This is a genomic window from Thermomonas fusca, assembly GCF_005862345.1.
GTDB classification, from domain to species: domain Bacteria; phylum Pseudomonadota; class Gammaproteobacteria; order Xanthomonadales; family Xanthomonadaceae; genus Thermomonas; species Thermomonas fusca.
The window spans coordinates 611,812-669,482 of sequence record NZ_SROY01000002.1 but is presented as its reverse complement, the minus strand read 5'-3'; the positions used below and the strand labels follow the sequence as shown (position 1 = coordinate 669,482).

The following is a 57,671-nucleotide window of genomic DNA, read 5'->3' as shown; positions in this document are numbered from 1 at the left end:
CGGTGCCGGAGAAACCCTTCACTGCGGGCGATGGCCGTCCGCAGCGGACCGAGCGTCCGGCGCGCGAGCCGCGCGAACGCACCCCGCGCGAGCCGCTGCCGGCCGACGTGGGCATGCGCACCTACCGCATCGAGGTGGGCTACCAGCACGGCGCGCAGCCGGGCCACATCGTCGGTGCGATCGCCAACGAGGCCGACCTGGAATCCCGCTACATCGGCCGCATCGACATCCGCGACGACTACACCCTGGTCGACCTGCCCGACGGCATGCCGTCGGAGCTGCTGGAGCACCTGCAACAGGTGCGCGTGGCCAGCAAGCCGCTGCGGATGAAGCCGGCCAGCGATGCCGATATCGACGCCCCCAAGCGCAAGCGCAGCTTCGGCCCGCCGCGCGATGGCGATCGGCCGGGTGGTCCGCGCAAACCCGGCGGGTTCAAGCCCGGCGGACACAAGCCGGGCGGCTTCAAACCGCGCGGGCCGCGCTGATCGCCCACTTGCAGCCCTGATCGTCCGCGGATGACGCCCGCATCCCACCACGATGCCGTCGTCATCGGTGCCGGCGCCGCCGGCCTGATGTGCGCGCTGGCAGCAGGCCGGCGCGGGCTGCGCGTGCTCGTCGTCGACCACGCCAACAAGGTCGGCAAGAAGATCCTGATGTCCGGCGGCGGGCGCTGCAATTTCACCAATACCGGCACCACGCCCGCCAACTACCTGTCGGCCAACCCGCACTTCTGCAAGTCGGCGCTGGCGCGCTACACGCCCTGGCATTTCATCGAGCTGGTGGAGCGGCACCGCATCGCCTACCACGAGAAAGAGCTGGGCCAGCTGTTCTGCGACGAGTCCTCGAAGCAGATCGTGGCGATGCTGCTGGCCGAATGCGCCGATGCGGGGGTGGAGATCCGCACCCATTGCGCCATCGAACGAGTGGAACATACCGACCCCGGCCGCTTCCGCCTGCATACCGCGCAGGGACGCTTCGAGGCCGCCTCGCTGGTAGTGGCCAGCGGTGGGCTGTCGATCCCGAGCATGGGCGCCAGCGGCTTCGGCTATCAGCTGGCACAGCAGTTCGGCCACGCGGTGCTGCCGACGCGTGCCGGACTCGTGCCCCTGACCCTGAGCGGCAAGCATGCGGAGCGGCTGCACGACCTGGCCGGCGTGGCGCTGCCGGTGGAAGCCCGCTGCAACGGTGCCAGCTTCCGCAACTTCATGCTGGTCACCCACCGCGGCATCAGCGGCCCGGCGATCCTGCAGATCTCCAACTACTGGCAACCCGGCGACGAACTGCGCCTGGATTTGCTGCCGGGTACCGACATCGATGCGCTGCTGCGCGACTGGCAGCAGTCGCGGCGCGGCGCGGAGCTGAAGACGCTGTTGGCGGAGGTGCTGCCCAAGCGCTTCGCTCAGCGGCTGTGCGAGCACTGGTTCAGCAGCAAACCGCTGCGCCAGTACAACCCGCGCGAGCTGGACGGCCTCGCCGCACTGCTGCGCGACTGGCCGCTGGTGGCCAGTGGCAGCGAAGGCTACCGCACCGCCGAGGTGACCATGGGCGGCGTCGACACTGACGGCCTGTCTTCCGCCACGATGATGTCGAAGACGGTGCCGGGGCTGTATTTCGTCGGCGAAGTTGCGGATGTCACCGGCTGGCTGGGCGGCTACAACTTCCAGTGGGCCTGGGCGTCCGGCCACGCCGCGGGACAGGCGCTGGGCGGGCCCTGAAGCGCGACGCTGCTACGCCGAGTCAAATGAAGGGCACCAGCGGCAGCCCCAGATAAGGGTGCACCAGCCACCACAGCCCCACCACCGCTGCCAGCCACAGCAGCAGCTTGACCAGCGCGCCGGCAAGCTTCAGCGCCAGCCACACGCCCACCACCACCAGCACGATCGCGATCCAGTTCATGCGGCCGCTCCCGCCGCCATTGGCCGCAGCTGCGGGTCCAGCGCCACCCGATCGTCGAACACGAAGCAGCCGCCCGCATAGCCCATGCCGCCCACCTGCTCGAAATAACCAAGGATGCCGTCGTCCAGCTGCAGCACGTTGTCCATGCCGTCGGCGCGCAGCCACAGCGCGGCTTTTTCGCAGCGGATCCCGCCGGTGCAGAAGCTGACCACGGCGGCATCGCGCAGCGCCTCGCGATGCGGGGCCAGCGCCGTCGGCAGGTCGGTGAACCTGTCGATCGGCAGGGTCAGCGCACCGTCGAAAGTGCCGTGGGCGACTTCCTCGCGGTTGCGCGTATCCAGCAGCACCAGCCGGCGACCGGCATCATCGCGGCCGCCCTGTGCGATCCAGCGTGCCAGCGTGGCCGGCGCCACCGTCGGCGCGCGCTCGCCGGCCTGAAGCGGCGAGGCCGCCTCGCGCCGGAAGGTGATGATTTCCGCCTTGCGCTTCACCTTCAGCCGCGCAAACGGCACCACCTCGCTCCAGCTTTCCTTGGCATGCAGCGCGGCGAAGCGCGGGTCTGTGCGCAGCCAGGCCAGGAAACCTCGCAGCGGCGCTTCGGCGCCGGCCAGGAACAGGTTCAGGCCTTCCGGCGTCACCAGCATGGTGCCGCGCAGCGTCGATGCCTCGGCCTGCGCGTGCAGGCGCGCGGCCAGCGCATCGGCATCGTCGATGGCCACGAACAGATAGGCGGCGATGTTGAGGATCATGCGAAGTCCGGCGGGCGCAAACCATCCATTCTAGTCGCCCACCGGCGGCGGCCGTGGAATCATGTGCGGATGTCCGAGATCCCGCATCCCCGCCGCGTTGCCGTGATCGGCGGCGGCCCCGCCGGCCTGATGGCCGCCGAAGCCGCGCGCGCCGGCGGCGCCGAGGTCCACCTGTTCGAAGCCAAAGGGTCGGTGGGCCGCAAGTTCCTGATCGCCGGCAAGGGCGGATTGAACCTGACCCACGGCGAAGCCCGCCCGGGTTTCGATGCACGCTATCGCGAACGTGCCGATGCGGTGGGCCGCTGGCTGGATGTTTTCGACGCCGACGCACTGCGCCAATGGGCGCGCGGGCTGGGCGTGGAGACCTATGTCGGCAGCTCCGGGCGGGTATTCCCGCTGGATCGCAAGGCCGCGCCGCTGCTGCGCGCGTGGGTGCGGCGATTGAAGGAGGCCGGCGTGCACATGCACGTCCACCATCGTTGGCAAGGCTGGGACGAAGCCGGTGCGCTGCGCTTCGACACACCGGCTGGTGCCTCCACATTCGTTGCCGACGCGGTGGTGCTGGCACTGGGGGGCGGCAGCTGGCCGCAGCTGGGGTCGGACGGCGTTTGGGTGGAGTTGCTGGCCACGCGCGGCATCGACATCGCGCCGCTGGCGCCCGCCAACTGTGGGTTCGACATCGGCTGGAGCGCGCTGCTGGCGGGCAAGTTCGCCGGCGCGCCGCTGAAGCCGGTGGTCGCGCATTGGCAGGACGCCGCCGGCACCGCGCACGCGCTGCAGGGCGAATGCGTGCTCACCGCCACCGGCATCGAAGGCAGCCTGATCTATGCCATCGCCGCCGACCTGCGCACCACCATCACTCGCGACGGCAGCGCGCTGCTCCAGCTGGATCTTGCGCCCGGCCGCGACCCCGAGCGCCTGCACGCCGACCTGTCGAAGCCGCGCAAGGGCCGCAGCCTGGGCGAGCACCTGCGTCGGCAGGCGGGGCTGGATGCGGCCAAATGCGCGCTGGTGTTCGAAGTGTTGGACAAGACCACGTTGCAGGACATGGCCACCGTCGCCGCAACAATCAAACGCCTGCCGCTGGTCTTGCTGCGCCCGCGGCCGCTGGCGGAAACGATCTCCACGGCCGGCGGGATAAGACTGGAGTCGCTGGACGACTCGCTGATGCTGCGCGAGCGGCCCGGCCTCTTCTGCGCGGGTGAAATGCTGGACTGGGAAGCGCCGACCGGTGGCTATCTGCTGACCGCCTGCTTCGCCAGCGGGCTGGTGGCCGGCCGCGGCGCCGCGGCGTGGCTGGCGCGCCGGGACTGAGCCGGAACCTGGGCGCGAACGACTCAGTCGACGTCCGGCAGGGCCGTCGGCACCGAGGCCGTCGGCGCGGCACGACGGAACCTGCGGAAAAACGCCACCGCGCGTTCGCGGTTACGGCTCAGCAGGTACCAGCCGACGCACAAGGCGCCGAAGGCCAGCAGCAGCAGCGGATTGGGCACGTCCATGCGCATCGCCTGCCCGGCAGCCAATCCGCACAGCAGGCTGAACCAGGTCAGATGCAGCGCCGCGCGGGTCGGCCCGAAGCCGGCATCCTGCATGATGTGGTGGATATGGTCGCGACCGGCCGAGAACGGCGAACGCCCTTCCTGCACGCGGCGCAGGATCAGCACCAGGCAGTCCATCACCGGCACCGGCAACAGCCACAGCGCCAGCACCGGATTCACCGGATGCCCCGGGTTCTGGGTGAGGCGGAAACTGACCCAGGCGATCAGCAGGCCCAGCAGGGCGCTGCCGGCATTACCGAGGAACACTTTTGCGCGCGGCCGCCACGGCAGGCGCATGTTCCAGACCAGGAAACCCGCAAGCGCGCCGCACAGCACCGACAGCCGCCCCGCCAGCACTGCGTTGCCGGCATACATCGCGGCAAACGCCAGCATGGCCAGCGCCGCCAGCCCCAGCAGGCCGGCCAGCCCGTCGGCGCCGTCGATCATGTTGACCGCGTTGATGATGCCGATGGTGGCGAATACCGTGAACGGCACCGACAACCAGCCCAGCGACATCTCGCCCAGGCCGAACACCGGGCCGATCTGCTCCACCCGTACCCCGCCCCAGTAGATGATCAGCAGCGCCGCGATCGCCTGGCCCAGCACGCGCGTATACCAGCGCATGTCGCGCAGGTCGTCGTAGAGGCCCATCACCACCAGCAGGAACGAGGCCGCCAGCAGCGAATGCACGGCGTGGCTGCTGGACTGGAACCACAGCAGCACCATCGCGCTGCCGACAAAGATCGCCAGGCCGCCGGTGACTGGCGTGGGGGACTGGTGGTCCTTGCGCCCTCCGGGGCAATCCAGCAGCCCTAGCCTGCAGGCTGCAGGCTGTATCAACCAAAGCACGCCGGCGGTGACGGCGAACGCCAGCAGCGTGGCCAACGGATCGAACCCAAGGAACTTGTGCAACATCCTGTTGCTCCGGCCGGACCAGAAACCCGAGTCTACGTCCTGACGGGTTGTTCAGCCATTCACGGGACAGGCGACATGCGTTGGGCCCGGAGTGCCGCCTCCCCCACCCGACCGAGGCTGGTGTCTACACATGCTCCGGCCGCATATACGGGAACAGCAGCACGTCACGGATCGAGCTGGAGCCAGTCAGCAGCATCACGAAGCGGTCGATGCCCACGCCCAACCCGCCGGTGGGGGCCAGGCCCACCTCCAGCGCGCGGATGTAGTCGGCATCGAAATGCATGGCCTCGTCGTCGCCTGCGTCCTTCGCCTCGACCTGCGCGCGGAAGCGCGCGGCCTGGTCTTCCGGGTCATTCAGCTCCGAGAAGCCGTTGGCCAGCTCCTTGCCGCCCACGAACAGCTCGAAGCGGTCGGTGATGCCGGGCTCGCTGTCGGATTCGCGCGCCAGCGGGCTGACTTCCACCGGGTAATGGGTGATGAAGGTTGGCTGGACCAGGCCGGTTTCGACGGTCTTCTCGAAGATCTCCAGCAGCAGCTTGCCCCAGCCGTAGCCGGGTTTGACCGGAATCTTCAGGCGCGCGCAATGGGCGGCCAGCGCGGCGCGGTCGCGGCAGTCGGCCACGGAGATCTCCGGGTTCAGCTCGCGCACCGCCTCTTCCAGCTTCCAGCGGCGGAAGGCGGGCGCGAGGTCGATCGTCTGGCCGTCCCACTCGAACACGGTGGTGGCCATCGCCTCCAGCGCGACGTCGCGCATCATCGCTTCGGTCAGGTCCATCACCTCGGTGTACGTGGCGTAGGCCTCGTACAGTTCGAGCATGGTGAACTCGGGATTGTGGCGGGTGGATACGCCCTCGTTGCGGAAGTTGCGGTTGATCTCGTAGACGCGCTCCAGGCCGCCAACGACCAGCCGCTTGAGGTACAGCTCCGGCGCCACCCGCAGGAACAGCTGCAGGTCCAGCGCGTTGTGGTGGGTCACGAACGGGCGCGCGGTGGCGCCGCCGGCGATGTACTGCATCATCGGCGTTTCCACTTCGAGGAAGCGGCGCGCGTCCAGCCAGTGGCGGATCGCGCGGACGATGCGCGAGCGGGCGATGAAGACTTCGCGCGCTTCCGGGGTGACGATCAGGTCGACGTAGCGCTGGCGGTAGCGCTGCTCGACATCGCTCAGGCCGTGGAACTTGTCCGGCAGCGGCCGCAGCGACTTCACCAGCAGGCGCAACGAGGCGGCCTTGACCGACAGCTCGCCGGTCTTGGTACGCATCAGGCTGCCCTCGGCCGCCACGATGTCGCCGATGTCCCAGCCCTTGAAGGCTTCGTACGACTCGCCCAGCACGTTGGCCTGCAGGAACAGCTGGATCCTGCCACTCATGTCCTGCACGGTGGCGAACGCGGCCTTGCCCATGACCCGCTTGGCGAGGATGCGGCCGGCGATGGCGACGCTGCGGCCGCTGGCTTCCAGCGCTTCGCCGGTCCACTGCTCGGCATCGGCGTATTCGCCCTGCAGGTCGCCGGCGAAGTCGGCGCGGCGGAAGTCGTTGGGGAACGCGCCGCCCTGCCCGCGCAGCGCGGCAAGCTTGGCGCGGCGCTCGGCAATCAGGTGGTTTTCGTCGACGGGCTGGGAAGGGGTGGGGTCGTTCATCGGGAATCCGTCACGCGCGCTGACGGCAGCGGCGTGCCACAGGGGAATGGGGGGTTGATGCAGGCCGGAAAGAATACCAGAGCGACCGCCGCAACCCGCGGCGCAGCGGCATTGCCGTGGCCACGGCACATTTCCTGCATGAGCAGACCCAACGCCATTATTCCGACGCCATGCGCATCCTTGCCGCTCTTCTCCTCTTGCTGGCATCACTGCCGCTGACCGCGGCCACCGGCACCCCCGCCCCGCCGCAGGGCGCGGAGAGCAACCTGCAACTGACCCAATGCATGAGCCTGCAGGGCAGCCTTTCGCGGCAGACCACCGCGCTGGCGGAGCTGCAGGCGCACAGCCAGGCGCTGTCGTCCCAGCGCGAGCTGGAGCGGATGCGCAACGAAAGCCGCATCCAGGCGCTGGAAAACGAAAAGGCAAGGCTGCTGTCGGCAGCGGTGATCGCGGTACTGATCCTGCTGCTGGCGGCGGCGACCAGCTTCGGGCTGCTGCTGCGCAAGCGCCATCGGCAGCTGCGCCGGCTCAGCGAGGTCGACGTATTGACTGGGCTCGGCAACCGCCGCGCGGCCACGCGCAAGCTCGATGCGCTGGCGGCCCAGCGCGGCCCGGATGGCACCCGCCACGTGCTGTTCCTGATCGATGTCGACCATTTCAAACAGATCAACGACAGCCACGGCCACCACGTCGGCGACGAGGTGCTGGTCGCACTGGCGGCAAAGCTGAAGGCGGCCTGCCGGCCCACCGACCTGGTGGCGCGCTGGGGCGGCGAAGAATTCCTGGTCGCCTGCACCAGCCTGACCCGCGAACAGGCCGAACAGGTCGCCGCGCGGTTGCGCCGGGCAATGGCCTACACGCTGGAAACCACCCACGCCGCGCGGCTGATCACGGTGTCGCTGGGGCTGGCGCCGATTCCGTTCTTCGACAGCGGCGACGAACCGTCGCCGGCCAGCTGCTGGGACTACGCATTGCGCATGGCCGATCGCGCCCTGTACGCGGCCAAGCGCCATCGCGACGCCTGGGTGGGCTACTGGGGGGCGCAGCTACCCGACAACGCCACCGCCGAAGCGGTGCTGGAACAGCCGGAAGCGGCCGATGGCATCGTCACCGTGATGTCCAGCGTGCCGCGGATCGTCTCCACCTCGTCGGCAGCTGCCCGCGCGCGCAGCCTCAAGGCGCTGCGCGCACAGGGGTGAGCGCGCTCAGACCGCGTCGTTACGCTTGGCGCCGGCCTCCAGGCCCGATTTGAGGCTGGCTTCGACGAATTCGTCGAGGTCGCCGTCCAACACCTTCTGGGTATCGCTGCGCTCGATGCCGGTGCGCAGATCCTTGATCCGGCTCTGGTCCAGCACGTAGTTCCGGATCTGGCTGCCCCAGCCCACGTCGGACTTGGTCGCTTCCAGTGCGTCCTTCTCGGCGTTGCGCTTCTGCACTTCCAGCTCGTAGAGCTTGGCCGCCAGCATCTTCATCGCGCGGTCGCGATTGGCATGCTGGCTGCGCTCGGTCTGGCAGGCGACCACCGTGTTGGTGGGAACGTGGGTAATGCGCACCGCCGACTCGGTCTTGTTGACGTGCTGGCCGCCGGCGCCGCTGGAACGATAGACATCGGTGCGCAGGTCGGCCGGGTTGATCTCGATGTCGATGTCGTCATCCACTTCCGGCGACACGAACACACTGGTGAAGCTGGTGTGGCGGCGGTTGTCGGAGTCGAACGGCGACTTGCGCACCAGCCGGTGCACGCCGATTTCGGTCTTCAGCCAGCCATAGGCGTATTCGCCCTCCACCCGGAAGGTAGCGGACTTGATGCCGGCCACGTCGCCGCCGGAGGCTTCCAGCAGCTCGGTTTTCCAGCCGCGCGACTCGCACCAGCGCAGGTACATGCGCAGCAGGATTTCCGCCCAGTCCTGCGCTTCGGTGCCACCGGCGCCGGCCTGGATGTCGACGAAGGCGTTGCAGCTGTCCATCTGCCCCGAGAACATGCGCTGGAACTCGATCGCCTCCACGCCTTTCTCGTACTGATCGACGTCGGCTACCACGGCCTGCGCGGTGTCCTCGTCGTCTTCCATCTCGGCCAGTTCCAGCAGCTCGCCGGCGCCGACCAGACCATCAGTCAGGTTGCGGATGCCGTTGACGGTCTTGTCCAGCAGCGAACGCTCGCGCCCCAGCGCCTGCGCGCGGGCGGGATCGTTCCAGACGCCCGGATGTTCCAGTTCGCGTTCTACTTCTTCCAGGCGTTCGCGCTTGGTGTCGTAGTCAAAGATACCCCCGGAGCGCATCGAGCCGACCGGTCAGGTCGGCGATGCGGGCTCGGATGGGATTGAGCTCGATCATGGGGAAAACCGCGTGTTCGGATGAATCGCGCATTTTAGCAGCGCGCGGCGCCCCTTACGCCGCGGCGCAACGCTTGCGCCGGCTTTCCGCGCACAGGATCGTAGTGGGCGCTACGACGCGCGGGCCTGGCGACGCTTGTCCCGGATTGGGGCTGGCCCAGGTCGGGGGAACCCCACGGGTCTCAACCCTCCAGCCCGGCGCGCTGCCGCAGATCGCCGCGATAGGTGCGGCTGCACGGCAGCTTCGCGCCGTCCTGCATATGCACGCGGGCGTCGCCGGTCTCCAGCGGCTCGATGGAGACGATGCGGTCGAGGTTGACCATGTAGCTGCGGTGGACCCGTGCGAAGCGCGCCGGGTCCAGCCGTGCCTCGATGCCGGCCAGGGTGCTGCGCAGGGGGTAGTCGTGGCCACGGACGCGCAGGTTCACGTAGTTGCCGGAGGCCTGCAGCCATTCGATGTCGTTGGCCGCCAACAGGAATTCCCTGCCCAGCTTGCGCACCAGGAAGCGCTCGGGGCGTTCCACCGGCTCCACCGGCGGGCCTTCGTCAGGCAGCGACAGCAGCATGGCCTCGCCCTGCAGGCGGCGCAGCAGCAGGCGGTAGCCCTCGATGGTCAGGACCACGCCGGCGTAGGAGCGCACGTCCTTCAGGTATTCGTAGCCGAATTCCCACAACCAGGGCGTGAAGTCGTAGCTGTCCCCGACGCTGGCGTACGCCGCTTTGCGCAGTACCACCATTCCGGCCACGTGCAGGGCCGACCAAGCCAGGCTCCCCAGCAGGTGCAGCGCCAGCACCCGCCGCCAGTCTTCAAGCCGCAGCGGGAACCGGCGGGTAAACCAGACCACCGCCGGCACCAGCGCCAGCGCGACCAGCGCCGAGCTGGTTTCCCAGACCGCCGGCTGCCAGGCGCTGAACCCCAGATGCAGCCGGCGCACGTCCATATTCACGGTGATGCTGTTGGCCAATGCCGAAACCAGGTACTGGACGACCCAGAACCCGGCCTCGACGCCGCGGCGCCACGGCTGGTAACGCTGGTAGAGAGTCGGGTCAGCCGGTTGCATCCGCGCATTGTAGGGGCGGGGCCGGGCGCTCCGTTCCCGCTTCGTCCCCCGGTTCCGCGGCCCGTCCCAAACCCGCGTCGCACGGTCACTCAGGGGTGGCAGGCCCGACCGGAGGACGGAACGCTGGCGGCTCCTTCGCAACGGCCATTCCCATGCAGCGCCGCCTCGATATCGACCGGGTTCGTGTCCTCGCCTTCGGCCTGCTGGTGCTCTACCACGTGGGCATGTACTACGTGAGCTGGGACTGGCACGTCAAAAGCCCGCACGCCAGCGCCACGCTGGAACCGCTGATGCTGCTGACCAGTCCGTGGCGGATGTCGCTGCTGTTCGTGGTCTCGGGCGTGGCCACCGCCTTCCTGCTGGCCAAGGCGAACCGTGGCGATGGGCGCTTCCTCGGCCCGCGCTCGTGGCGGCTGCTGCTGCCGCTGGTGTTCGGCATGTACGTCGTGGTGCCGCCGCAGGTCTATTACGAACTGGTCGAAAAGGTGCCGGGCGGCTTCCACGCCGGCTACGCCGCGTTCATGGGCACCTACCTGCGGGGCGGCGACTTCTACTGCGCGGCACCCGGCGACTGCGTGGACGCGCCGACCTGGAACCACCTGTGGTTCCTCGCTTACCTGTGGGCCTATACCGTCGTCCTGTGGCTGCTGTTGAAACTGGCGCCGGCGGCGATGCAATCGGTCGGTGGCTGGCTCGGGCGGCGACTGTCGGGCCCGGGCGCGCTGTTGTGGCCGATGGCGTGGCTGGCGCTGGCGCGGCTGGCGTTGGCGGGGCGCTTCGAGTCCACCCATGACCTGGTGGACGACTGGTACAACCACGCCCAGTACCTGCCCATGTTCCTGCTGGGTTACCTGCTGGCGTTCTCGACCGGCTTCTGGGAAGCGCTGCAGCGCCATCGCAAGGTCGCGCTGGGCATCGCCCTGGCCGGCTACGCCGTGATCGCCGGCGTCTGGTACTTCTCCGGCTACAGCGACGAAGTGCCGCCGCCCGAGACCCTGCGCCTGCTGTTGCGGCTGGTCTGGGGCATCAACCAGTGGTGCGCGATCGCGGCCATGTTCGGCTACGCCTACCGCCTGCGCGATGTCGACAGCCCCGCCCTGCGCTACCTGGCGCCGGCGGTGTTCCCGGTCTACATCCTGCACCAGACCGTCATCGTCGCGCTGGCGCATACGGCCAAACCGCTGGCCCTGCCGCCGCTGCTGGAGGGCCCGCTGCTGGTGGTGCTGACCTTCGCGGCGTGCTTCGGCGGCTACGAACTGATCCGCCGGGTCCCGGTGCTGCGGCCGCTGTTCGGCCTCAGGCGGGAGGCGAAGCGGCTGCCGCTTGCCGATGCACCACCACAAGCTGGATAGCATCGCCGCCGCGATAATCGTCGGGCGCTAGCCGGTAGGCGACATGGATGCGTCGGCCCGGCTCCTCGCCATTCCAGCCGTTGAAATGGATGGCGTTGCAGCGGCGCCCGCCGAGGCCGAGTTCCAGCTTGAGGTGGCGTTCCTTCAGCACGCGGAAACCCAGCACCTCGAACTCGCCGTCGAACAACGGCTCCGGGTAGCCCTGTCCCCAATGGCCACCGTCGCGCAGCGCCAGCGCGACGTCAGCCCGCAACTCTTCCGCGCGCAGTTCGCCGTCGCTGCGCAGCTCCTCGGTCAGCAGCGCGGGGTCCAGCCACTCGCGCGCGACCTGCACGAAGGCATCGCGGAACATCGGGAAAGCCTCGCGCGGCAGGGTCAGGCCCGCCGCCATCGCGTGACCACCGAAGCGCGGAATCAGGCCGGGATGGCGCGCATCCACCAGCGCCAGCGCGTCGCGGACGTGGAAGCCGGGAATCGAACGCGCCGATCCGCGCAGCATGTCGCCGTCCGGCTCGGCCGGCGCGAAGGCGATGGCGGGCCGGTGCAGGCGCTCCTTCAGCTTGGACGCCACCAGCCCGACCACGCCGGGATGCCAGTCGGGATCGAACAGGCAGGCCGCGTGGCTGGCATCGATGCCGTCCAGCTTTGTCTCCGCCACGTCCTGCATGTCGGCCTGCAGCGCGCGGCGCTCGTCGTTGATGCCGTGCAGGATGGCGGCCAGCTCGCGCGCCTGCATCGCATCGTCGATGAGCAGGCATTCGATGCCGATGCCCATGTCTTCCAGCCGGCCCGCGGCGTTGATGCGCGGCCCGATGGCGAACCCGACATCGGCGGTGGACAGGGTGGCATCGCGCCGGCCCGAGACTTCAATCAACGCCCGCAGCCCGGCACTGCCCTGCCCGGCCCGCAGCCGCCGCAGCCCGGCGCCGACCAGCGCCCGGTTGTTGGCGTCCAGCGGCACCATGTCCGCCACCGTGCCCACCGCGACCAGATCCAGCAGAACGGAGAGGTCGGCCTTCGATGCCATCGCGGCGCGCAGCGCCAACAGGACGTAGAACATCACCCCCACCCCGGCCAACGCCTTGCTGGCGAAGCCGCAGCCGGGCTGGTTGGGATTGACGATGGCGTCGGCCGGCGGCAGCGTCGGGCCCGGCAGGTGGTGGTCGGTGACCAGCACCTGCCAGCCGAGCGCCTTCGCCGCCTGGATGCCGGCATGGCAGGCGATGCCGTGGTCCACCGTGACCACCAGATCGGGCTGCAGCGCCGCCAGTTCCTCCACCAGTCCGGGACTCAGCCCGTAGCCGTGGACGATGCGGTTGGGCACCGCGTGGGAAACCCGGCGCGCGCCCAGCAGGCGCAGGCCGCGCACGCCCACCGCACAGGCGGTGGCGCCGTCGCAGTCGAAATCGCCGACAACAAGGATGTGCGCATCCGCGTCGATCGCCGCGCGCAGCAGCTGCACCGCCGCGTCGATGCCCAGCAGATCCGAGGGGGGCAGCAGGTCGGCCAGCCGCGGCATCGCCGCGCGCGCATCGCTGCCGCGCGCGGCATGCACGCGACGCAGCAGGTCAGGCCAATGCTCGGGCCAGTCGCCGCTCGGTTCGGCAGCCGGCCGGCGGACGATGCGGCGCACCGCGCTCACCCGGGAATCGCCGTCATCGGCCTGCGCCACAAGCGCCAGCGCTGACCGCGGTGCAGCGCGAACGACAGGCCATCGGCAAAATCGAAAATCGCTTCGCCGCGCGCGGCCGCCGGCGCCAGCCAGTGCTCAAGCAACGCGCGCGGTTCGCGCTGACCGCGCAGGTCGACCAGCGCAGCACCTTGGACCTGATCGAATGCGGGCGCGGCATGCCCTGCAGCTTGCCCAATCGGGCCGCGCCCAGCACCGCGGGATCGTCGGAATACACGGTGGCTGCGTCGGCCGATACCGCGCCGGGCAAGTCCCCGCCACCCCAGAACCACAGCGCGTTCACCGGCACCCGGCCCGAGGCCAGCCGTGCCGCGTTGTGCGGATGGTTGTGCAGGGTGATCTGCAGCTCGCTTTCCAGCACGCGCCAGCGCCGCGCCGCGTCATCGCGCTGCGCGTGTTCGAAAACGTCATCGCCCAGCGCCTGCTCGGGCGGGGCGAACGCCGGCAGCGGCGTGCCGGCCGGCAGGCGCAGGTACCAGCGGGCCGGATGCGGAGCGTCCAGCATGAAACCGGCATCGTCGAACAGCGGGCGCAGCACGGGCAGCAACGCGTCCACGTCGGCTTGGTCCATGCCCAGGTTCGCGCCCACCCCGAGCAGGCGTGCGCCGTTGATGTCGGGGCGGATATGCGCGGGATCGGCGCGCAGCCAGGTCGCGCCGCGCGCTTCGTTTTCGCCCGCGTCCAGCAGCCGTGTCAGCGCCGCCGCCGGCCAGCCGCGCGGCCGCAGGTCGAAATGGCGGGCCAGCAACTCCGGCTCGCCGGGAACGGCACGTGCGCGGTCGGCGCGCCCCAGCGCCTGCGCCAATGCGGGCGGCAGGGCGACGCCGGCAAACCGCGATGCCGCCGGCAACAGCAGCGTCAGCCGCGCCACGGCTCAGCCCTTGTACGCGACCGAAATGATCTCGTACTCGCGGGTACCGCCCGGCGCCTCGATGGTGATGGCGTCCCCTTCGTTCTTGCCGATCATGGCGCGCGCCACCGGCGAGGAAATCGCGATCAGGCCCTGCTTGATGTCGGCCTCGAGGTCGCCGACGATCTGGTAGGTCTTCTCCTCGTCGGTATCGCAATCCACCAGCACCACGGTGGCGCCGAACACCACCTTGTCGCCGGCGGCGAGCTGGGACACGTCGATGACCTGGGCGTGCGACAGCTCCGCTTCCAGATGCTTGATGCGGCCTTCGATGAAGCCCTGCTGCTCGCGCGCGGCGTGGTACTCGGCGTTCTCCTTGAGATCGCCGTGGGCGCGCGCCTCGGCGATCGCCTCGATCACCGCGGGACGCTTGACCGACTTCAGTTCTTCCAGTTCCGCGCGCAGGCGCTGCGCGCCCTTGGCGGTGATGGGTGCACGGCTCATGCCAGCTCCTTGTGCAGTTCCTGCAGCGAGAGCACGTCGCCCTTGCCGCGGTGGTCCAGCGAGTGCAGCAGCGCCCGCGCACCGGCCACCGTGGTGGAATAGGTGACGCGCGCCTGCAGCGCCTCGCGGCGGATCGAGAAGGAGTCGGCGATGGCCTGCCGCCCCTCGGTGGTGTTGACGATGTAGCTGATCTCGCCGTTCTTGATCAGGTCGACGATGTGCGGACGGCCTTCGGCCACCTTGTTGACGCGCTCGCAGGCGACGCCGTGCGCGTTCAGGTGGTCGGCGGTGCCGCTGGTGGCGACCAGATTGAAGCCGCGTTCCAGCATGGTACGGGCCACGTCCAGCACCCGCGCCTTGTCGGGGTCACGCACCGAAATGAAGGCCTTGCCCGGCTGCGGCGCGCGGATGTTGGCGGCTTCCTCGGCGCGCGCGAACGCCGCCTCGAAGCTGCGGCCCACGCCCATCACCTCGCCGGTGGAGCGCATTTCCGGGCCGAGAATCGGATCGACGTTCTGGAACTTGGCGAACGGGAACACCGCTTCCTTGACCGAGTAATACGACGGCACGATCTCTTCGGTCGCGCCCTGCTCGGCCAGCGTCATTCCGGCCATGCAGCGCGCCGAGATCTTGGCCAGCGGGCGGCCGATCGCCTTGGACACGAACGGCACGGTGCGGCTGGCGCGCGGGTTCACTTCCAGCAGGAAGATGGTGTCGGCTTCGTCACCTTCTGCCACGCCGACCTGCACCGCGAATTGGGTGTTCATCAGCCCGATCACGTGCAGCGCCTTGGCCAGCGCGACCACCTGCTCGCGCAGGCGCTCCTGGGTGCGCGCCGACAGCGAGTACGGCGGCAGCGAGCAGGACGAGTCGCCGGAATGCACGCCGGCCTCCTCGATGTGCTCCATCACGCCGCCCACCAACACGTTGCCGTCGCGGTCGGCGATCACGTCGATGTCCACTTCCACCGCGTTGTCGAGGAAACGATCCAGCAGCACCGGCGAATCGTGGCTGACCTTCACCGCCTCGCGCATGTAGCGGGCGAGGTCGGCGTCGGCATGCACCACTTCCATCGCCCGGCCGCCCAGCACGTAGCTCGGGCGCACCACCAGCGGATAACCGATGTCGCGGGCGTGTGCCAGCGCCTCCTCGGGGCTGCGCGCGGTGCGGTTCGGCGGCTGCTTCAGGCCGAGGTCGTCGACCAGCTTCTGGAAGCGCTCGCGGTCCTCGGCCAGGTCGATGGAGTCCGGCGAGGTGCCGATGATAGGCACGCCGTTGGCTTCCAGCGCCTTCGCCAGCTTAAGCGGGGTCTGCCCGCCGTACTGCACGATCACGCCCCAGGGCTTCTCCAGTTCCACGATCTCCAGCACGTCTTCCAGCGTCAGCGGCTCGAAGTACAGGCGGTCGGAGGTGTCGTAGTCGGTGGACACGGTTTCCGGGTTGCAGTTGACCATGATGGTCTCGTAGCCGTCCTCGCGCAGGGCCAGCGCCGCGTGCACGCAGCAGTAGTCGAACTCGATGCCCTGGCCGATGCGGTTGGGACCGCCGCCGAGCACCATGATCTTCTTGCGGTCGCTGGGCGCGGCCTCGCACTCGTCCTCGTAGGTCGAATACAGGTAGGCGGTGCCGGTGGCGAACTCGCCGGCGCAGCTGTCCACGCGCTTGTACACCGGGCGCACGCCGAACGCCTTGCGCAGCGCGCGCACCGCGGTTTCGTTGGTGCCGGCCAACTGGGCGACGCGGGCATCGGAAAAGCCCATGCGCTTGAGCGCCCGCAGGCGCTTGGCATCCAGGCCATCGAGGCCGCGATGGATCACGTCCATCTCGGCGTCGATCAGCTCCTCGATCTGGTCGAGGAACCACGGATCGACGAACGACAGCGCGTGCACGTCCTCCACGCTCATGCCGGCGCGGAAGGCGTCGGCGATGTGGAAGATGCGCTCGGGGCCGGGCTCCTTCATCTCGCGGCGCAGCGCCAGCAGGCCGTCTTCGCTGGCCAGGTCCAGGCCGGTCGGGTCGAGCCCGATCTTGCCGGTCTCCAGCCCGCGCAGCGCCTTCTGCAGCGACTCCTGGAAGCTGCGGCCGATCGCCATCACCTCGCCCACCGACTTCATCTGGGTGGTCAGGCGCGCGTCGGCAGCCGGGAACTTCTCGAACGCGAAACGCGGGATCTTGGTGACCACGTAGTCGATCGACGGCTCGAAGCTGGCCGGGGTCAACCCGCCAGTGATTTCGTTCTTCAGCTCGTCCAGGGTGTAACCGACCGCCAGCTTGGCCGCGACCTTGGCGATCGGGAAACCGGTCGCCTTCGACGCCAGCGCGGACGAACGCGACACGCGCGGGTTCATCTCGATGACGACCACGCGGCCGTCCTTCGCATTGATGCCGAACTGCACGTTGGAACCACCGGTATCGACGCCGATCTTGCGCAGCACCGCGATCGAGGCATCGCGCAGGCGCTGGTATTCCTTGTCGGTCAGGGTCTGCGCCGGGGCGACGGTGATGCTGTCGCCGGTGTGCACGCCCATCGCGTCGAAATTCTCGATGCTGCAGACGATGATGCAGTTGTCCGCGGTGTCGCGGACCACTTCCATCTCGAATTCCTTCCAGCCCAGCACCGATTCTTCCACCAGCACTTCGCTGGTCGGCGACAGCTCGAGGCCGCGCTTGACGATGTCCTCGAACTCTTCGCGGTTGTAGGCGATGCCGCCGCCGGTCCCGCCCAGCGTGAACGAAGGCCGGATGATGGTGGGAAAACCGACGCTGGCCTGGATCTCCACCGCCTGCTCGTAGGTCTTGGCCACCTCCGAGCGCGGGCTGTCCAGCCCGATCTCGGTCATCGCCTGCTTGAACAGCTCGCGGTCCTCGGCCATGCGGATGGCGTCGCGCTTGGCGCCGATCAGCTCGACGTCGTACTTCTCCAGCACGCCGTTGTCGGCCAGGTCCAGCGCGCAGTTCAGCGCGGTCTGCCCGCCCATGGTCGGCAGGATCGCGTCGGGCTTTTCCTTGGCGATGATCTTCTCGACCGTCTGCCAGTTGATCGGCTCGATGTAGACCGCATCGGCCATGTCCGGGTCGGTCATGATCGTGGCCGGGTTGCTGTTCACCAGCACCACCCGGTAGCCCTCCTCGCGCAGCGCCTTGCACGCCTGCGCACCGGAGTAGTCGAACTCGCAGGCCTGGCCGATGACAATCGGACCGGCGCCGATGATGAGGATGGTCTTGAGGTCGGTGCGCTTAGGCATTGCTGTGCTTCTCCATCAACGCAACGAAACGATCGAACAGCGGCGACACGTCCTGCGGGCCAGGGCTGGCTTCCGGGTGTCCCTGGAAACTGAAGGCTGGTGCGTCGGTCAACTCGATGCCCTGGTTGGTGCCGTCGAACAGCGAGCGGTGGGTGACCCGCGCGTTCGCCGGCAGGCTGGCCTCGTCGATGCAGAAGCCGTGGTTCTGCGAAGTGATCAGCACCCGGCCGCTGTCGAGGTCCTGCACCGGGTGGTTGGCGCCGTGGTGGCCGTGCGGCATCTTCATGGTGCGAGCGCCGACCGCCAGGCCCAGCAGCTGGTGACCGAGGCAGATGCCGTACAGCGGGATCTTCGCCTTGAGGAATTCGCGTATCGCATCGATGGCGTAGTCGCACGGCGCGGGATCGCCGGGACCGTTGGACAGGAACACCCCGTCGGGCTGCATCGCCAGCACTTCGGCTGCAGGCGTCTGCGCCGGCACCACGTGCACGTCGCAGCCGCGCTCGGCCAGCATGCGCAGGATGTTGCGCTTGGCACCGAAGTCGTAGGCGACGACCTTGAACTTCGGCTCGGCGCTCACGAACGTATTGCTGTCGAGGTCCAGCTGGCCTTCGCTCCAGCGATAGGGTTCGGCCGTGCTGACCACCTTGGCCAGGTCCATGTCCTTCAGGCCGGGGAACTTGCGCGCCGCCTCGATGGCATGTTCGACGTCCAGCACCTCGTCGTGGCTGGCCGCCGCCAGCAGCGCCGCGTTCTGCGAACCGCGCTCGCGCAGGATGCGGGTCAGCCTGCGGGTGTCGATGCCGGCGATCGCGCGGATGCCGCGCGTCTGCAGCCATTCCGGCAACGCCACCTGGCTGCGCCAGTTGCTGGGCCGGCGCGGCACGTCGCGCACGATCAACCCGGCCGCCCAGGCCTGCGCGGCCTCGTCGTCCTGGTCGGTGCAGCCGGTGTTGCCGATATGCGGATAGGTCAGCATGACCAGCTGGCGCGCATAGGAGGGATCGGTGAGGATCTCCTGGTAGCCGGTCATCGCGGTGTTGAACACCGCTTCGCCCACGGACAGGCCGGGCGCGCCCACGGAAATGCCCTCGAAGACCGTACCGTCTTCAAGCGCGAGAATGGCGGGAATATTCAAGTGCATCGCCTTGCGTCAGGTTGCAAGAAAGCGCCGAAGCGGGGCTGCCGGTTCGGAGCTGGGGGGGTTAGGCGAGCGGGAATTGTACCGATGCGACCCGGCGGACGCCAGCATCGGCGTGCCGGCCGCGTCAGCCCCGATGCAGGAAATCGCGGTGCGCGCAGCACCGGCGCACCGGCGCAGGCCGCCCGCTACAGCAGTTCCGCCACCCGATAGCTTCCCGGGGTGCGCCCACGCAGGCGCGTCGCGACATGCAGCGCACCGCGGGCAAAAATGTCGCGGTTGCTGGCGCGATGCGCCAGCTCGATGCGCTCACCGGCGGCGGCGAACTGCACCAGGTGTTCGCCGACGATGTCGCCGGCGCGGATCGAGGCGTAATGCGGCTGGGCGCCGCCCGCCTGCGCCGCCGCACCCAGCGTCAGCGCGGTGCCAGAGGGGGCGTCCAGCTTGCGGGTGTGGTGGGCCTCGACGATGTCGCAGTCCCAGCCCGGCAGCAGCGTGGCGGCGCGCGCCACCAGTTCGTGCAGCACCGCCACGCCAAGGCTGAAATTGCTGGCCCATGCCGCCGGGATCTTGGTGGAGGCGGTGTCCAGCTGCGCCTTCTGCGCATCGGACAACCCGGTAGTGCCGGACACCAGCGCCGCGCCGCGTGCGATGCACAGCGAAAGGATCGCGTCGAAGCCTTCCGGCAGGCTGAAATCGATCGCGACATCGAACGCCGGCACGCCGGCCAGCTCCGCCGCGGCGAACTGCGGTACGCCGTCGACCACCCGCGCATCGACCCGGCGCGCGACCGCCGCCACGACCTCGCAGCCGGAATCCTGCTCGCGGCACAGGCGCAACAGCGCCTGCCCCATCCTGCCCGTGGCCCCGTGGATCAACAGTCGAACCGGCGTCGTCGTCATTCGCGCAGGCTAGCCGGCGCGGATGCCAGCGGCAAGCCGAAAGCAATCGTGGTGCCGCCGGGTGCCGATCAGGCCCGGCCGGAAACGCTCTGCAGGCGGCCGGCGACCTGGTGCATGGCATCCTCGAAGGCGGTTTCGCCATCGCGCACGATCACCCGGTCGAGCTTGGCCATGACCGCCAGTTCTTCCACCGATGCGACCAGCACGCGGATGCCGCGGCGGTTCACCAGCAGCAGCCGCGCCGAGATCGGGCTGATCCACGACACCTTGGCCGGAGCGAAATGACCGTCGGCAGCGGCGAGCTGGATCCAGTCGCCGATCTGCAGGCTGCGGATGCGCTCGAGCATGGCTGCGTCATAATCCAGGCCGGCGCTGCCGACCACGACTTCCAGCTGCGGCTCCTGTTCGGACGCCGCCTCGGCCACCGCCACCTGCAGCGGCATGCGCGCGTCGTCTTCCAGCGCCGCCTGCCCGGCCAGCAGCCGCGACAGCGAATCGCGCAGCGCAGCCACGGCCGCCTGCGCGGCTTCGCCGGTGCAGCCGGCACTGGCAAGGATGGCGCACAGGCCATCGTCCGGCTGCAACGCCGCCGAATCAGATGCAACGCCGGCCGCCGCGTGATCGAACGCGATCAGCAGCTGTCCCACCGCGTGCAACCCATCCTCGTAGCGGGGCGCGCCGCGACCATCACGCAACGCCACCTGGGTGAGGTGATGGTTGGCGTGGCGGGCCAGGAACTCGCCGATGACCGGCGGCAGCAGCCGTTCGCCGCGCAACCGGTCCAGGTCTTCAGCCACCACCTTGCGCGCGTGCTCCAGGCGTTCGCGCCCGCGCTGCGCTTCGGCGGTGCGCTTTTCGGCCAGTTCGAAGCGCTTGCGGTGCTGCGCCATGTACCCGCGCAACTCCTGCTCCAGCGTTTCGAAAATCGCCACATCTTCGTTGAATTCAGCCACCAGCCGGTCGATGGTGTGGTCGACGCGGGTCAGCAGCTCGCGCTCCTGCGGGGCCTCGCCGCGATTGCCTTCGCAGGCCTCGGCCACGGTGTTCAGCAGCTTGCGTGCGGGATGTTCCTTGAACATGAACATCCGCCGGTCCTTCACCGCCACCTTCACGTACGGCACCAGCATGCGGCCGATCTTCTGGCGGATCTGGGTGTCGTACTGCGGACCGTCCAGCAGCACGTCGAACAGCAGCGCGACCAGATCGACTGCATCGCCGTCCAGCCCGTCCAGATTGATGTTGTCGCCGCGCACGCCCAGCTTGCGCGCGCTCTGCGTCATCTGCTGGCGCAGCTGACCGGCCAGGGATTGTTCGGCCTCGCCGGCGGGAGTGAAGTGTGCACTGCCGTCATGTTGCATCAGCGACAGGATCGACAGCAGATCGTTGGTGGGCAGCGCCGGTCCCATGCCCTGCTGTCCACCGGGGGCGGCCAGTCCGGTCGCCGAGCGCCAGCCCTGCAGCATGCCGAGCATGTTGGCAAAGGCAGCCTGGTCGGCGGGGCTGATCTGCGCCGCGGCGCCCTCATCGGGTGCGCCTTGCCGCTGCGCGACCTCGCTGTCACGCGGGTCGGCGTGACCCGGCGAAACCGGCTTCTGCACGCGCGTGGGGGCGCGATTGACGTGCAGCTCGGGCAAGATGCCCGCGGTTGCCATCACGGTATTGCAGCGGTCGTAGATCTCGCCGAGGGCGCCGGTCAGCTCGCGCTCGAAGAACTTGAACACCACGATCCGCAGCTCGGCGCTGATCTCCAGCTGGCCCATGGCCTTGCCCAGCGCGCCGGCCAGGAACACCGGATCCAGCGGATTCTCCTGCGGCCGCAGCTCGGTCAACCCGACCACGACGAGGAAACGCTTGCGCACGGCATCGAAAGCCGATGCGTGCGTGCGCAGCACCGACGCCGAAAGCTGCTCGATCGCCAGCTGCTCTTCCAGGTCTTCTTCGGCGACGAGGCTGAGGCTGCCGCCGTCCTCGCCTTCGCCCTCGCCCGCGGCGACATGATCGCCGTGCAGGGCGCGGAAGCGGTTGTGGACAACACCCCGGAAACCCCGGGACAGGTCGCTGCGCGCGCGGCGCATGTCGCGCAGCGCCATCAGGCCCAGAGACTCCTCGCCCGACTGGCTGCGGTCGAACAGGTAGTCGTCGAGATCGGCCAAGGCGCGGTCGAGCGCCGGCACGGCGCGGTCGAGCACGTGCTTCTGCAGCGCGTCGAGCAACGGGCCGTTGGCACGCGACAGCGTCGGAGTTGGGGATTCCGCGGGGGAACGGAACGTCATGGCTTGCTCTGCCGGGAGTGACCCAACCGCAACATTACGCCGATTCAGGAACGTGATGAGTGACGGCCGTCATGGAACCATGCAGCGTTTCGACGTTCAGTCCGGCAGGACCCGGCCGATCCCGGTCTGCGCCAGCTCGGCCACCGCATCCGCCAGCTGCCCGGCCGGGGTGCCGGCGCTGAAGCCGAGCCGGAAGTGCAGCTCGCCGGCTTGGGTGCGCGAGGAATGCAGCGAGGCGATGTTGACCCCGCGCCGTTCGAACACGTGCAGCAGGCTGCGCAGCGAACCGGGCCGGTCCTCGGGCAGGTGGACGCCGAGGGTGTGCGTGTCGGACAGGTCGGCCAGCAGGTAGCCGATGCGTTCGTAGGTGTAGTTGCCCAGCGCCAGCGCCTGCTCGCCCCAGGCGTCGCGGTTGGCATCCAGAAACTCGGCGCGAAACCCGGCGCGGGCGACATCGTCACCCTGCCCGACCAGCGTCGCCATCCGCGCCAGCTGCGCCGCCAGCGCGCGCAGCGCCTCCGGGGCGTGCGGATTGCCGAACTGGATGTCCTCGTAGATCGCCGGGTTCAGCGACAGGATGCGCGCGGCAACGGCGGCGTCCATTTCGAACGAAGCCGAGCGTAGCGGCATCAGTGCGGCCAGCGGGCCGACCAGGCCGGCCTGTTCGCGCAGCACGCCGGCCTGGGCCAGGTGCGAGGCATGCACCATCGCCTGCACCAGCGCCATCGCGCGGTCGTGGCGCTCGGGCGTGGCGCGCACGCACTCGGCTTCCAGCGCCGCCAGCAGCGATTCCAGCCACGGCCGCCACGAAGACAGCCGCGCTTCGCAGACCACCAGCACCCGGCCCTTGAGGGTCGGCGACTTGGGTGGCGCGGCCATCGGGTGCAGCCCGGCCACCTCGGCCTGCGAGCGCAGCATCGCCGCGACCGGCGCGGCCTTGACCGAGGTGACGTCCAACCACAGCCGGCCCGCCTCGCGGCCGGCGGACAACCGCACGTAACGTTCGATCAATTCCGGCGTGCGCCGGATCGGCGCCGAGAACAGCAGCACGTCGGCCTGTTCCAGCAGGGCATCCTCGCCAGTGGCGGCCGGATCGGCGGGATCGTGGCCGATCACTTCCAGGCCCATCCGGGTTTCGAAGAACGCGCGCAGCCAACGCCCGTAGGCGCCGGCGCTGCCGACGATGCCGATGCGTGGACGCTGCGTGGGTTCGGACAAGGAACGGGCTCCGCGAGGGAGCCCGGATTCTACGCAAGCGCCTGCCGGCGCAGGGCGTTGGTTGCCGGCGACACCATCACCGCAGCCGGGCTGCGGCGAATCCCGTGTCGCGGTCCGGCCTGCGCCGGGCTCAGGACACCATGCGGTCCCAGAATCCCTTGACGCCGTCGAGGAAGGTGCTCGACTTCGGCGAATGCCGGCGCGCGCCATCGCCCACGAAGGTGGCTTCGAACTGCTCCAGCAACTGGCGCTGCTCGGGCGTGAGGTTGACCGGCGTTTCCACCGCGACCCGGCAATACAGGTCGCCCGGCTGGCGGCTGCGGACGGATTTCACCCCGCGGTCGCGCAGGCGGAACACCTTGCCACTCTGGGTTTCGGCGGGAATGCGCAGCTCCAGTTCGCCACCCAGCGTGGGCACGCGCACGGTATCGCCCAGCGCCGCCTGCGAGATGCGGATGGGCACTTCGCAGTGCAGGTCGTCGCCGTCGCGTTCGAAGATCTCGTGCGGGCGCACCCGCACTTCCACGTACAGGTCGCCCGGCGGCGTCCCCGCGGGGCCGGCTTCGCCCTCGCCGGCCAGGCGGATGCGGTCGCCACTGTCGACGCCGGCCGGGATCTTCACCGACAGGTTTTTTTCCTGTTCGATCCGGCCATTGCCGTTGCAGTGCTTGCAGGGATTGGCGATGGTCTTGCCGGCGCCGTCGCAGTGCGGGCACGGTGCCTGCATCATGAACGGGCCGCGCTGCATGCGGACCTGGCCGCGGCCTTGGCAGGTGCCGCAGGTTTCGACCTTGCCGTCTTCCGAGCCGCTGCCCTTGCACGGCTCGCAGTTGGCCATGGAGGGGATGTGGATGGTCTTCTCGACCCCGGCCACCGCCTCTTCCAGGTCGAGCTCCATCACGTAGCCGACGTCGGCGCCGCGGCGCGGACCCTGCTGGCGCGCGCCGCCCCCGAAGATATTGCCGAAGATGTCGCCGAAGATGTCGCCCATGTCGGCGCCACCGAAGCCGCCGAAACCGGGGCCGGCGTTGCCGCCGCCCATGCCGTGTTCGAACGCGGCATGGCCGTGCTGGTCGTACATGCGGCGCTTGCCGCCGTCGCTCAGCACTTCGTAGGCTTCCTTGCACTCCTTGAAGGCGGCCTCGGCATCCTTGTCGCCGGGGTTGCGGTCCGGGTGGTGCTTCATCGCGCAGCGGCGGTAGGCCTTCTTCAGGTCCTCCTCGCTGGCGTTGCGGGCCACGCCCAGGACTTCGTAGTAATCGCGCTTGCTCATCGGGCTGAACCTGTTCCCTTCACGGCGACGGGCAGACCACCGGCCTGCCCGTCGCATTGCCTGCCTGGCGATCAGGCCTTCTTGTCGTCGTCCTTGACCTCGGTGAACTCGGCGTCCACCACGTCGTCGGCCGGCTTGCCGGCATCACCGGCGTCGCCCTGTGGCTGGCCGGCCGCCGCTGCGGCTGCGAACAGCGTCTGGCTGGCTTCCTCCAGCGCCTTGGCCTTGGCTTCGATCTGGCCCTTGTCGTCGCCCTTCATCGCCGTTTCCAGCTCGGCGATGGCACCCTCGGCGCGGCCGATGGCATCGCCCGGCAGCTTGTCGCCATTGTCCTTGATGGTGCTGCGGGTGGCATGGATCAGGGCGTCGGCCTGGTTGCGCGCGGTGACCAGCTCGTGGAACTTCCTGTCCTCGTCGCGGTTGGCTTCGGCGTCCTGCACCATCCGCTGGATCTCGTCGTCCGACAGGCCCGAACCGGCCTTGATCTCGACCTTCTGTTCCTTGCCGGTCTTCTTGTCCTTGGCGGTGACGTGGACGATGCCGTTGGCGTCGATGTCGAAGCTCACTTCCACCTGCGGCATGCCGCGCGGCGCCGCGTCGATTCCGGTGAGGTCGAACTTGGCCAGCGACTTGTTGTAGCGGGCCTGCTCGCGCTCGCCCTGCAACACGTGCACGGTCACGGCCGACTGGTTGTCCTCGGCGGTGCTGAACACCTGCGAAGCCTTGGTCGGGATGGTGGTGTTCTTCTCGATGATCTTGGTGAACACGCCGCCCAGGGTTTCGATGCCCAGCGACAGCGGGGTGACGTCGAGCAGCAGCACGTCCTTGACGTCGCCGGCCAGCACACCGCCCTGCACCGCCGCGCCGATGGCCACCGCTTCGTCCGGGTTGACGTCCTTGCGCGGTTCCTTGCCGAAGAACTCGGCCACCGCCGCCTGCACCTTCGGCATGCGGGTTTGGCCGCCGACCAGGATCACCTCGGTGATGTCGGAGGCGCGCAGGCCGGCGTCGTTCAGTGCCACGCGGCAGGGTTCGATGGTGCGCTTGACCAGGTCATCGACCAGCGCTTCGAGCTTGGCCCGGGTCAGCTTGATGTTCAGGTGCTTCGGGCCCGACGCATCGGCGGTCACGTACGGCAGGTTGACGTCGGTCTGCTGGTTGGACGACAGCTCGATCTTGGCGCGCTCGGCGGCATCCTTCAGGCGCTGCAGGGCCAGCGGGTCCTTGCGCAGGTCCACGCCGTCGGACTTCTGGAACTCTTCCACCAGGTAGTCGATGACGCGGTTGTCGAAGTCCTCGCCACCCAGGAAGGTATCGCCGTTGGTGGCCAGCACCTCGAACTGCTTCTCGCCGTCGACGTTGGCGATCTCGATGATCGACACGTCGAAGGTGCCGCCGCCGAGGTCGTACACGGCGATCTTGCGGTCCTTGGCGTCGCCCTTGTCGAGGCCGTAGGCCAGCGCGGCCGCGGTCGGCTCGTTGATGATGCGCTTGACGTCGAGGCCGGCGATGCGGCCGGCGTCCTTGGTGGCCTGGCGCTGGCTGTCGTTGAAGTAGGCCGGCACGGTGATGACCGCCTCGGTGACCGTTTCACCCAGGAAGGCTTCGGCGGTCTTCTTCATCTTCTCCAGCACCTTGGCGGAGACTTCCTGCGGCGCCAGCTTCTTGCCGTCCACCAGCGACACCCAGGCATCGCCGTTGTCGTGCTGGATGATCGAGTACGACACCAGGCCGATGTCCTTCTGCACCTCGGCGTCGGTGAACTTGCGGCCGATCAGGCGCTTCACCGCGTAGAAGGTGTTCTTCGGGTTGGTGACGGCCTGGCGCTTGGCCGAGGCGCCCACCAGCACTTCCCCGTCCTTGGTCCAGGCGACGATGGAGGGGGTGGTGCGATCGCCCTCGCTGTTTTCGATGACGCGGGCCTTGCCGCCTTCCATGATGGCGACGCAGGAATTGGTGGTGCCCAGGTCGATGCCGATGATCTTGCCCATGACGATTTCCTCTTGAATCCGATGTCTGGTGGCGGCGTGCGCCGATGATTGCTATCTGGGGATGCCGCGCCGGCCTTCAAGAGCCGCGCAGCAGGGCGAACGCACGCCGTTTCAGTCGTGCTTGGCCACGATCACCAGCGCCGGGCGCAGCAGCCGCCCGTTGAGCAGGTAACCCTTCTGGAACACGGTGATGACGTGGCCCGGGGCCACGCCCGCGGATTCGCCCTGGCTGATCGCCTGGTGGTGTTCGGGGTTGAAGGCCTGCCCGGCGGGGTCCAGCACTTCCATCCCGTTTTCCCCGGCTACCTTGAGCAGCTGCTTGTAGGTCAGCTCCAGGCCCTGCCGCAGCGCGCCGGCATCCTCGCCGGCGGCAGTCAGGCCCGCGTCCAGGCTGTCGAACACCGGCAGCAGGTCGGACAGCAGGCGCTCGTTGGCGAACTTGCGGGCACTGTCGATATCGCGGGCCAGCCGCTTGCGCTGGTTCTCCAGGTCGGCGCGTTCCAGCAGCGATTGCGCCCGGAGCTGCTCCACTTCGGCGCGCAGCGCCTCCAGCTCGTCGTCCTGCGCCATCTCGTCGGCGCCTTCGTTCACTTCCTGCGTCGGGTCGTTGCTCATGTCCACGAATCGATCTGCGGCGGGATGCCGCTTCCGACTCCGGCTATGGGGCCGCCGCCTGCGCGATTCAAGGCAGGGCGTTCAGGAGGCGGCGTCCAGCGCCGCCCCCAGCGCCGCCGCGGTGGCCTCCACCACCGGGATCACCCGCTCATAGGCCATCCGGCTGGGGCCGATGACGCCCAGCACCCCCAGCACCTGGCCGTCGCGGCCATAGGGCGCACTCACCAGCGACATGCCTTCCAGCGGCGCCAGCCCGGTTTCCTCGCCGATGAACACACGCATGCCCGGCGCTTTCGCGGTGCGTTCCAGCAGCTGCAGCAGCTCGCGCTTTTCGGCAAAGGCCTCGAACAGCGCCCGCAGCCGGTCCAGGTCACCCAGTTCCTGCAGTCCCAGCAGGCGGGTCTGCCCGGCCACCAGCATGTCGTCCTCGCGCGCCGGCGCGAACGCCTGTTCGGCCAGCGCCAGCGAACTGGCCAGCAGCCGTTCCATCTCGCTGCGCGCATCGCGCAGATCGCGCAACAGCGCGGCGCGGATCACGGTCAGCGACTGCCCGGCAAAATGGGCGTTCAGGTAGTTCGCCGCCTGCTCCAGTTCCGACGGCGAGAACGCCCGCCGCACCTGCACCACCCGGTTCTGCACCTCGCCATCGGCGAACACCAGGATCGCCAGCACCCGCTGCGGGTCCAGCATCACGAAATCGATCTGGCGAAAGGCGAAGCTCTCGCGGCTGGGCACGCTGACCATGCCGGCGAAGTGGGTCATCGCCGCCAGCAGCTCGGAGGTGCTGCCCAGCAGCGCCTGCGTGCCCGCGCCGGCCGCCAGCCCGCTGCGCAGCCGGTCCACGTCCTGCGCACCCAGCGGCTTGACCTGCAGCAGCGAATCCACGAACAGCCGGTAACCCTGCGCGGTGGGGACACGCCCTGCCGAGCTGTGCGGCGCGGCCAGCAGACCGGCGTCTTCCAGCGACGCCAGGATGTTGCGGATGGTGGCCGCACTGACGTCCAGCCCCGCGTGCTTCGCCAGCGTCTGCGAGCCGACCGGCTCGCCGTCGCGGATGTGCCGGGATACCAGCGTGCGCAGCAGCTGGCGCGCGCGCGGGTCAAGGGCGATGTCGGGCCGGCGGCGTTCCATTCACAGGTTGTAAGCGCAGGCCGGCGCACATGCAACCGCTACCGGCCGTCGACGTGCGCAGGCACAATGCGCAGCCATGCTGACCCGCCTTTCGATCCGTGATTTTGCCGTCGTCGCCCATGCCGAACTGGACTTCGGCGCGGGCCTGACCGTCGTGTCCGGCGAAACCGGCGCCGGCAAATCGCTGCTGGTGGATGCGCTGGGCTTCCTGTCCGGCGCCCGCGGCGATGCCGGTGCGGTTCGCCACGGCGCGCAGCGCGCCGAGCTGTCGGCCGAGTTCGCACTGGACGACTGCGCCGCCGCCCTCGCCTGGCTTCAAGACGCCGAACTGGACGACGACGGCGCCTGCCAGCTGCGCCGCACCCTGCGCGCCGACGGCGGCTCCAAGGCGTGGATCAACGGCCGCAGCGTCACCATCGCCCAGCTGGCCGAACTGGCCGCGCTGCTGGTGGAAATCCACGGCCAGCACGCCCAGCAGGCGCTGCTGGTACGCCCGCAGCAGACCCGTCTGCTGGATGATTTCGCCCGCCATCCGGACCTGCTGGCCGCCACCGGCGAATCGGCGCGGCGCTGGAAAGCATTGCAGCAGGAACGCGACGCCCTGCTCGCCCGCGGCGACGTCGGCGAACGTCAGGCCTGGCTTCGGCACCAGCTCGACGAACTGCAGGCGCAGCCGCTGGAACCGGCGGTGCTGGCCGAACTCGATGCCAACCATCGCCGCCATGCCCACGCCGCCTCGCTGATCGCCGCCTGTGACGCCGCGCTGGACGCGCTGGGCGGCGATGACGCGCTGACCGGCCGCCTGCAGCAGCTGCGCAACGGCCTGCAGCGCGAAACCGCGCACGAGCCGCGCCTGTCGGAAGTCGATGCGATGCTCGACTCCGCCGCGATCCAGCTCGACGAAGCACTGGTGCTGATGCAGCGCATCCGCGACGACCTCGACCTGGATCCCGACGCGCTGGCCGAGATCGAGCGCCAGCTCGTCCGCGTGCAGGACCTGGCGCGCAAGCATCGCGTCACCCCGGACAAACTGGCGGCACACCGCGACGCGCTGGCGCTGGAACTGGAATCGCTGGCCGATGCCGACGCGCGCCTGCAGCGCCTCGACCGCGACATCGCCGCCGCGCTGGCGCAGTGGCGCACCGCTGCCACCGCCCTCGCCGCCTCGCGCCGCAAGGCGGGCGACGCGCTGGGCTCGGCCATCAGCGCGCTGATCGGCGAACTGGGCATGCAGGGCGGCCGCTTCGAGGTGGCGCTGGAAGCCAATGCCGGCGACAGCCCCGATGCGAACGGCAGCGAGCGTGCCGAGTTCCTGGTCTCCGCCAACCCCGGCCAGCCGCCGCGCCCGCTGCGCAAGGTCGCTTCCGGCGGCGAGCTCTCGCGCGTGTCGCTGGCGATCGAAGTAGCCACGCAGGGCCAGGACGCCGCCGCCACGCTGGTGTTCGACGAAGTCGACGCCGGCATCGGCGGCGCGGTGGCCGCCGCGGTCGGCGCCAAGCTGCGCCAGCTTGGCGCATCGAAGCAGGTGCTGTGCGTGACCCACCAGCCGCAGGTCGCCGCCGCTGGTCACGCGCAGTACCGCGTCAGCAAGGCCGCGCAGGACGGCATCACCCAGTCCTCGGTGGCCGCGCTGGATACCACCGGGCGCGTGGACGAGATCGCCCGCATGGTCGGCGGCGCCGATGTCAGCAAGGAAGCCCGCGCCGCTGCGAAGAAGCTGCTGGACGGTCACTGAGCTCAACCAGCCCGCGCATTGGCCCTAGAATCGGGCCATGCTCAAGATCGACACCCACGCCCACTACTTGCCGCGCGACTGGCCGGACCTTGCCGCCAAGTACGGCGACAACCGCTTCCCGGTGATCCACCACGGCGACGACGGCCGCCACCGGATCTACAAGGACGGCAAGTTCTTCCGCGAGATCTGGCCGAAGACCTGGGACCCGCAGATCCGCATCGACGACTACGCCGGCTTCGGCGTGCAGGTGCAGGTGCTGTCCACGGTGCCGGTGATGTTCAGCTATTGGGCCAAGGCGCACCAGGCGCTGGAGCTGCACAAGTCGCTCAACGACCACATGGCGCAGACCTGCCGCGATTTCCCGCGCCATTACGCCGGCATCGGCACGGTACCGCTGCAATCGCCGCAGCTCGCCGTGCGCGAGCTGGAGCGTTGCATGGACGAGCTGGGCCTGCAGGGCGTGCAGATCGGATCGCACATCGGCGACTGGAACCTCGACGCACCGGAACTGTTCGAATTCTTCGAGGCGGCCAGCGACCTGGGCGCGGCCATCCTGGTGCATCCCTGGGACATGATGGGCGCCGAGTCGATGCCGAAGTACTGGCTGCCGTGGCTGGTCGGCATGCCGGCGGAGCAATCGCGCGCCGCCTGCTGCCTGGTGTTCGGCGGCGTGCTGGAACGCCTGCCGAAGCTGCGCATCGCGCTGGCCCACGGCGGCGGCAGCTTCCCCTACACCATCGGCCGGATCGAGCACGGGTTCAACATGCGCCCCGACCTTGTGGCCACCGACAATTTCCGCAATCCACGCGAGTACCTGAAGCGGCTGTACTTCGATTCCTGGGTGGCCGATGACGCCGCGCTTCGCTACCTGCTCGAAGCTTGCGGCAGCGACCGGGTGATGCTGGGCACCGACTATCCGTTCCCGCTGGGCGAGCAGGTGCCGGGTGAAGGCATCGAACGGCTCGACCTGGCCGACGCGCAGCGCGCACGGCTTTACCACGGCACCGCGCTGGAATGGCTGGGCCTGTCCGCATCGAGGTTTGCATGACCGAGCTTTACACCGACCACCACGCGTCCGCGCTCGATGCGGCCGACCCGCTGCGCCATTTCCGCGACGAGTTCCACCTGCCGCTGCACGACGGCGCGCCGCAGGCCTACTTCGTGGGCAACTCGCTGGGCCTGCAGCCGAAGGGCGCGCGCGCCCACGTCGAGGAGGTGCTGGACAAATGGGCGCGCGAGGCGGTGGAAGGCCACTTCACCGGCAGCGCGCAGTGGATGCCCTACCACGAGCTGGTGCGCGATCCGCTGGCCCGCGTGGTGGGCGCGCAGCCGCAGGAAGTGGTGGCGATGAACTCGCTGACCGCCAACCTGCATTTCATGCTGGTCAGCTTCTATCGCCCGACCCGCGAACGCCCGCTGCTGCTGATGGAGGCCGGCGCGTTCCCCTCCGACCGCTACGCGCTGGAATCGCAGGTGCGTTTCCATGGCTTCGATCCCGCCGAGGCGCTGGTCGAAGTCGAGCCGGACAACGCCGACGGCACCTTCTCGATGGCCGCCATCGAGCGCGCCATCGCCGAGCATGGCCCGCGGCTGGCCACCATCGTGTGGCCGGGCGTGCAGTACCGCACCGGGCAGGCCTTCGACCTCAGGGAAATCGCGCGGCTGGGGCATGCGGCCGGCGCGGTGGTGGGCTTCGACCTCGCCCACGGCGTCGGCAACCTGCCGCTGCAGCTGCACGACGCCGACGCCGACTTCGCTGTCTGGTGCCACTACAAGTACATGAACGCCGGGCCCGGCGCGGTGGCCGGCTGCTTCGTCCACGAGCGCCATGCGCGTACCGACCGCCCGCGCTTCGCCGGCTGGTGGGGCAACGATGCGTCGGTGCGCTTCAGGATGGGCCCGCAGTTCTCGCCCACGCCCGGCGCCGACGGCTGGCAGCTGTCCAATCCGCCGATCCTTGGCCTGGCGCCACTGCGCGCCTCGCTGGAGCAGTTCGACCGCGCCACGTTGCCGGCGCTGCGGGCGAAGTCGGAACGGCTCACCGGCTACCTCGAGCAACTGATCGACACCGGCCTGCGCGACGTGCTGCAGGTGGCCACGCCGCGCGACCCCGTGCAGCGCGGCTGCCAGCTCTCCATCCGCGTCATCGGCGGCCGTGAGCGCGGCCGCGAACTGTTCGATTTCCTCGCCGCGCGCGGCGTGCTGGGGGACTGGCGCGAGCCGGACGTGATCCGCATCTCGCCGGTGCCGCTGTACAACAGCTTTGCCGACGTGCTGCGCTTCGCCCGTACCGTCAAGGAGTGGCGCGATGGGCGCTGAGCGCGATATCACCATCATCGGCGGCGGCCTGGCCGGCGCCCTGCTCGCCATCCTGCTGGCCCGGCGCGGCTGGTCGGTGGACGTGTTCGAGCGCCGCGGCGACCCGCGCGTGAACGGCTATGCCGGCGGCCGCTCGATCAACCTCGCGCTGGCCGAGCGCGGGCTGCACGCGCTTCGCAACGCCGGTGCGGACGACGCCGTGCTGCAACAGGCGGTGATGATGCGCGGCCGCTACGTGCATCCGCTGCAGGGCGAGCCCGGCCTGCAGCGCTACGGCCGCGACGACTCGGAAGTGATCTGGTCGATCAACCGCGGCGAGCTGAACATCGTGCTGCTGACCATCGCCGAATCCCACGGCGCGCGCCTGCATTTCGACCATGCGCTGGAGCGGGTGGATTTCATCGACCGCCTCGCCACCTTCCGCCACCACGAGCAGCAGGTGAAGCGGCCGTTCCAAGCGCTGGTCGGCGCGGACGGCGCCGGCTCCACCCTGCGCGCGGAAATGGCGAAGGTGCAACCGCTGGGCGAGCGCACCGAATGGCTGGACCACGGCTACAAGGAGCTGGAAATCCCCCCGGCCGCCGACGGCGGCTTCCGCATCGAGCCCAACGCGCTGCATATCTGGCCGCGCGGCCACTACATGTGCATCGCCCTGCCCAACGACGAGCGCACCTTCACGGTGACGCTGTTCATGCCGCATGCGGGCAGCTATCCCAGCTTCGAGCAGGTGCAAAACGGCGACGATGCGAAGGCGCTCTTCCAGGCGCAATTCCCGGACACCCTGCCGCTGATCCCCGCGCTGCGCCACGACTACGACGCCAACCCGGTCGGCAGCCTCGCCACGCTCTACCTCGACCATTGGCACATGGGTAGCCACGCGGTGCTGCTGGGCGATGCCGCCCACGCGATGGTGCCCTTCCACGGCCAGGGCATGAACTGCGCGTTCGAGGACTGCGTGGCGCTGGCCGAACACCTGGAGCGCGCGCCGGCGCTGGGCGATGCATTCGCCGCATTCGAGGCCGAACGCAAGCCGAATGCCGAGGCGATCCAGAAGATGGCGCTGGAGAACTACATCGAGATGCGCGACAAGGTGGACGATGCGGAGTTCCTGCTCCAGCGCGAGCTGGAACTGGCGCTGCAGGAACGGCATCCCGGCCGCTTCGTGCCGCACTACGCGATGGTCACCTTCATGCGCATTCCCTACGCCACCGCCCTGCACCGCAGCGAGGTGCAGCGCGGAATCCTGGTCGACGCAACACGCGGCCTCGTTTCATTGGACGACGTGGACTGGGCGGCGGTGGACGCGGCGGTCGTGGCGAACCTTGAACCGCTCTAGGAAGGAATCGGCCGCGACGGCGAGACCATCGGGCGCTTGCGCAGCCGCATTCGAGCGGCGGAGCGAGCGTCCGGCGGCAGGCTCCGGCGCACGCGGGGAGCCAGCTCTCCCTCACTCCACCACGACGCTGTATGCCCATCTGCGCGGGCATGACGAGCAGGAAACATGACCGCCAGCTTCCTCTTCTACGACCTCGAAACCTTCGGCACCGACCCGCGCCGCAGCCGCATCGCGCAGTTCGCCGCGATCCGCACCGACCTTGAACTGAACGAGATCGATGCGCCGGTTGACGTGCTGGTGCGGCCCGCCGACGACCTGCTGCCCTCGCCCGGCGCCAGCATGGTCACCGGGCTGACGCCGCAGGCCTTGCTGCGCGTTGGCGTCAACGAAGCCGCCGCATTCGCCCGCATCGCCGATGAAATGGGCCAGCCCGGCACCTGCAGCGTGGGCTACAACTCGCTGCGCTTCGACGACGAATTCGTCCGCTACGGCCTGTACCGCAATTTCTTTGATCCCTACGAACGCGAATGGCGCGGCGGCAATTCGCGCTGGGACCTGCTCGACGCCCTGCGGCTGATGCATGCGCTGCGCCCCGACGGTCTGGTCTGGCGCCAGCGCGAGGACGGCAAGGGCACCAGCTTCCGACTGGAACACCTTGCAGAGGACAACGGGTTGCGCGAAGGCATGGCGCACGAAGCCCTGAGCGACGTGCGCGCGCTGATCGGGGTGGCTCGCCGTTTCAAACAGGCCCAGCCGCGCCTGTGGGACTACGCCCTGCGCCTGCGCGACAAGCGCTTCGCCGCCTCGCTGCTGGACACGGTGGCGATGACGCCGCTGCTGCATGTCTCGCAGCGCTACCCCGCCGCGCGCTTGTGCGCCGCACCGGTGCTGCCGCTGGCGCGGCATCCGCAGATCGATTCGCGGGTGGTGGTGTTCGACCTCGACGCCGATCCGGAACCGCTGCTGGCGCTGGACGCCGACGCCATCGCCGCGCGCCTGTACGTTCGCCAGGAGGATCTTCCCGAAGGCGAACTGCGCATCCCGCTGAAGGAAGTGCATACCAACAAATGCCCGGCGCTGGTGCGCTGGGATCACCTGCGCCCGGACGATTTCGCCCGGCTTGGCGTCGATGTCGCTGTGGCTGAGGCGCGCGCGGACCGCCTGCGCGCAGCGGGGCCGGCGCTGGCGGAAAAAATCCGCCGCGTGTTCGTGCGCGAACGCCCTGCCACGCCGGTCGACCCGGATGCCGCGCTGTACGACGGCTTCCTCGGCGATGGCGACAAGCGGCTGTTCGCCCAACTGCGCGGAACGCCGCCGCAGCTGCTGGGGCGCGCCAGCTTCGCCTTCCGCGACCCGCGCCTGCCGGAACTCCTGTTCCGCTACCGCGCGCGCAACTGGCCGGAAACCCTGCTGCCGGCGGAGCGCGCCGACTGGGACGCCTATCGCCACCGCCGGCTGCTGACCGACGCCGGGCTGTCGGAACTGACGCTGGCGCAATACCGCGAGGACATCGCCCGGCTGCGCGAGGCGCACGCCGGGATCCCCGACCGGTTGGCCCTGCTCGACCAGCTCTCGGCCTGGGGTGACCAGCTCGCCGCCGGGCTGGGCGGCTGACCGCTACACTGAGACAGGACTTCCGGAGCCGCGCCGTGTCGAAGAAGCTGAAGTGGATCCTGGCCATCGCCATCGGCCTGCTGCTGGCCCTGTTCGCGTATGCGGCGGCGGGCCCCTACCTGGCCGTCAACGGCATCCGCAACCTCGTCGCCAACAACCGGTACGACGAGCTGTGGCGTTTCGTCGACTTCGACCGCCTGCGCGAGGACCTGCGTCCGCAGGTGCAGGAGCGGATCGCCCGCGGCATCATCGGCCACGTCGGCTCGGGCCAGACCGGCAAGGCGGTCGGCGAACTCACCGCGATGGTGGCGAAACCAGCGGTCGACGCGATGGTTTCGCCGCAGGGCATCGCCACCCTGCTCACCGGCAGCGCGCTGGTGCGGGAGCTGACCGGCAATGCCGAAGCGGACGGCAAGGCACGCGCCGCGGATCCGCTGGAGGGCGCGGACACCCGCTTCGAATCGATGTCGCTGTTCACCGCAACCGTCGCCAACGCGGAAGGCAAGCCGGTGGTATTCGAATTCCACCGCGATGGACTGTCGTGGAAACTGGCAGGACTTCGCCTGCCCGAATAGTCAGCCAAACAGGCCGCATGGCGGCACGTGACGCGTCAATGGTGGCCGATTCCGGCAACGCGGTCGCGGCGGAAAGTGCGCGAACGTGCATCGGCGAGGCAGGCCAGCATCAGGCCAGCCAGCGCGCCGGTTGTCGACATCAGCGCGAGCGTACGCAGGGGATAGTCGGCCCAGGAATGCGCCAGCACCGCGCAGATGGCAGCGAAACAGCCGGCCGCCATCGCGGCGCTACGACCTTCGCTGCGGACCAGACGCCAGCCGCAAACCGCCAGCAACGCCAATACCAGCGCCAGCACCGTCATCCCCGCCCAGCCGGTGGCCAGCCACCACTGCGCATATTCGTTGTGCGCGTGGTTGACGTAGTTGGCCAGCTGCAGCTGCGGCGGCGCCGCCTGCGCGAATACCGGCACGAACGCGCCGATGCCGGCGCCAAGCGGCGCCTGCGCCTGGCCTGCCCTGAGCGTGGCGGCGGCCATGACATGGCGCAGCTCCTCCGCCTGATCGACGGCCATCCATCCCATCGCCGCGTGCCCGCCGACCACGGCCAGCACCACCACTGCAATCGCCAGTAGGGTGGAACGACGGCTGCGACCGATTTCGCGCAGTCGCAGCGCACCGGTCAGCAGCAGCGCGATCGCCAGCGCCGGCAGCGCGATCGCCATGCCGGCACGCGAAGTGGACAGCGGCACCATCAGCAGGAAGAACCCCGCCAGCCCCAGGTACCACCAGCGTCGGTGCGGGTGGGTCTGCCCGCTACGCGCCCGCAGGCGGGCTTCCGCAGCCAGACCCACCGCCAGCACCATGCCGATGATGCAGGCGGTCGCCTGGTGGTTGGTATTGGCCAGCAGGCCGCCGAAGCCGGCATCGAAATCCTGATAAAGCCGCAGGGCGCTGTCGCGCGGCAACCCGGCCTGGAAGAACGCGAATATCACGTTGATCGCCAGCAGCACCAGTACCGCCTGCAGCAGTCGGCGTCGCTGCGAGCCGGTCAGCGCCGCCGCGGCGAGGAAAGCCGCCAGCGCCGGCAACAGCGCCCACAGGCCCTGTTCGGTGGCGAACGGCGCCAGGCTCCAGTGCGGTGTCGCTTGCACGCCGGCACTGGCCAGGTCGGCCTGCAGCATCTGCCGTGCCGGAGCAGCCGTTCCGCCCCCGATCGGAAGCAGCTGCAGGATCGGCAACAGCAGGATCAGGCCCGCCACCGCGATGCCCCAGCCCACCTGCGGTGACACGCCGTCTTCGGCCAGTGCGGCGACTGCCAGCAGCAGCACCGGCAGCGCCAGCAGCTGCAGCCATTCGTCGATGGCGGTGTTGTCGGCAGTCACGCCGCCGCCCAGCCAGCAGGCGGTCAGCAGGATGATGGTAGCGGGCAGCAACAGGCGACGGACGGACTCTGGCATCGTCGAATGGATTCCGGTGGCGGAGAGAAAACGAAACAGGGCAGGTCTTTCGACCTGCCCTGTTCTGTCAAGCATAAAGCGCACGAGGCGCCGGCATCAGAAGTGACGGATGCCGGTGCTGAGCGGACCGTTCGGGGTCTTGTCTTCGTTTTCGATCACGCCAGCCGCGACCAGGGCGGAAATCGCGATGATGCCGGCATTCATCGCCGAGCTGCCGCCGGTCTTGCCGGGGATCGCGTTGCACTCGCTCGGAACGGTGTAGACACCCGGCTGGTCGAGCTTGATCTTGCAGCCGTTGCCATATGCAAGGAAGCCGCTGGAACCGGCGTTGACCATGACCTTTTGACCGGCAGCCAGCACCTGGCCGCTGTTTGCCGAGGCGTATTCGCCACCGGAGCTGGTCATGATCGAACCACTGTCGACCTGCAGCGTGGCGCTGACGGGTTCTTGGGCAAACGCCGGGGTGGCGAATGCAGCGGCGGCAGCGAGCAGTGCGGCGGCGATCTTGGTCATGGCTTCATCCTTGTGGCTATGGGGCGGGGGAAGATCCCTCCGTTTCGAGGGTATCGGAAACTCCAGATCTTTGCAATAGAACTATGACACTTATTCAGGTTTCTGCTTCAACCGGAAACCGGTCAGCCACAGGTCACCGGCAACCTGCTGCCCTGCCCCACTAGGCACGGGATTTTCCAGACGAAGCCATTGTCCGGGACATCCTGCGGGAGGCACCGTGAATTCCATGTCGACATCCATCCAGTCGAAACTCCCTTGGAGCGCCTCACTCCGTCCCACCACGCGCGCCGGTCCGGCACAGGCAATGCGCCATTGCAGCCCCATCTCGCTCCGCAACGCTCGGGCACGAGCACGCAAGAGCAGCCGATAACGCCCGGGTGCGAGCATCAACGCCTGCTCCAGCCCAGCATTCGGCACGCGTCGACCAAGGAACTGCAGGTGGACAATCCGGCTGCCGACCTCTTTCCCGGGCTCGAACTCCATGAGCACGCCAGGCACGCGTCGGCGACGCCAGTCGAACCCGGCCTCCGATGGCTCCTGGGCGAAGTCACCGTTGTAGAGCAGCGGCAAGCGGCCGTTCGGCTTTACTGCGGTGCCGGCCCAGCGCGCATAGGCTTCGCCCCACCGGCCCTGCGCAATCAAGCTGTCCAGCCAGCGGGAATATTCATCCGCAGACAGGCCGCCCCTGTCCTGCAAGGCCTGCATCACCTGGCCAGCGGCAAGCGGATTGCCCGTCTTCGGGTGGCGAAGCGCGGCCAGCACGCCCGCGCGCCAAGGCGGATCGTCACGCAGCGATTGCGCCAACGCCTGCGCGAACTTCGGATCCTGCGCCAGCTGCACCAGCGCCGGATGGATCTTGTCGGCCCGCTGCGGTGCCACCCGCAGCAGTGCGTCGATCTGCACCAGCGCCTGCGGGTAGTCGCCCCGCTGCAGGAAATATCTGGCCAGCCACGCGCGGGTCGCCCGATCGCGCGGCGCGCGGCGCGCGGCGATACGGTAAAGCTGCAGGGTGCGGGCCTCATCACCATCGCGTTCGCTGGCAGCGGCCAGGACCCGGAACGCCTGCCCCTGCAGCGGCTCGTGCCCCAGCAGGCGCGTCGCAGTCGCCCGCGCGGCTGCGGCATCACCTTCAGCCAGCTGCCGCTCGGCCAATGCCAGCAGCGCAGTGGGATCTGCTGGGCGCCAACGCAAAGCCCGCGCCGGATCGCTGGATGCATGACGTTCCGCCTGCATCTGCCCCACCACGCGCCAGCCGGCGAACAGCGCCGCCATCGCCACCGCGGCCGGCACCAGATAGCGCAGCGACTGCTTCATCGAATCGACTCCATTTCCACCCCGGTCACCAGCCAGTAGCCATCGCGCCAACGCAACTGGGCGATCAGCAGTTCGTTGCGGCCGCTCGCCCCGGCCACCGCGGATTCGAGCACCGCTTCGCTGCTGCCGATCCGCCAGTGCGCCTCAGCGATGCGCGCGCGACCGTCGGCATGCAGGCGTTGCCGCAGGCGCTGCGTGTCCGCTTCGACGGCCGGACTGCTCCAGATCGGCGGGATGTCCGTGCGTGGGGCCCTCAGATAGTGCAGGAGCTGTTCACCGGTTTTCCTGGCGGACTGCACCCGGCTGAACTCCGGCTGCAGCGCCGGCGGGGCGGATGGCGAAGCCGGGGTCGCAGCGGGCATCGACCGGTTCGTGGCGACGGCCGAAGACGCAATGGCAGCAACCTGGGGGCGCTCGACTACGGTCGCAGCCTCCGCCGGAGCTGCAGCCATCACGGCGTTGGCGGCAGCCGGATCCTGGAGCCCAAGGCCCGCCTCGGATCGGAATGGCTCCACGCCGGCGCGACGGTCAGCGCCAAAGCCGGACATCGGGTCTTCCGTTGGCGGGCGCAGCGGATCAAACGGGGCCTCCTGCAATGCGGCCGCCGCCGTCCCCGAGACCGGGCTGGCACCAAGAGGCAGGCGCGGATCGACCTGTTCCGCCGGATTGGAACCTGGTTCGGCGGGAGGAATCAGCGACACAAGCCTGTCGGCATCGGCGTTGCCGACGGAACTCTCGATTTGCCGCGACGCCTCCCAGTCGGGGTCGGCCCGGTTCATGTCGCGCAACGCCAGCAGGGCCAGCACGCCGCACAGCGCCAGCAGCGCCAACGCGGGCCAGCGGCGAAGCCATGGCGAAGGCGGCGCAACCGGCTCTGGCGCCGGCACCCAGGTGCGGACGACCCGGAGGGCGCCACTGCTGTCGAAAATTTCCGGAGGCCGCTCCGCCCGCAGCGCCGCATCGTAGGCCTGCCGCCGCTCCGGGCTGCGCAGGCGGTTCCAGGCGCTGTTGACTCGCGCGGCGAACACCGTGTCATCTTCGCTTTGCTGGCGATCCGGATGCAGCCACATTTGCAGCAGGCGGTGATGGACCTTGATCTCTTCGACGCTGGCGCAAGCCTCAACGCCCAACATCCGGTAGGCATCCGCCTGGGGATGGAACAGCACTTCGCGCGCATAGAATCGCGCGGCTTCCAGCATCTGCGTTTCGCTTTCACCGAACCGCCGCGCCTGTTCGGCCAGCACCTCGGGCGGCGCCGCGGCGGCAACCCCCAGGAGCAACTCCATGCCCTCCGGCAGCGGGCGCTGCCGCAACACATGCCGCTCGCCCGGCGCCCTCAGCAGCGCCAGTGCCCACTCCAGCGCGCTCCCCTTCGCGCCGTTCACCCCGTCACCCCTTGGTCAGCCGCGGCTTGTCGCCGTAGGAGTAGTACGCGTAGGCGCCGCCATACCCATAACCGTAGCCATATCCGGCTGCGCGGGCGTCGTACTTGGTCAGCAGCCCGCCCAGAATTCGCGCGCGTGCGACGTACAGCCGCTTCAGCGCGGCCTGTGCGGCGCCGATCTTGGTCTTGGCGCTGTTGACCACCAGCAGGGTGCCATCAATCGCGTTGGCCAGGATCGGGGCATCGGCCAGGCCCAACACCGGAGGTCCGTCGATGATCACGTGGTCGTAGCGCTCGGCGCCCACGGTGAGCAGCGAGACCAGCTTCGAGCCAGACAACAATTCCGCCGGGTTTGGCGGCAGCGGGCCAGCAAGGATCACGTGCAGGCGCTCGTCGTCGGTGCGCTGGACCGCAGCGCCGAAGGTGCACCCGCCCGCCAGCAGATGACTGAGCCCGGACTCCGCCTTCAGCCCCAGCGTCTTGTGCAGCGAAGGTTTGCGCAGATCCGCATCCACCAGCAGAACGCGCTTGCCGAGCTGGGTGAGATTACGCGCCAATGCCAGCGCCGTAGTCGACTTGCCCTCGCCCGGGCCACTGCTGGTGACCAGCAGGCTCTTGGGCACGCCGTGATCGGTGGCGAACTGCAGCGCGGTACGCACCGAGCGGTAGGCCTCGGAGAACGAAGATTGGGTATCCAAGGCGACTTCGCCGAGGTTTTCCTTCGGCCCCAACTTGGGAATGATCCCCAGCACCGGCAGCTTGAGCTTGTGCTCGACGTCGTCCGGCGTCTTGATGGTGTCGTCGAGGAACTCCAGCAGGAACGCCGCCAGCACGCCCAGCATCGCCCCCAGCAGCAGGCCGATGGCAAGGTTGAGCGTCAGGTTGGGCTTGAAGCGCCAGCGCGGCACTTCCGCACGGTCGATGATCGAGATGTTGTTGGCGCGCATGTCCCCGGCCACACCGACTTCCTTGAAACGCTGCAGCAGGCCGTCGTACAGCTGGCGGTTGGTGTCGACCTCGCGCTTGAGGATGTTGTACTGGATGCTGCGTCCGTCCACGTCCAGCGCCTGGGTGCGCAGCGTGGCGATCTGCTGGGTCAGCATCTGTTCCTGCGCGGCGGCGGCGTCGTATTCGGCTTTGACCGAAGCACGAACGCCTCCGGTTTCCCTGGCGATCTGCCGATTCAGCTCATCGATCTGGCTCTTGAGCTGCAGCATCTCCGGGTAATCCGGCTTGAAGGTTTGCAGCTTCAGCTGGTACTGCGACTGCAGCTGGCCTTTCTCCTGCTGCAGCACGCGGATGTTGGAGTTGCCGATCATGTCGGCAGGCATCGCCCCCGACGACGCCTGACGCCAGCGCGCCTGCGCGCGGATGCGCTGATCCTGCGCCGCCGCCAGCGCGGCATTGAGCTGGGTCAGGTTCTGCACCGCCAGCGACTGCCCGTTCTCGCCGGTGTTGATCAGGTTTTCCTGCTGGGCAAACTGCACCAGCTTGCGCTCGGAATCCTCCAGCTTGGCCTTGGTCAGCTTGAGCTGGTCTTCCAGATAGGTCTTGGCATAGGAGGACGCGCCGAACCGGCGCTCCAGCCCGGACGCGATGTAGCCCTCGGCAATGGCATTGGCCGCGCGCGCCGAAAACTGCGGTGAAGGGCTGTCGAAATTGATCTTCACCAGTCGCGAATTGCGCACCGGCTCGATGCTCAGGTTATCGCCGACCAGCTTCGCGGCGTCGCGCAGCTCGGTCGCGGCATCGGTCCCGGATGCACTCGCCTGATTCCTTTCTTCCTGCTTGCCCTTCGGCTTGAGCAGGGCCAGCATCCGGCCCAGCCAGCCCGGCTCGCTGAGTCGATCCAGCGCAGCCTGATCCAACCCCAATTCGTTGGCCACTCGCTCCGCCAGCGAGCGGCTCTTGATCAGCTCGTACTGGGTCTGCAGGAACGACGGATCGAAGCCGCGGTCGTCGCCGGGCTGGATGCCATCCACCTGCACCACCTGGATGCCGTCCTTGTCCAGCTGCAGCACGGTGGTGGCGCGATAGATCGGGGTCGCGGTCAGCGTGGCCAGCAGCGCGAGCGCCACCACACCGGCCAGCACGCTGGCAATCAGGCGGCGCCGCTTGACCAGAATCCGCCAGTAGGCGAGCAGGTCGATCTCGTCGTCATCGCGGCGTTCCTCCTGCGCTTCCAACACTAGAGCGGTACCGCCGCGATGCAGGTCAACCCTGCCCGCCTCGGCTCGCGCCGGCAGGCCTCGGTTGTCGTTGGCCGGCCCCGCCGGCAGGTTTTCATCAGTCATGCGGGAATCGTCCTTGATCTGTCAGAACCAGCGGAACACGCCAATCGCAGGCACGGCTTCGATGAAGCGGCGGAAGGCCGATTTGCTGCCGGACTGCTCCACCACGATGATGTCGTCCCCGTACACCTGCGGGTCGTCGACCATCCCCTTGCGCACCAGACGCAGGTCGAAGACCGCGGCCTGGCGCTTGCCCTCGACCTGCCGCATCAGCACGATGCCGCCCAGGTCGGCGATCTTGTCGTCCACGCCCTCGGCCAGCGCGATCGCCTGCAGCAGGCTGGTCTTGCCGGTGATGGGATAGATGCCCGGCTTCTTCACCGCACCTTCCAGGGTGATCCGCTGGCTCGAATATTCCTTCACGAACACGCTGACCTGGGGGTTCTGCAGGAATCCATCCGCGTATTTCTTCGCCAGCTGCGCTTCCAATTCGGGAATGGTGCGGCCACCGGCCATCACCCCACCCACCAGCGGCAGCGAAATCTGGCCGTTGGAGTTGACCCGCACTTCCTTGTCCAGGTCCTGCACGCCGAACACGCTGATCTGCAGCAAATCCATCGCGCCGATGCGGTAGTCGGTCGCACCCTCGTAAGCGCCCGAGGCGGCGGTGGTGTCGGGCGGCGGCAGCGCGGTCACCGTAGACGCCGCGGCGCTTCGGCCGCCTCCGCTGCTGGCACAAGCCGCCAGCAGCAGCACCAAGGTCGATGTCAGCAAGCCACGCATCCAGTTGCGCATGCACGATCCTCCACGGTTGAACGGGCATTATGCTTGGCAGGCCAGTCGGCGCAAACACATGGAATTCACACACCCCAGCGCCTGCGCCATCGCCCATTCACATGGATTCAGGACTATTGCCTATCCACCGGGTTCATGTAGAATGCGCGGCTTCTTCGGGCGGTTAGCTCAGCGGTAGAGCATTGCCTTCACACGGCAAGGGTCGCAGGTTCGAACCCTGCACCGCCCACCAGATCCAACGAGAAAAGCCGGCCTAGGGCCGGCTTTTCCGTGTTCGCGCCCCGGCGGCGTCACGAGTTCCGGTCGTGCCCGCCGAATCCCAGCGCGGCCACCACCGCGTCGGCCAGCACCGCCGGATCGGCCCCGAGCGTATCCAGGCGCAACTCCGGCGCCTGCGGCGGCTCGTACGGCGAATCGATGCCGGTGAAGTTGCGCAGCTCGCCGCGGCGCGCCTTGGCGTACAGGCCCTTGACGTCGCGGCGCTCCGCTTCGGCCAGCGGGGTATCGACGAACACCTCAAGGAACTCACCAGGTTCGAACAGCGCGCGCGCCATCTCGCGTTCGGCGCGGAACGGGCTGATGAAGCTGACCAGCACGATCAGCCCGGCGTCGGTCATCAGCCTGGCCACCTCGGCGACGCGGCGGATGTTCTCCACCCGGTCCTCGGCGGTGAACCCGAGGTCCTTGTTGAGGCCGTGGCGGACGTTGTCGCCGTCCAGCAGATAAGTGTGCCGTCCCTGCGCCAGCAGTTTCTTTTCCGCCAGATTGGCAATCGTGGACTTGCCCGCGCCGGACAGGCCAGTGAACCAGAGGCAGCGCGGCGTCTGGTGCTTGACCGCGGCGCGCGCGGCCTTGTCCACGTCCAGATGCTGCCAGTGGATGTTGCCGGCGCGGCGCAGCGCGAAGTCCAGCGTGCCGGCCGCAACGGTGGCATTGCTCTGCCGGTCGATCAGGATGAAGGCGCCCAGCGCGCGGTTCTCGGCGTAGGCGGCGAAGGGCACCGGCTGATCCAGGTGCAGGTTGCAGTAGCCGACCTCGTTCAGGTCCAGGTGCTTGGCGGCCAGCTGGTCCTGGGTGTTGACGTCGACCTTGTGCTTGATTTCGGTGACCGATGCGCCGACGGTGCGGCTGCCGATCTGCAGCAGGTACGGCCGCCCCGGCAGCAGCCGCGCATCGCCCATCCATAGCAGGTGGGCGGCGAACTGGTCGGCCACCTCCGGCGGATTGGCGGCGCTGGCGATCACGTCGCCGCGACTGACGTCGATCTCGTCGCGCAGGGTCAGGGTGACCGCCTGCCCTGCACTCGCTTCCGGCAGTTCGCCGTCGGCGGTGACGATGGCAGCGACCTGCGAGCGCCGCCCGGACGGCAGCACCACGATGTCGTCGCCCGGCCTGGCCGTGCCTGCCGCGATGGTGCCGGCAAAGCCGCGGAAATCCTGGTTCGGCCGGCACACCCACTGCACCGGCATCCGCAGCGCGGCATCATCCGCGGCGCGCGCCAGCGGTACCGTTTCCAGCAGCTCCAGCAGCGCCGGCCCGCCATACCAGGGCGTGTTGCGCGAGCGCTCGACCATGTTGTCGCCACGCAGCGCGGACAGCGGGATGCAGTCCACGTGGGCGATGCCCAGTTGTGCCGCCAGCGCGCGGTATTCGTCGGCGACGCGATCGAACACGGCCTCGTCGAAGCCGACCAGGTCCATCTTGTTGACCGCCAGCACCACCCGGTCGATGCCCAACAGCTTGACGATGTAGCTGTGGCGGCGAGTCTGGGTGAGCAGACCCTTGCGCGCATCCACCAGCACCACCGCCACGTCCGCGGTGGACGCGCCGGTGGCCATGTTGCGGGTGTACTGCTCATGGCCGGGACAGTCGGCGACGATGAACTTGCGGCGCTCGGTATCGAAGAAGCGGTAGGCCACGTCGATGGTGATGCCCTGCTCGCGCTCCGCGGCCAGACCGTCGACCAGCAGGGCGAAATCGATTTCGTCGCCCTGGGTGCCGTGCCTGCGGCTGTCGGCTTCCAGCGCGCTGACCTGATCGTCAAGCAGCAGCCGGGTGTCGTGCAGCAGCCGTCCGATCAGGGTGCTCTTGCCGTCGTCCACGCTGCCGCAGGTGATGAAGCGCAGCAGGTCCTTGGTTTCGTGCTGCCGCAGGTAGGCAGCCACCTGTGCGTCGGCGTCGTCCATGCGCATCAGAAGTAGCCCTCCTGCTTCTTCTTCTCCATCGAGGCGGATGGGTCTTGGTCGATCACCCGGCCCTGCCGCTCGGAGGTGGTGGCCACCAGCATCTCGGCGATGATCTTCTCCAGCGTGTCGGCCTCAGACTCGATCGCGCCGGTCAGCGGGTAGCAGCCCAGGGTGCGGAAGCGCACCCGCCGGAGGGCCGGCACCTCGCCATCGCGCAGCGGCAAGCGCGCATCGTCGACCATGATCAGGGCGCCATCGCGTTCCACCACCGGACGCTGGGCGGCGAAATACAGCGAAGGCACCGGGATCTTCTCGCGATAGATGTAGAGCCAGATGTCCAGTTCGGTCCAGTTCGACAGCGGGAACGCTCGCACCGATTCGCCCTTGTGGATGCGCGCGTTGTAGAGGTTCCACAACTCCGGCCGCTGGCTCTTCGGGTCCCAGCGGTGCTGGGCGTTGCGGAAGCTGAAGATGCGTTCCTTGGCGCGTGACTTTTCCTCGTCGCGACGCGCACCGCCGATGGCGGCATCGAATCCGAACTTGTCCAGCGCCTGCTTCAGCGCCTGCGTCTTCATCACGTCGGTGTGCACGGTGGCACCGTGGCTGACCGGACCGATCCCCTGCGCGATGCCGTCGGGGTTGGTGTGCACATGCAAGGTGACGCCGGTTTCTCCGGCGCGGCGGTCGCGGAAGGCGATCATCTCGCGGAACTTCCACGTGGTATCCACGTGCAGCAGCGGGATTGGCGGGCGCGCCGGATGGAACGCCTTCAGCAACAGGTGCAGCAGCACCGAGCTGTCCTTGCCCACCGAATACAGCAGCACCGGGTTGCGGAACCCGGCGGCGACTTCGCGGAGGATGTGGATGCTTTCGGCTTCGAGCCGGTCGAGATGGGACAGTGCTGCGTTCAAGATTGCAATGCTGCGTCAACGAAGGCGCACAGCGTATCAGCTGGCCTTGCTGCCCCGGAGCCGCGCGATATGCGCAGGCGGCATGAAGGCATCGCTGCGCGCTTGCTGCCAGAACTCGCGGAACACCGCGTGTTCCGGCAGCCGCCCGCCCAGCAGTTCGCCCGGCTCGAGGTAGCGGTACAGCGCCGACAACGAGCGCACTTCGAACGGGGAAACCCGGCGCAGGATGTGCTCCGGGCCCAGCTGGTCCGGGTGCTCCAGCCCCGCCGCGCACAGCAGGTCGCGCAGCGCGCGCACGGTGTTGGTGTGGAAGGTGGCCACGCGCACCGACTTGTCGGCCACGTCCAGCTGCTTCCAGCGCGCCGGATCCTGGGTGGCGATGCCGGTGGGGCAGCGGTTGGTATGGCAGCTCAGCGACTGGATGCAGCCCAGCGCGAACATGTAGCCGCGCGCGGCGTTGCACCAGTCCGCGCCCATCGCCAGCGCGCGGGCGATGTCGAAGGCGCTGACGATCTTGCCGGCGGCGCCGATCTTGATGCGCTCGCGCAGGCCCAGCCCGACCAGGGTGTTGTGCACCAGCATCAAGCCCTCGTGCATCGGCACCCCGACATGGTCGACGAATTCCGCCGGCGCCGCGCCGGTGCCGCCTTCCGCGCCATCGACGACGATGAAGTCCGGCAGCAGTTGCGGGTTGGCTTCGGCCTGCTCCTGCATCGCCTTGGCGATGCCGAACCATTCCCACGGATGGCCGATGGCCAGCTTGAAGCCCACCGGCTTGCCGCCCGACAGCTCGCGCAGCCGCGCCACGAACTGCAGCAGCCCCAAGGGCGTGGAAAAGGCCGAATGCGCAGCCGGAGAAACGCAGTCCTGGCCCATCGGCACGCCACGGGTGGCGGCGATTTCGGCGCTGAGTTTGGCCGCCGGCAGGATGCCGCCGTGGCCGGGCTTGGCGCCCTGCGACAGCTTGACCTCGATCATCTTGACCTGCGGTTCGACCGCCTGCGCGGCGAACCGCTCCTCGCTGAAGTTGCCGTCGTCGTTGCGGCAGCCGAAGTAGCCGGAGCCCAGTTCCCACACCAGGTCGCCGCCGCCCTCGCGGTGGTAGGGCGAAATCGAGCCTTCGCCGGTGTCGTGGTAGAAGCCGCCGCGCTTGGCGCCGACGTTGAGCGCATGGATGGCGGCGGCGGACAGCGCGCCGAAGCTCATCGCCGAGATGTTGAACACGCTGGCCGAATACGGCCGGGCGCAGCCGGCACCGATGACGATGCGGAAGTCATGGTCGGGGATTGCCGTCGGCGCCAGCGAATGGTTGATCCATTCGTAATCGATGCCGTACACATCCTGCAGCGTGCCGAACGGGCGCACGTCGTTGACGTGCTTGGCGCGCTGGTAGATGAGCGCGCGCTGTTCGCGCGAGAACGGCACCTCGGCGGTGTCGGACTGGATGAAGTACTGGCGCATTTCCGGGCCGATGGTTTCCAGCCCGTAGCGGAAGTGCGCCAGCAGCGGGTAGTTTCGGCGCAGCGTGCTCTTGCGTTGCAACACGTCGACGGTGCCCAGCACAGCCAGCGCACCGAACCCCGCCACGCCCCACCACCAGTGCGGGTTCGCGAGGGCCAGCAGCAGCGCCAGCACGGCCAGGACAATGCTGGCGAGATAGGCGGAGTATCGGATCACGGCGCTCCTTCGTCGTCAGGCTGGTGCCCGGAGTCGGGGTCGAACCGACATGGCCTTGCGGCCGAGGGATTTTAAGTCCCTTGCGTTTACCAGTTTCGCCATCCGGGCTGCCCGACAAAGCTTACGCGATCATGCGCGCGCTTCGTTGACGGCCGCACCAGGTCACTCCAGCTGCGACTGGGCGTACGCCGCGTCCAGCGCTTCCATCGCATCCAGCGGCCTGGCCTGCGCGGCCTTCTCGTAGGCTGCCGCGGCGGCGTCCTCGTTGCGGCGCTCGTCCAGCAACAGCAGCACGTTGCCGTGCTCGATATGGGCGATCGGCGAGGCCGGGGTCAGCTTCAGCGCTTCCCGGATGTGCTTTTCCGCCTCGGAGGCCTTGGCGCCATAGGTCAGGCCGCCGATCATCGCGCCGATCTTGCCGATGATCTCGGCGTGGTACAGCGCCAGCGCGGTATGCGCCTCGGCGTGTTTCGGCGCCAGCGCCAGCGCGGCGTCCAGCGCGGCGCGCACCTTGCCAGCGATGCCCTGCTTGAGCGCCTTGGCGATCGACAGGCCCTGGCTGTAGCGGCCCAGTGCGAAGGCGTGGCGGTAGTGGCTGTTGGCCTCGTCCGGCAGCGCCTGGATCGCCGCCTCCGCCAGCGCCGCCGCGTGCTCGAAGCGCTTGAGCTTCTCGTCCTCGTCGTCGACCAGGTAGGTAGCATGGATGCCGATGGCCTTCACCGCCACCGACGCACCCACCGGCCCCAGCGCTTCGCCCGCGTCGAACGCGGCCTTGAAGTCGCCGCGATGGAACGCGCGCCACGCTTCCTGCAGCGCCGTGGCCAGCGCAACGGCATCGAGCTTCGGCGCGGCCTTGCCGGCCGCCTTCAGCAGCGCGGCGGCGCGCTTGGCGTCGGGGAACGGTTCGCAGTCGCCGGCGTGCAGCTTCGGCCAGGCTTTCTTCAGCGCGTCGCCGGCATGGGCAAAGGCTTTGGCGTCGAGTGGAAATGCTGCCCAGGCGGAAGCGGCGGATTTCTTGCTGGCCATGCGGCGATGCCCTGGTTGAGGTCCGGCGGCCAGCATCCCGCCGCCCGCGTCCGCTGACAAGGGGCGATAGTGTGTTTGCTCGAAGGCGCCGGCCCAGCCTGCGCATATCCCCCGCCCCGGAACACGCCATGCCAGCTCGCCGGAAGCCCTCTTCCCGCCGCGCCCCAGCGGTGTTCTTCACGCCGACGCCGCGCCATCTGTGGCTGGCGGCGCTGGGCCTGCTGGCGACGGCGCGCCGGCTGTTGCCAACGACCGGCGCGCGTCGCGGCAAGCCTGGCGGGTAGCGCCGGCCGCGGGCGCCGCGATCAGTCGAGGTAGGCGCTGGTCAGGGTATTGAGGTGCACGCGTTCGGCGTCGCGCAGGAACGGCGCGACCAGCATCATCACCTGCACGATGCCGTCGCGGATCGACGCCTGTTCGTCCTTGTCGCCGCGCGCCGCGGCGTAGTTCATCCAGAAAGTGGCGATCACCAGCACGTTGGTGGCGGCGGCGTCCAGCTCGACAGCGGACGCGCGCATCACCCCCGCCTGCACCAGCCCGCGCATGACCGTGTGCGCCTGCTCGTCGGCCCGCTTGAGGATGCGTGCGAAGCGCAGCCGCAGGCGGCGGTTGCGGCTGAGGATGTCGACCAGGTCGCGGTACAGGAAGCGGTAGTCCCAGATGCACTCGAACACCAGGTGCAACTGCAGCCAGACGTCCTCCAGCCCGGGCAGCCGGCCTTCCGGCGCCGACAGCGCGGCATCCATCCGCGCCTCGTAGCCGGCGAACAGCTGCTCGATGATGTCGTCCTTGTTGCGGAAGTGGTAGTACAGGTTGCCGGGGCTGATCTCCAGCTCGTCGGCGATATGGTTGGTGGTGACGTTCGGCTCGCCCTGCGCGTTGAACATCGAAAGCGACGCATCGAGGATGCGCTGGCGGGTCTGCCTTGCCATGCCGGGCTCCGTCAGGCGGTGAGGTTCTTCACCAGGTCCACGTACTTCTGCATCGCCTGTTCCTGCGCGGTGCCCTTGAGCTTGGCCCAGGCTTCGTACTTGGCGGTGCCGACGAAATCGAAAAACCCCGGCTTGGCGCCGCTGACGTCGCCTTCCGATCCCTGCTTGTAGAGCGCATACAGGCGCAGCAGGGTGTCGTTGTCCGGGCGCTCGGCCAGCGCATGCACGTCCTTGGCGGCTTGCTCGAACAGGGCTTTCAGGTCGGCCATCGCGTATCCCCCTTGCGTGAGGCGGCCATCTGACCATGCGTCCCCGCACCGGTCAATACGGCGGGGAATTGTCGCGCGGACGCGGCTCTGGCAACGTAGCGGCAGCGGGCGCGCAACGCGCCGGGCAAGCCTGAGGGGATGCGCAATGGCTTATTTCGTGACCGGCGGCACCGGTTTCATCGGCCGCTTCCTGATCGACAACCTGCTGAAGCGCAAGGGCACGATCCACGTGCTGGTGCGCAAGGATTCGATGAAGAAGTTCGAGGCGCTGGCGAAGCAGCGCGGCTGGGACCGCAAGCGCGTGCTGCCGGTGGCCGGTGAGATGACCGCGCCGAAATGCGGGCTGTCCGCCGCGCAGCTGCGCGCGCTGTCCGGCAAGGTGAAGCACTTTTTCCACCTGGCCGCGATCTACGACATGGCCGCCAAACCCGATGCATTGCATGCGGCCAACATCGACGGCACCCGCAACGCGCTGGATCTGGCCGTGGCGATCAAGGCTGGCTGCTTCCACCACACCAGCTCGATCGCCGCCGCTGGCATGTATCCGGGCGTGTTCCGCGAGGACATGTTCGAGGAAGCCGAAGGGCTGGACGATCCCTACCTGCGCACCAAGCACGAGTCGGAGGGCCTGGTGCGCGCGGAGAAGCGGATCAGGTGGCGGATCTACCGTCCCGGCATGGTGGTGGGCCATTCGAAGACCGGCGAGATCGACAAGATCGACGGCCCCTACTACTTCTTCACCTTCCTCAAGAAGCTGCGGCAGACGCTGCCGCCGTGGATGCCGACGCTGGGCATCGAGGGTGGCCGGGTCAACATCGTGCCGGTGGATTTCGTCGCCGACGCGATGGACCACATCGCCCACAAGCCGCGCCTGGACGGCCATTGCTTCCACCTCACCGACCCGGAACCGATGCGGGTGGGCGAAGTGCTCAACACCTTCGCCCGCGCCGGCCATGCGCCGGAGATGACCATGCGCATCGACGCGCGCATGTTCGCCTTCCTGCCGGGCAGCGTGCGCATGGCGGTAGGCAGCCTGCCGCCGGTGCGGCGCTTCGTCGGCATGCTGCTGCGCGACTTCAAGATCCCGAAGGAAACCCTGAAGTTCATCACCTACCCCACCCGCTTCGACAACCGCGAGGCCGAACGCGCGCTCAAGGGCAGCGGGATTTCCGTGCCGCGCCTGGACGACTACGCCTGGCGGCTGTGGGACTACTGGGAGCGTCACCTCGATCCCGACCTGTTCATCGACCGCAGCCTGAAGGGCAAGGTCAAGGGCAAGGTGGTGGTGATCACCGGCGGCTCCTCAGGGATTGGCCTGGCCACCGCGCAGAAGGTGGCGGCGGCCGGCGCGGTCACGGTGATCGTGGCGCGCGGCGAAGAGGAGCTGCTCAAGGCGCGCGACGAAATGAAGAAGGCCGGCGGCAAGGTGTTCGCCTACACCGCCGACCTTGCCGACATGGCCGACTGCGACCGGCTGGTGGCGATGATCCTGCAGGAACACGGCCAGGTGGACGTGCTGGTCAACAACGCCGGGCGTTCGATCCGGCGTTCGATCGAGGCCAGTTACGACCGCTTCCACGATTTCGAGCGGACCATGCAGCTGAACTACTTCGGTAGCATCCGCCTGATCATGGGCTTCATGCCGTCGATGACCCACCGCCGCAAGGGCCACATCATCAACATCAGTTCGATCGGGGTGCTCGCCAGCTCGCCGCGCTTTGCCGCCTACGTCGCCAGCAAGGCCGCGCTGGATGCGTTCAGCCGCTGCGCACAGGGCGAACTGTCCGGCAAGGGGATCAGCTTCACCACCATCAACATGCCGCTGGTGAAAACGCCGATGATCGCGCCGACCAAGATGTACGACAGCGTGCCCACCCTGACCCCGGACGAAGCCGCCGACCTGGTGGTGAAGGGCATCATCGAGCGTCCCAGCCGGATCGCCACGCGGCTGGGCATCTTTTCGGCGCTGATCAACGCGGTCGCGCCGAAGGCCTACGAGGTGATCATGAGCACCGCGTTCGAGCTGTTCCCGGATTCGGCCGCGGCCAAGGGCGACAAGCGGGCGCTGCGCGACGAAACGCCGAGCCAGGAGCAGATCGCCTTTGCCGCGCTGATGCGCGGGGTGCACTGGTAGCGATACGAACCGATCGTGGTCTCCGGCGTTGCCCCCACCGGGGCGGCCCGTGGCTGGAGACCATCGGCGACACGGATGTCGCCGATGAGCCTACATGGATGTATTCACGGCGTGTCTCCAGCCACGGGCCGCCCAGGCGGGGGCAACCGCGAGATCAACGCTTCGCAGCCGCCGCCTTCGCCCGCGCCGCCGCATCCTTCTGGTATTCGGCCACGTGCGGCAACTCGCGCAGCACCTTCGAATAGGGGTCGAGCGTGTAGCTCTCGCCCGCCCCCAGCGCGATCCGGCCCCGCCCGTCCGTCATCGGCACGTCCACCACGCGCTTGCCTGCGCGCACCTGCACTGGCATCGGGAAGGGCTTGTTGCCCTCGGTCTTCCAAACCAGTTCGAGGCCGGCGGCGTCGCGGGTGGCAACCAGCTCCGGCAATTTCACCGAACGCAGATAGACGTCGAAGAACCAGCCGTAGTCGTTGCCGGTGATGCGGTTGACCAGCGCGACATAGTCCGAAGTGGAGGCGTAGCGCGGGCGGAAGTTGCCCGGCTTTGGCGCATCGGTGCCATAGACCAATTCGCGGGTAACACGGAAGAAGGCCGCATCGCCGATCAGCCCGCGCAGGGTGTGCAGCATCAGCGCGCCCTTGTAGTACACGTCATTGCCGGGCCCGCGGTCGGCGCTGGAAACAGCCTTCTCCACCATGCTGCGGCCAGCGACGATGGGATGGCGCAGCATCAGCGTCGAGCGCATCTTCATCAGCGCCGCCATGTATTCCATGTCGCCGCGCAGCCACTGCAGGTACAGCGGCTGCATGTAGGTGCCGTAGCCTTCGTGCAGCCAGAAGTCGTCCCAGTCGACGTTGGTCAGCTGGTTGCCGAACCACTCGTGCGCGAACTCGTGCTGCAGCAGCCAGTCGTAGCCGGTCTCCGCCTTCTTGTAGTCGTTGCCGTAGGCATTGATGGTCTGGTGTTCCATGCCCAGGTGCGGCGTTTCGACCACGCCCATCTTCTCGTCGGCGAACGGATACGGGCCGATCACTTCCTCGAAGAAGTCCAGCATCGGCGCGAACTCGGCGAACAGGCCCTCGGCCTTGGCCTTGTTGCCCTTCAGGTACCAGAAGCGCAGCGGGATGGTGTTGCCGAAGCGCGAGCTGTAGTCGCCTTGCAGCAGCTCATAGGGGCCGATGTTGAGGGCGATGGCATAGGTGTCGGGCAATTTTGTGCGCCAGTGGTAGGTGCGCCAGCCGTCGCGTTCGTCCATGCCCTCGGCGATGCCGTTGCCGGCCGCCACCAAGGGACCCGGCACGGTGATGTGCTGCACCACCTCCAGCGGCTTGCCCATCGGATGATCGATGCAGGGCCACAGCAGGTCGCAGCCCTCGCCCTGCACAGCGGTGGCGATCCATGGCTCGCCGGTCGGGGCCTTGGCCCAGACGATGCCACCATCCCACGGCGCCTTCTTCGCCTCGTGTGGCTGGCCGCCGTAGCGGATGCGCAGGGTGGCCTGCCCGCCCGCCGCCAGCGGCTGCGGCAGCTCCACCTGCATTCGGCCTTCGGGGTTGCGCCAATGGGCGGCATCGACCTCCGCGCCATCCACCTCCACCCGCTCGATGGCGTAGTTGCGGTCCAGATCCACCACCAGCCGCTGCACTTCCTGCGAGACGCGGAAACGCAGCGTGGCGTCGCCCTGCAGCCACTGCCGAGCAGGATCGACGCGGAACGACAGTTCGACCTTCTCGATCACCGAGGCCAGCTGTTCTGGCGTGCGCGGCAGGCCCGTTGCCGCGGTGGTTGGGGTCAATTCCGGCTGCTGCGCGGAAGCGGCAGCAGGGATCAGCACCGCGGCAACGGCGATGGCAAGGGCGAAGCAACGGGCGGGCGCGGGCATGCAGCGGAATCCAGTGGGACGATCGCCTACCATGGCACGGGGCACCGGACCGGCGGGTCTGTCGTTGGTCATGCCGGGGCAAAGCTGAATGCCTGCTGGCAAGCGGGCTCTTGCACGCAAAACCTCAGCTTCGATTCATCGCGCAAACCGTTAACTGCAAGTGAGGGCGGCGAATGGTTCGCGCCCCGGGGAGACGAGACCATGAACCGCATTCCCAGACTGCATGTCCTGACCGCCGCCCTGCTGGGCCTTGCGCTCACCGCAGGCGCCGCGCTGCCCGCTGCCGCACAGGACGACGGCAACGACCGCCGCGCCGAACGCCTGGAACGCCGCCAGCAGAAATCCGAAAAGGCGTCCGAAACCCCGCGCCCGGCGCCGGCGGAAAGCCGCAGCCAGCGCAGCGACCCGCCGCAACGCTTCGAACGCGTCGAACGCGCCGAGCGCTCCAATATCCCCCGCAGCAGCGACGCCGAGCGCCGCGAGAACTGGGGTGAACTGGCCCGCCAGCAGCGCGAGCGGCAGGCCGCGCAGGATTCGCGCGGCCCGTGGCAGCAGCGTGAACGCGTGCAGCCGCAGGCCGAACGGGCGCGCGCGCCCGAGCCGCGCATCGCCGAACAGCGTGAACTGCGCCGCCCGCAGGTAGAAGAGCGCCAGCTGGAGCAGCGCCAGCGTTTTGCCGAACAGCGCGAGCGCCAGCGCGAGTCCGAAGAGCGGCAGCGCCAGCAGGCCGCGGCCAGCAGCCCGCAGGCGCGGGTCATCGCCGAAGCGCGTGAGCGCGAAGCCAGCCGAGACCGGCGTGATGATCGCAATGATCGTCGCGACTGGCGCGACGGCGACGGCCGCGTGTCGCGCGAACAGCAGCGCCAACGGATCGAGGAACAGCGTCGCCAGCAGGCCCAGTGGCAGCGCGACGATCATCGCCGCCGCAGCGAGTACGACCGCCATCGCCACCAGCTGGAGCGCCAGCGCCGGAACGCGCAGTACCGTTACCAGCAGGACTACTGGCGCCGCTGGCAGGCTGCGCAGTCGCGCTGGAACAGCCGGCGCTTCGACTACGACCGCGACCCGTACTTCTACACCCCGTACAACTACCGCTACAGCTACGGCGGGCGCTGGTACAGCACCAACAGCTACGGCGCCGAGATCCTGCGCGAGGCGGTGCGCGACGGCTACCGCGAAGGCTGGTATGCCGGACAGGCCGACCGCATGGATCGCTGGCAGTTCGACTACCGCAACAACTATGGCTGGATGGACGGCAGCTACGGTTACCCGGGCCGCTACGTCCGCCAAAGCGACTATCGCTGGTACTTCCGCCAGGGCTTCGAACGCGGTTATCGCGACGGCTACTACGGGCGCAACCAGTACGGCCGTTACGACAATGGCGGCGCGATGATCCTGCCGGCCATCCTCGGCATGATCCTGTCCTTCAGCATCAACTGATCCACGGTACCCCGCGCCAGCTGACGCCCGGCCATGCGCCGGGCGTTTCTTTGCCGGGCGAACACGCGGTGATCGATGGGTGGAACCTCAGCGCAGCTGGCTGTCCTTGCTGCCGCGACGGTTGTAGCCGGTGAACGCAGCGTCTTCGGCATCCTGCGCCTGCTGACAAATCAGGCACAGGCGCACGCCGGGCACGGCCTTGCGCCGGCCCTCCGGAATCGGCGCATCGCACTCTTCGCAGCGCTCCAGCCCCGCCCCGCTGGGCAGCCGGTTGCGCGCCCGCGCGATGCCGTCCTTCACCGTGGCGTCGATCTGTTCCTGCACCGCGCCGTCGCCGGCCCAACCGATGGCCATGTCCGCCTCCTTCCCGCACCCGCCATACCCAGGAACCGTGACGATACACCGCGCCCGCTGGCGCGTCGGCAACGCCTCGCTCACACTTGCGCAGGTGTTGCAGGGGGCGTGATGGACAAGCACGGCAAACGGAAGGCTGCGGACGGACTGGGAGCGGAGACGCGCCTGCGCGATCTGTATCGCCGCACCTACCCGCTACGCACGCTCGGCATGGGGCTGGGTTTGCTGCCGGTCGCGATGGTGCTGCAGGAACGCGAGGCGGGCATCGTCGCCTGGGGGTGGGCGTTTTCCTGCGGCCTGGCCTGGCCGCATCTGGCGCGCTGGCTGGCCGCGCGCAGCCGCGATTCCTACCGTGCCGAATTGCAGAACCTGGTGATGGACTCGGCGCTGGCTGCGTCGCTGGTGCCGCTGATGCACTTCAGCCTGCTGCCCTCGGTCATGCTGTTGTCGGTGACCACCGCCGACAAGATCAGCTCCGGCGTGCGCAGGCTGTGGCGGCGCTCGTTGCTGCCAATGCTGGGCGCGCTGCTGCTGTCGGGACTGCTGAACGGCTTCAGCGTGGACATCAACACCAGCATGAACACGCTGCTGGCCTGCCTGCCGACCATGGTCATCCATACCCTTGCGGTGGCCGCCAGCAGCTATCAGCTGGTGCGCCGGGTGCAGGCGCAGAACCTTCAGCTGGACATGCTGAGCCGGTTCGACACGCTCACCGGGCTGGGCAGCCGCGCGCATTGGCAGGCGATGGCCTCCGGCCTGCTGCAACAACCGCAGGAACGGCCGGCGACCCTGTTGCTGGTGGACGTGGACCGCTTCAAGGACACCAACGACCGCCATGGCCATGCGGTCGGCGACGACCTGCTGCGCGCGATCGCTTCCTGCATCCTGTCCACGCTGCCGGCAGGCGGCCACGCCGGTCGGCTGGGAGGCGACGAGTTCGTGGTGGCGCTGCCGCTGGCACCTGCCGAGGCCGCGCGCGTTGCCGACACCCTGCTGGCGCAGGTGCAGGCGCTTGAGTTCCCGCGTATCCCCGGCCTGCGCGCGTCGATCAGCATCGGGCTGGCGGCGCCACCGAGCGGAACCACCGATCTGCGCGCATGGCTGGAAGCCGCTGACGGCGCGCTGTACCTGGCCAAGGCCAACGGGCGCGGCCGCGTGCAGGCGTTCACCGCCGAAGCAGCCGACGGCTGAGTACTTGCGGCTCACGAAACCGTGACGAAACGGCGCTACAGTGGCGCAGTTGCCCATTGTCCGGAGCCCGCCATGCGCCGTCTCGCCGCTTCCGCCCTGCTGTTGATTTGCGCCACCCCGGTATTCGCTGCGCTCAAGCC

General features: G+C 68.6%; 47 protein-coding genes and 2 tRNA genes (2 of these 49 only partly in view). 16 read left to right on the top strand and 33 right to left on the bottom strand.

Annotated elements, in window-relative coordinates; genetic code table 11:
• Together E5S66_RS07295 and E5S66_RS07290 are read left to right on the top strand one after the other, a co-directional pair.
• Positions 1–485: the 3' portion of a DEAD/DEAH box helicase gene (locus E5S66_RS07295; RefSeq protein ID WP_138348590.1), read on the top strand. 1,327 nt of this gene lie to the left of the window's left edge; 485 of the gene's 1,812 nt are visible here — the last part of the coding sequence; the start codon falls outside the window, past its left edge; its stop codon occupies positions 483–485.
• A gap of 30 nt (positions 486–515) precedes the next feature.
• On the top strand, positions 516–1,715 hold the full coding sequence (locus E5S66_RS07290; protein ID WP_138348589.1) for a BaiN/RdsA family NAD(P)/FAD-dependent oxidoreductase: 1,200 nt from the start codon (positions 516–518) through the stop codon (positions 1,713–1,715).
• A gap of 22 nt (positions 1,716–1,737) precedes the next feature.
• On the opposite strand, the gene E5S66_RS07285 is transcribed toward E5S66_RS07290, so the two are convergent.
• Positions 1,738–1,896, bottom strand: coding sequence for a DUF4175 domain-containing protein (locus tag E5S66_RS07285; RefSeq protein ID WP_138348588.1), 159 nt, complete (start codon positions 1,894–1,896; stop codon positions 1,738–1,740).
• Positions 1,893–2,645 carry a sulfurtransferase gene (locus tag E5S66_RS07280; RefSeq protein ID WP_138348587.1) on the bottom strand — a complete coding sequence of 251 codons (753 nt, stop codon included), beginning with the start codon at positions 2,643–2,645 and terminating at the stop codon, positions 1,893–1,895. Before E5S66_RS07280 ends, E5S66_RS07285 begins: the two co-directional genes overlap by 4 nt.
• Positions 2,646–2,714: 69 nt before the next feature.
• Here E5S66_RS07280 and E5S66_RS07275 point away from each other — a divergent pair, with 69 nt between their 5' ends.
• A complete protein-coding gene (locus E5S66_RS07275) occupies positions 2,715–3,959 on the top strand; it encodes a TIGR03862 family flavoprotein (protein WP_138348586.1) in 1,245 nt (414 codons plus the stop codon).
• Between the two features lie 23 nt (positions 3,960–3,982).
• Here E5S66_RS07275 and E5S66_RS07270 read toward each other — a convergent pair whose 3' ends face one another.
• Positions 3,983–5,098, bottom strand: a complete 1,116-nt coding sequence (locus tag E5S66_RS07270; protein WP_138348585.1) for an MraY family glycosyltransferase — start codon at positions 5,096–5,098, stop codon at positions 3,983–3,985.
• 124 nt (positions 5,099–5,222) lie between these two features.
• Positions 5,223–6,737 carry a lysine--tRNA ligase gene (gene lysS, locus E5S66_RS07265; RefSeq protein WP_138348584.1) on the bottom strand — a complete coding sequence of 505 codons (1,515 nt, stop codon included), beginning with the start codon at positions 6,735–6,737 and terminating at the stop codon, positions 5,223–5,225.
• A gap of 116 nt (positions 6,738–6,853) precedes the next feature.
• Between lysS and E5S66_RS07260 the strand changes: the two genes are divergently transcribed.
• Positions 6,854–7,936 carry a GGDEF domain-containing protein gene (locus E5S66_RS07260; protein WP_138348583.1) on the top strand — a complete coding sequence of 361 codons (1,083 nt, stop codon included), beginning with the start codon at positions 6,854–6,856 and terminating at the stop codon, positions 7,934–7,936.
• Between the two features lie 6 nt (positions 7,937–7,942).
• On the opposite strand, the gene prfB is transcribed toward E5S66_RS07260, so the two are convergent.
• A protein-coding gene (gene prfB, locus E5S66_RS07255; protein WP_138348720.1) for a peptide chain release factor 2 occupies positions 7,943–9,071 on the bottom strand; the annotation gives its coding sequence in 2 pieces (ribosomal slippage) (positions 7,943–8,995 and positions 8,997–9,071; 1,128 coding nt in all).
• A gap of 181 nt (positions 9,072–9,252) precedes the next feature.
• Positions 9,253–10,131 carry a LytTR family DNA-binding domain-containing protein gene (locus tag E5S66_RS07250; RefSeq protein ID WP_138348582.1) on the bottom strand — a complete coding sequence of 293 codons (879 nt, stop codon included), beginning with the start codon at positions 10,129–10,131 and terminating at the stop codon, positions 9,253–9,255.
• Between the two features lie 152 nt (positions 10,132–10,283).
• On the opposite strand from E5S66_RS07250, the gene E5S66_RS07245 reads away from it, so the two are divergent.
• Positions 10,284–11,483: an acyltransferase family protein gene (locus tag E5S66_RS07245; RefSeq protein WP_138348581.1), complete on the top strand. Its 1,200-nt coding sequence runs from the start codon at positions 10,284–10,286 to the stop codon at positions 11,481–11,483.
• Here the strand turns inward: E5S66_RS07245 and recJ are convergent.
• The 12 genes from recJ to hrcA form a co-directional block, all read right to left on the bottom strand.
• Positions 11,428–13,125 carry a single-stranded-DNA-specific exonuclease RecJ gene (recJ, locus tag E5S66_RS07240; protein WP_138348580.1) on the bottom strand — a complete coding sequence of 566 codons (1,698 nt, stop codon included), beginning with the start codon at positions 13,123–13,125 and terminating at the stop codon, positions 11,428–11,430. The genes E5S66_RS07245 and recJ overlap by 56 nt on opposite strands.
• Before the next feature lie 13 nt (positions 13,126–13,138).
• Positions 13,139–14,044, bottom strand: coding sequence for a phosphoglycerate mutase (locus E5S66_RS07235; protein WP_246037167.1), 906 nt, complete (start codon positions 14,042–14,044; stop codon positions 13,139–13,141).
• Positions 14,045–14,047: 3 nt separating this feature from the next.
• Complete coding sequence (greA, locus tag E5S66_RS07230) at positions 14,048–14,512, bottom strand: transcription elongation factor GreA (RefSeq protein ID WP_028838314.1); 465 nt, start codon at positions 14,510–14,512, stop codon at positions 14,048–14,050.
• Between the two features lie 11 nt (positions 14,513–14,523).
• Positions 14,524–17,772, bottom strand: coding sequence for a carbamoyl-phosphate synthase large subunit (gene carB / locus E5S66_RS07225; RefSeq protein WP_138348579.1), 3,249 nt, complete (start codon positions 17,770–17,772; stop codon positions 14,524–14,526).
• Positions 17,765–18,910, bottom strand: coding sequence for a glutamine-hydrolyzing carbamoyl-phosphate synthase small subunit (gene carA / locus E5S66_RS07220; protein WP_138348578.1), 1,146 nt, complete (start codon positions 18,908–18,910; stop codon positions 17,765–17,767). Before carA ends, carB begins: the two co-directional genes overlap by 8 nt.
• A gap of 191 nt (positions 18,911–19,101) precedes the next feature.
• Complete coding sequence (gene dapB, locus E5S66_RS07215; protein WP_138348577.1) at positions 19,102–19,815, bottom strand: 4-hydroxy-tetrahydrodipicolinate reductase; 714 nt, start codon at positions 19,813–19,815, stop codon at positions 19,102–19,104.
• A 68-nt stretch (positions 19,816–19,883) separates the two neighbouring features.
• Complete coding sequence (locus E5S66_RS07210; protein WP_138348576.1) at positions 19,884–22,088, bottom strand: DUF1631 family protein; 2,205 nt, start codon at positions 22,086–22,088, stop codon at positions 19,884–19,886.
• Between the two features lie 96 nt (positions 22,089–22,184).
• The gene (locus E5S66_RS07205) at positions 22,185–23,306 is read right to left on the bottom strand and encodes a prephenate dehydrogenase (protein WP_246037166.1); all 1,122 of its coding nucleotides are present in this window, start codon (positions 23,304–23,306) and stop codon (positions 22,185–22,187) included.
• Between the two features lie 130 nt (positions 23,307–23,436).
• Positions 23,437–24,579 carry a molecular chaperone DnaJ gene (dnaJ, locus tag E5S66_RS07200; RefSeq protein WP_138348574.1) on the bottom strand — a complete coding sequence of 381 codons (1,143 nt, stop codon included), beginning with the start codon at positions 24,577–24,579 and terminating at the stop codon, positions 23,437–23,439.
• Positions 24,580–24,650: 71 nt separating this feature from the next.
• Positions 24,651–26,570: a molecular chaperone DnaK gene (gene dnaK / locus E5S66_RS07195; RefSeq protein WP_138348573.1), complete on the bottom strand. Its 1,920-nt coding sequence runs from the start codon at positions 26,568–26,570 to the stop codon at positions 24,651–24,653.
• Between the two features lie 111 nt (positions 26,571–26,681).
• A complete protein-coding gene (gene grpE / locus E5S66_RS07190; RefSeq protein WP_138348572.1) occupies positions 26,682–27,185 on the bottom strand; it encodes a nucleotide exchange factor GrpE in 504 nt (167 codons plus the stop codon).
• An 81-nt stretch (positions 27,186–27,266) separates the two neighbouring features.
• Positions 27,267–28,316 carry a heat-inducible transcriptional repressor HrcA gene (gene hrcA / locus E5S66_RS07185; RefSeq protein ID WP_138348571.1) on the bottom strand — a complete coding sequence of 350 codons (1,050 nt, stop codon included), beginning with the start codon at positions 28,314–28,316 and terminating at the stop codon, positions 27,267–27,269.
• Positions 28,317–28,392: 76 nt separating this feature from the next.
• Here hrcA and recN point away from each other — a divergent pair, with 76 nt between their 5' ends.
• The 6 genes from recN (at position 28,393) to E5S66_RS07155 (ending at position 35,895) form a co-directional block, all read left to right on the top strand.
• Entirely contained in the window at positions 28,393–30,051 is a 1,659-nt protein-coding gene (gene recN / locus E5S66_RS07180) for a DNA repair protein RecN (RefSeq protein ID WP_138348570.1), read from the top strand.
• A 37-nt stretch (positions 30,052–30,088) separates the two neighbouring features.
• Entirely contained in the window at positions 30,089–31,099 is a 1,011-nt protein-coding gene (locus tag E5S66_RS07175) for an amidohydrolase family protein (protein ID WP_138348569.1), read from the top strand.
• Positions 31,096–32,370, top strand: coding sequence for a kynureninase (gene kynU / locus E5S66_RS07170; RefSeq protein WP_138348568.1), 1,275 nt, complete (start codon positions 31,096–31,098; stop codon positions 32,368–32,370). The genes E5S66_RS07175 and kynU overlap by 4 nt, the downstream gene beginning before the upstream one ends.
• A complete protein-coding gene (locus E5S66_RS07165) occupies positions 32,360–33,706 on the top strand; it encodes an FAD-dependent oxidoreductase (RefSeq protein ID WP_138348567.1) in 1,347 nt (448 codons plus the stop codon). Before kynU ends, E5S66_RS07165 begins: the two co-directional genes overlap by 11 nt.
• 165 nt (positions 33,707–33,871) lie before the next feature.
• On the top strand, positions 33,872–35,320 hold the full coding sequence (sbcB, locus tag E5S66_RS07160) for an exodeoxyribonuclease I (RefSeq protein ID WP_138348566.1): 1,449 nt from the start codon (positions 33,872–33,874) through the stop codon (positions 35,318–35,320).
• A 35-nt stretch (positions 35,321–35,355) separates the two neighbouring features.
• Positions 35,356–35,895 (top strand): DUF2939 domain-containing protein, encoded by a 540-nt coding sequence (locus E5S66_RS07155; RefSeq protein ID WP_171033502.1) that lies wholly within the window; start codon positions 35,356–35,358, stop codon positions 35,893–35,895.
• 35 nt (positions 35,896–35,930) lie between these two features.
• Here E5S66_RS07155 and E5S66_RS07150 read toward each other — a convergent pair whose 3' ends face one another.
• The 6 genes from E5S66_RS07150 to E5S66_RS07125 all read right to left on the bottom strand — a co-directional run bounded on the left by E5S66_RS07150 (position 35,931) and on the right by E5S66_RS07125 (position 43,529).
• Positions 35,931–37,292, bottom strand: a complete 1,362-nt coding sequence (locus E5S66_RS07150; protein ID WP_171033501.1) for an O-antigen ligase family protein — start codon at positions 37,290–37,292, stop codon at positions 35,931–35,933.
• 96 nt (positions 37,293–37,388) lie between these two features.
• Positions 37,389–37,805, bottom strand: a complete 417-nt coding sequence (locus E5S66_RS07145; protein WP_138348563.1) for a hypothetical protein — start codon at positions 37,803–37,805, stop codon at positions 37,389–37,391.
• A gap of 90 nt (positions 37,806–37,895) precedes the next feature.
• Positions 37,896–39,119, bottom strand: coding sequence for a tetratricopeptide repeat protein (locus E5S66_RS07140; protein WP_138348562.1), 1,224 nt, complete (start codon positions 39,117–39,119; stop codon positions 37,896–37,898).
• On the bottom strand, positions 39,116–40,504 hold the full coding sequence (locus E5S66_RS07135) for a J domain-containing protein (RefSeq protein WP_138348561.1): 1,389 nt from the start codon (positions 40,502–40,504) through the stop codon (positions 39,116–39,118). The genes E5S66_RS07140 and E5S66_RS07135 overlap by 4 nt, the downstream gene beginning before the upstream one ends.
• 4 nt (positions 40,505–40,508) lie before the next feature.
• The gene (locus E5S66_RS07130; RefSeq protein WP_138348560.1) at positions 40,509–42,797 is read right to left on the bottom strand and encodes a GumC family protein; all 2,289 of its coding nucleotides are present in this window, start codon (positions 42,795–42,797) and stop codon (positions 40,509–40,511) included.
• A gap of 21 nt (positions 42,798–42,818) precedes the next feature.
• Positions 42,819–43,529 carry a polysaccharide biosynthesis/export family protein gene (locus E5S66_RS07125; RefSeq protein ID WP_051246429.1) on the bottom strand — a complete coding sequence of 237 codons (711 nt, stop codon included), beginning with the start codon at positions 43,527–43,529 and terminating at the stop codon, positions 42,819–42,821.
• A 157-nt stretch (positions 43,530–43,686) separates the two neighbouring features.
• Between E5S66_RS07125 and E5S66_RS07120 the strand changes: the two genes are divergently transcribed.
• Positions 43,687–43,761 (top strand) — tRNA-Val (locus tag E5S66_RS07120).
• Positions 43,762–43,819: 58 nt separating this feature from the next.
• On the opposite strand, the gene cysN is transcribed toward E5S66_RS07120, so the two are convergent.
• From cysN to E5S66_RS07085, 7 genes are all read right to left on the bottom strand, one after another.
• Positions 43,820–45,721, bottom strand: a complete 1,902-nt coding sequence (gene cysN, locus E5S66_RS07115; RefSeq protein ID WP_138348559.1) for a sulfate adenylyltransferase subunit CysN — start codon at positions 45,719–45,721, stop codon at positions 43,820–43,822.
• Complete coding sequence (cysD, locus tag E5S66_RS07110) at positions 45,721–46,629, bottom strand: sulfate adenylyltransferase subunit CysD (RefSeq protein ID WP_425472188.1); 909 nt, start codon at positions 46,627–46,629, stop codon at positions 45,721–45,723. The genes cysN and cysD overlap by 1 nt, the downstream gene beginning before the upstream one ends.
• A 33-nt stretch (positions 46,630–46,662) precedes the next feature.
• A complete protein-coding gene (locus E5S66_RS07105) occupies positions 46,663–48,303 on the bottom strand; it encodes an FMN-binding glutamate synthase family protein (RefSeq protein ID WP_138348557.1) in 1,641 nt (546 codons plus the stop codon).
• Between the two features lie 21 nt (positions 48,304–48,324).
• Positions 48,325–48,411: transfer RNA gene (locus tag E5S66_RS07100), tRNA-Leu, on the bottom strand.
• 54 nt (positions 48,412–48,465) lie between these two features.
• Positions 48,466–49,329 (bottom strand): hypothetical protein, encoded by an 864-nt coding sequence (locus tag E5S66_RS07095; protein ID WP_138348556.1) that lies wholly within the window; start codon positions 49,327–49,329, stop codon positions 48,466–48,468.
• Between the two features lie 305 nt (positions 49,330–49,634).
• Positions 49,635–50,261 (bottom strand): TetR/AcrR family transcriptional regulator, encoded by a 627-nt coding sequence (locus E5S66_RS07090; RefSeq protein ID WP_138348555.1) that lies wholly within the window; start codon positions 50,259–50,261, stop codon positions 49,635–49,637.
• Between the two features lie 11 nt (positions 50,262–50,272).
• Entirely contained in the window at positions 50,273–50,530 is a 258-nt protein-coding gene (locus E5S66_RS07085; protein ID WP_138348554.1) for an acyl-CoA-binding protein, read from the bottom strand.
• Positions 50,531–50,675: 145 nt separating this feature from the next.
• Here E5S66_RS07085 and E5S66_RS07080 point away from each other — a divergent pair, with 145 nt between their 5' ends.
• The gene (locus tag E5S66_RS07080; RefSeq protein WP_138348553.1) at positions 50,676–52,664 is read left to right on the top strand and encodes an SDR family oxidoreductase; all 1,989 of its coding nucleotides are present in this window, start codon (positions 50,676–50,678) and stop codon (positions 52,662–52,664) included.
• 154 nt (positions 52,665–52,818) lie between these two features.
• On the opposite strand, the gene E5S66_RS07075 is transcribed toward E5S66_RS07080, so the two are convergent.
• Positions 52,819–54,546 (bottom strand): M1 family metallopeptidase, encoded by a 1,728-nt coding sequence (locus tag E5S66_RS07075; RefSeq protein WP_138348552.1) that lies wholly within the window; start codon positions 54,544–54,546, stop codon positions 52,819–52,821.
• A 201-nt stretch (positions 54,547–54,747) separates the two neighbouring features.
• On the opposite strand from E5S66_RS07075, the gene E5S66_RS07070 reads away from it, so the two are divergent.
• On the top strand, positions 54,748–55,986 hold the full coding sequence (locus tag E5S66_RS07070) for a hypothetical protein (RefSeq protein WP_138348551.1): 1,239 nt from the start codon (positions 54,748–54,750) through the stop codon (positions 55,984–55,986).
• An 87-nt stretch (positions 55,987–56,073) separates the two neighbouring features.
• On the opposite strand, the gene E5S66_RS07065 is transcribed toward E5S66_RS07070, so the two are convergent.
• Positions 56,074–56,340, bottom strand: a complete 267-nt coding sequence (locus tag E5S66_RS07065; protein ID WP_028838344.1) for a DksA/TraR family C4-type zinc finger protein — start codon at positions 56,338–56,340, stop codon at positions 56,074–56,076.
• 111 nt (positions 56,341–56,451) lie between these two features.
• Here E5S66_RS07065 and E5S66_RS07060 point away from each other — a divergent pair, with 111 nt between their 5' ends.
• Positions 56,452–57,531 (top strand): diguanylate cyclase, encoded by a 1,080-nt coding sequence (locus E5S66_RS07060; RefSeq protein ID WP_138348550.1) that lies wholly within the window; start codon positions 56,452–56,454, stop codon positions 57,529–57,531.
• Between the two features lie 72 nt (positions 57,532–57,603).
• Positions 57,604–57,671, top strand: the start of a protein-coding gene (locus E5S66_RS07055) for a peroxiredoxin (RefSeq protein WP_138348549.1). The gene runs 478 nt beyond the window's last position; 68 of the gene's 546 nt are visible here — the first part of the coding sequence; its start codon is at positions 57,604–57,606; its stop codon lies beyond the right edge, outside the window.

Bases quoted from the DNA above. Each gene is read 5' to 3' on its own strand.
- E5S66_RS07290 (WP_138348589.1), top strand. From the start codon at position 516: ATGACGCCCGCATCCCACCACGATGCCGTCGTCATCGGTGCCGGCGCC.
- E5S66_RS07285 (WP_138348588.1), bottom strand. From the start codon at position 1,896: ATGAACTGGATCGCGATCGTGCTGGTGGTGGTGGGCGTGTGGCTGGCG.
- E5S66_RS07280 (WP_138348587.1), bottom strand. From the start codon at position 2,645: ATGATCCTCAACATCGCCGCCTATCTGTTCGTGGCCATCGACGATGCC.
- E5S66_RS07275 (WP_138348586.1), top strand. From the start codon at position 2,715: ATGTCCGAGATCCCGCATCCCCGCCGCGTTGCCGTGATCGGCGGCGGC.
- E5S66_RS07270 (WP_138348585.1), bottom strand. From the start codon at position 5,098: ATGTTGCACAAGTTCCTTGGGTTCGATCCGTTGGCCACGCTGCTGGCG.
- lysS (WP_138348584.1), bottom strand. From the start codon at position 6,737: ATGAACGACCCCACCCCTTCCCAGCCCGTCGACGAAAACCACCTGATT.
- E5S66_RS07250 (WP_138348582.1), bottom strand. From the start codon at position 10,131: ATGCAACCGGCTGACCCGACTCTCTACCAGCGTTACCAGCCGTGGCGC.
- E5S66_RS07245 (WP_138348581.1), top strand. From the start codon at position 10,284: ATGCAGCGCCGCCTCGATATCGACCGGGTTCGTGTCCTCGCCTTCGGC.
- carB (WP_138348579.1), bottom strand. From the start codon at position 17,772: ATGCCTAAGCGCACCGACCTCAAGACCATCCTCATCATCGGCGCCGGT.
- dapB (WP_138348577.1), bottom strand. From the start codon at position 19,815: ATGACGACGACGCCGGTTCGACTGTTGATCCACGGGGCCACGGGCAGG.
- E5S66_RS07210 (WP_138348576.1), bottom strand. From the start codon at position 22,088: ATGACGTTCCGTTCCCCCGCGGAATCCCCAACTCCGACGCTGTCGCGT.
- dnaJ (WP_138348574.1), bottom strand. From the start codon at position 24,579: ATGAGCAAGCGCGATTACTACGAAGTCCTGGGCGTGGCCCGCAACGCC.
- dnaK (WP_138348573.1), bottom strand. From the start codon at position 26,570: ATGGGCAAGATCATCGGCATCGACCTGGGCACCACCAATTCCTGCGTC.
- grpE (WP_138348572.1), bottom strand. From the start codon at position 27,185: ATGAGCAACGACCCGACGCAGGAAGTGAACGAAGGCGCCGACGAGATG.
- hrcA (WP_138348571.1), bottom strand. From the start codon at position 28,316: ATGGAACGCCGCCGGCCCGACATCGCCCTTGACCCGCGCGCGCGCCAG.
- recN (WP_138348570.1), top strand. From the start codon at position 28,393: ATGCTGACCCGCCTTTCGATCCGTGATTTTGCCGTCGTCGCCCATGCC.
- E5S66_RS07175 (WP_138348569.1), top strand. From the start codon at position 30,089: ATGCTCAAGATCGACACCCACGCCCACTACTTGCCGCGCGACTGGCCG.
- kynU (WP_138348568.1), top strand. From the start codon at position 31,096: ATGACCGAGCTTTACACCGACCACCACGCGTCCGCGCTCGATGCGGCC.
- E5S66_RS07165 (WP_138348567.1), top strand. From the start codon at position 32,360: ATGGGCGCTGAGCGCGATATCACCATCATCGGCGGCGGCCTGGCCGGC.
- sbcB (WP_138348566.1), top strand. From the start codon at position 33,872: ATGACCGCCAGCTTCCTCTTCTACGACCTCGAAACCTTCGGCACCGAC.
- E5S66_RS07150 (WP_171033501.1), bottom strand. From the start codon at position 37,292: ATGCCAGAGTCCGTCCGTCGCCTGTTGCTGCCCGCTACCATCATCCTG.
- E5S66_RS07145 (WP_138348563.1), bottom strand. From the start codon at position 37,805: ATGACCAAGATCGCCGCCGCACTGCTCGCTGCCGCCGCTGCATTCGCC.
- E5S66_RS07140 (WP_138348562.1), bottom strand. From the start codon at position 39,119: ATGAAGCAGTCGCTGCGCTATCTGGTGCCGGCCGCGGTGGCGATGGCG.
- E5S66_RS07130 (WP_138348560.1), bottom strand. From the start codon at position 42,797: ATGACTGATGAAAACCTGCCGGCGGGGCCGGCCAACGACAACCGAGGC.
- E5S66_RS07125 (WP_051246429.1), bottom strand. From the start codon at position 43,529: ATGCGCAACTGGATGCGTGGCTTGCTGACATCGACCTTGGTGCTGCTG.
- cysN (WP_138348559.1), bottom strand. From the start codon at position 45,721: ATGCGCATGGACGACGCCGACGCACAGGTGGCTGCCTACCTGCGGCAG.
- E5S66_RS07095 (WP_138348556.1), bottom strand. From the start codon at position 49,329: ATGGCCAGCAAGAAATCCGCCGCTTCCGCCTGGGCAGCATTTCCACTC.
- E5S66_RS07090 (WP_138348555.1), bottom strand. From the start codon at position 50,261: ATGGCAAGGCAGACCCGCCAGCGCATCCTCGATGCGTCGCTTTCGATG.
- E5S66_RS07085 (WP_138348554.1), bottom strand. From the start codon at position 50,530: ATGGCCGACCTGAAAGCCCTGTTCGAGCAAGCCGCCAAGGACGTGCAT.
- E5S66_RS07080 (WP_138348553.1), top strand. From the start codon at position 50,676: ATGGCTTATTTCGTGACCGGCGGCACCGGTTTCATCGGCCGCTTCCTG.
- E5S66_RS07075 (WP_138348552.1), bottom strand. From the start codon at position 54,546: ATGCCCGCGCCCGCCCGTTGCTTCGCCCTTGCCATCGCCGTTGCCGCG.
- E5S66_RS07070 (WP_138348551.1), top strand. From the start codon at position 54,748: ATGAACCGCATTCCCAGACTGCATGTCCTGACCGCCGCCCTGCTGGGC.
- E5S66_RS07065 (WP_028838344.1), bottom strand. From the start codon at position 56,340: ATGGCCATCGGTTGGGCCGGCGACGGCGCGGTGCAGGAACAGATCGAC.
- E5S66_RS07060 (WP_138348550.1), top strand. From the start codon at position 56,452: ATGGACAAGCACGGCAAACGGAAGGCTGCGGACGGACTGGGAGCGGAG.